Genomic DNA, 56592 nt, shown 5'->3' with positions numbered 1-56592 from the left:
GATGGCGTTACCAACGAAGCCGTTGCCCGGCAGGTAGACTTGAGTGTCGCTCAAATTGAGGAGATGTATCAGGTCATGGCCATCGCCAACTACGAAGACCGCTTCGTCATCCCCTCCACCCACCGGGAACAGGTGGAGGATGCCTATGAACTCAAGAATGCCTGTGGCTTCTCATTTGGCGGTTGCGGCTTATTTGAGGCAGGGAAAACTCACCGCAGAGGCGCGGAGGACGCAGAGTTATGAGCAAGAATTTTCTCTGCAGTGAATTGAGGAAAATCCAATGAAAACCCTTCAGGCTTTATCGGTCTTGTTGCACTATCCGAGCACCGAACTCCAACAAAGCGTCGGCGATATTCGCCAAGTGCTTGCCAACGAAGAACTGGTAGCTCAGGAAAGCCTGGGACCGCTACTTAGGCAATTGGCCGAGGACGATCTTCTGACACTCCAGGCCCGCTATGTGGATTTATTCGACCGCACGCCGCGTTTGTCGTTATATCTTTTTGAACACGTCCACGGCGACAGCCGTGACCGTGGGCAGGCGATGGTGGATCTACTCCAGCTTTATCAAAAACATGGGCTGGAAATCGATACCAGCGAGCTACCGGACTATCTACCCTTGTTTCTGGAGTTCCTCGCTACGTTACCACTGCCCGAAGCCCGATCATTACTGGGGGAAACCGCACACATCCTGGCGGCGCTACAGCAACGATTGGAAGAACGTGAAAGTCACTATGCGGCAGTGATTTCCGCACTATTGACTCTATCACAAGCCGAAGTCAGTCCCGAAGCCGTGTCGGCCCTGCGGGAACTGCCTGATGCGGCCCCCGAGATGCTTGACCAACAATGGGAAGAAGCGCCGGTAACCTTTGGCCCTGAGTGTCATCAGGTAAGTCTGGCCGAACAACCCATTGTCATTGACCGTCACCGCCTCAATAAACCGACAATCAAAGGTGCATCATGAGTACATGGTTTAATTATTTATTACTGGGAGTTTATCCCTATGTTGCCCTGAGCGTTCTCATCATCGGCTCCATTCTGCGCTATGAATGCGCCCCGTACAGTTGGCGGGCCGGCTCCAGCCAATTACTGCGGCGCAAGCAGTTGATTCTAGGCTCGATTCTTTTCCATATCGGAGTGCTGATTGTATTTTTCGGTCATTTAATAGGCATGCTCACCCCGATTCAGGTATTTCACTGGATTGGCATCGAGGCGGGCACCAAACAGATCATGGCCATTGTGGTCGGCGGCATCGCCGGTGTCATTTCCCTGGCCGGCGCGGTAATTTTGCTGCATCGCCGCCTGACGGATTCCCGTATCCGTGCCACCACCAGCTTTGCGGATTTAGCCATTTTGATTCTCCTGACCGTGCAACTGACCCTGGGGCTTTTGACCATCCCTGTCTCCTTGGGTCACCTGGATGGCGGCGAAATGGTCAAGTTCATGGCTTGGGCGCTGGGTATTTTTACCTTCGATTCCCAGGCCTGGACTTACGTGGCAGATGCCGCTTCTATTTTCAAACTGCACATATTCTTGGGATTAACCTTGTTTCTGGTGTTTCCTTTCACTCGCCTGGTTCATATGCTTTCGGTACCGGTTTATTATCTGCTGCGGCCCGGTTACCAATTGGTGCGCAGCCGTAAACCTTTAAAACCTCTAGCATGACATGGAGTACTGCATGAAAAAAATACCAGCCGCCGTTGCCTTAGCCTTGAGTCTTGGTTCCGTCCAAGCGGAGGACCTGCTGAAACCGGTTGCCGACGCCTTGCAAGGAGAGTGGGGCCAGATCAAGACGGACATCCGCTACCGCTACGAATATGTGGATCCAGAAGGCAAAACCGAAGAAGCCCACGCTTCCACCATGCGCCTGCGGCTGGGCTATCTGACGCCCAAATTCAAAGGGTTGCAGGGTTATGTGGAGATGGAAGGTAATTGGGAATTGGGTCTGGACCGCTACAACAGCATCCGCAACCGCCGCCCTTACGCCGTTGTCGCCGATCCCCAGGAAACCGAGCTCAACCAGGGCTGGGTGAGTTATACCGTCACGGAAGGCGTCACCATCAAGGCCGGCCGCCAACGGATCATCCACGATGACCACCGCTTCATCGGCAATGTAGGTTGGCGTCAACTGGAGCAAACCTACGATGCGGTCACGATACACAACGAACTGCTGCCCGACGCGGTAATTGAGGCTGCCTTCATCTGGCGGGTACAAAATATCCTGTCGCGCACCATCGACATGACCTCGCCACTCCTCCACATCACCTACACCGGGCTGCCCTTCGGCAAAATCAGCGCCTATGGTTACTGGCTCGATTATGACGACCGCAAAGACAGTGCCAATTTCACCCTTTCGACCCAAACCTACGGCATCCGCTTCGACGGCAAGCACGCCCTCACCGACTGGCTCGACGGGCTATATCATCTGGAATATGCTCATCAGATGGATTACCAGCGCAATCCCAACGATTTTTCAACCGATTACTACCGCTTTATGGCCGGACTATCAGCTTACGGAATCACCATCAAGGGCGCGGTGGAAAACCTGACCGCCGATAACAACGTCGGCTTCGCCATGCCACTGGCCACGCTCCATGCCTTCCAGGGTTGGGCCGACAAATTTCTGAAAACCCCTGAAAATGGTGTGCGTGACGTGTACGCCACCGTGGCCGTCAAATTATGGGGCACCAAACTGATGGGGGTCTATCACGACTTCCAGGATGAGAACGGCGACGAGCGGTACGGCGAGGAATACGACGCCCTGCTGACCCGCAAATTCGGCCAACATTTCAGCGTCCTGTTGAAATACGCTTACTACAACGCCAAAGGCTTCTCCACTGACACGCAAAAGGTCTGGGGTCAGGTGGCAATGCATTTTTGATCTTCAAAAAAATGCCTTGTTGAGGCGCAGATAAAGTCTTTGAGTGATTTTGTCTTTTCGACTATAGCAAGAAATCGTATTTCCACTATTCACAGCTTTAGCCTGCGCCAGCTTTAAACTCGCTCACCCACCTGCTGGCCGCATGCAGTGGCACCACTACCGACTGGAACGTTACTAACTCGCTGGTTTTCTCTTGGCTTCAGCGTGGTTCGTCGCTTGCGCGGGCAATTACATATTACCCTCGCCAATTCGGCCTTCCACGTGCCCCGCCAACAATTCTTCCATCTTCTGATGGATTAGGTGTGTCCGGTTTCAGCAGCTCAGTAAGAGGGTCAACATCAGCTTCTCGACCTGCCAGTTCATTCACGCTATTCTTGTTCATGGCGGAGGGTCCCCTCATGGTTGTTTTGGTGTGTCTCAACAACAAATCAAACAGATTCGCCACTTCTTTTCAGCTTCTCAAACGCCGGGTTTAGTTATTACCAAGAATTTAAGGAGAAGAATATGAAGGTTTTATTTGTGGCGTTATTTGCCTTTTTGAATTTCACGTTAACTGCATCAGCATTGCCTTACTCTGATGTTTATATCATAGGGGATAGCCTTTCCGATCAAGGTAATCTCTTTTTTGCAACCAGGCAGCTAACCGGTCAAGGCATTCCCGCCGATGACCATTATTTCGAGGGGCGGTTCTCGAATGGGAAAATCTATGGGGATTATTTGGCGGAGATGCTGGGTTTGGAGATAAAACCCTCGTCCGTAGGCGGAACAAATTTCGCTTATGGAGGGGTGCGCACTGATTACAATTCAGTGGAAAATGATGGAACTAAACCCTTGCCAGTGCGGCATGGCGGATCTTTGCCGAAAGGCGCTTTTCCTTGGACACTACGCTTGGAAACCAAGGCTTTTGAGGAAAGGAACATAACTGATTCCAATGCCTTGTATATTGTGTTCAGTGGTTCCAATGATGTAGGAGATCTTATTGGCCCTACATTGAATCGGGTGATAGATCCTTCGAAGTTTATTGCCAATTCAGTCAAGGGTATTCAGGAGACCGTGCAGGCGTTCATTGATGCGGGTGCAAATGACGTTTTGGTGCCGAATATCCCCGATTTGGGTTCTGTGCCGCTTGTTTTTAGACAAAACCCGCCTGGGTCAACCGTTGTGTCAGATACAGCAACGAAGTTGGCGAAAAGCTACAATGCTGCGCTTGATCAAATGCTAAATGGCTTTGCTGCCGTTAACATTATCCGTTTCGATACCTTTTCTTTCGTGGATAAAATCATCCAAAATCCAGAGAATTTTGGTTTTGATAATGCAACTGATCCATGCTACACGGGCTTTGTTGCTCCCGATGATGGTACAAATACCGTTTGTGATTCACCTGAAAAATATGTGTTTTGGGATGCTGAACATCCAACCACAGCGCTACATCAACTGTTGGCCGATAAGATGCTGAAAGCCATTCCAGAACCGAGTATCCTGCTGCTTTTTGTTATCGGACTGCTTCCCTTTGCAGTCTATCAAAAAAAGAGTTGAATTCGGGCGGAGCGATGACATTACCAGGATGGTTTTTTATCTGCTTGTAACCGGTAAATAGTGGTTTTGCTAATGGTGGGGCCTTTTTCTCGATACAAAATTCTATCCTTGGTGAAAATAAAAGATTATTGTAATGTGTAAAGTTTGATCATCTTCTTTATGGATATTGTAAGTAGATTGTAAGAGTACAAATGGATGGGTCAAGAATATGAGTGACAATACGGGGAGTAAAAGCAGTCGTGAAGATTTTGCCGATCAACTCAAAGAGGCTGTGCGTAAGCGCAAAGGGGAAAAAGAGCTGATTCCGCCGGCGGGAATTCGCCGGGGAGAGCGTTGGGAAACTTTGTCTGAAGATATGGAGGATGAGTTCCTGGCTTTGGCGGTGGATAAAGAAAAAGCCGAGGAATACCAGCGCTCATCGCCTCCCAAAAAACAGAAAACACAGACTTCAATACTCAAGGATTGGATAGAGAAAGAAAGAAATTTAGTGTTAGCCTCGCTTCTCATGGGAGGAGTGGCTGTTTTGTTGGTCGGGGTCTTAACTATTTTGGTCTATCGGCAAAACCACGAGATTGAACAGTTGGCAAAGCAATTGAGGACGCTAAGTGGGCAACAACCAGTGGCCACTCAACCGGCTGATTTTGCTGCATTGAGTATGGAAGTTGAGCAGCTACAGGGGCGTATTCAAGGGCTGGAGTCTCAAGTTTCTAACTCAGGAATATCTGGTGCCGCCAATGCTAATAAAATGGATCAAAAGATAATAGACGAGTTGAAGGAGCAAGTTTCTGCCTACGGTAATCGTTTGGTGGCGCTTGAGAAGCGGGTGACCAGGCTTAAAAATTTACCAGGACAGCGTACTGTCCCGGTTGGGGAAAAGGTTCAGCTTGCCAAAAAGCCGCTCATAGAAAAACCTGCGTCGGTGGGTCCTTGGTATATTAATCTAGCGTCTTTGACTAGCAGGGATGCTGCTGAAAAACTATTGGCAGCCTATCGACAAAAAGGTGTCAATGCCAAATTGCAGGAGGTTGCCGTGAAAGATAAACATTGGTATCGACTGAGAATGGGGCCATTCTCCAATCAAAACGACGCGGATCGCAATGCAGAGAGAATCAAGCGCCTTTTGCAAGTAAAAGAAGTGTGGGTGACCCATTGAGAGTACTTCGCCCGCAAATCCGGAGGTAAATTGGCGGGGAGAAGTGGTTTAGGGTCTGAAATCTCATCCATTTGATATTTCTAGATTCCACTGAATACAGGGTAAGAATTGTAATGTGTGCAGGGCTTAGTGTGTATTGATGACAAAAGTGTTAGACAGAAAGCAGTTTTTACAGCTCGCCACCGTTTTCGAGGGTGGGTTGGTGATCCTGGCCTATGGGTTGGGATGGCTGGTTGACATTGATCCGCTGGAAACGCTGCACTTTAGTTCCAATGCCGTTGCGATGGGGTTGTTAGGAACCATCCCCTTGCTTCTTTTTTTTGCGTTTTCGTACCGCTTGCAAGTGCCTCAGCTGGAACATATCAAGCGCATGCTGATAGAAACCCTTGGCCCTTATTTGAGTGCATGCCGGTGGTATGAATTGATTTATGTTGCTTTTCTGGCGGGGTTTTGTGAAGAGGTTTTGTTCAGAGGCGTCTTGCAGCCTTGGATGGAGACGTTATGGGGGTGGTGGCCAGCACTATTGGTAAGCAATATTTTGTTTGGCCTTGCCCATTCAGTGACGGTTCTATATACCGTATTGGCGATGCTTACCGGCATGTATTTGGGCTGGATGCTGGATGCGGCCGGTGAGCGAAACTTGCTGGTGCCCATGTTGGTTCATGGCCTGTACGATTTTGTGGCATTTTATATGGTCGTGGTGATGTATCGCTCTGGGCAGAATTCCGCAGGAGATGGTGATTCTCGGTAATAAGCTTTTATGTTAGGGGCATTTGGTCTTTGAGGGCGCTTTGCGGTTACCCTTTCCTGGATTTCGCTTGCTTGGTGTAATTTTTTTGTCCGTTAGTTTTGCGGATTTTAGTTGGTTTTAACAGATTGTCGAAATATCCTACAAATCTCAGATTCCTCTGAGATTTTTCAACTCCCTCCCACCTTGTATTATTTAACTTATTGTTTTTAATGAGCTTTTTAGTTCATTAGAGAATTGGGCGTATGTTGCTTTTGAGCAATAATTTGTCGTTCAAAAGCAAATACTTAGAAAACTTAAATAAGGCTTGACTTGCTCAGATTTGCTCCCTTATAGTTGCCTTAAGGGTGGTTTGGAGTTGAGTGGTTGTGGTAAGAGTGTGGGTTGGGGAGTGATTTTTGTTTTCGGGGATTCATTCGCTTAATTTAGACAGCAAAGGACGCATTGCAATTCCCAGTTGTTACCGAGAAAAGCTGCTCGAGGTATGTGGCGGCCGTGTGGTGACAACGGGTAATAATGACCAGCGTTGCCTGTTGTTGTTTGCAAAGCCTCATTGGGAAGAATTCAATGCCTTTTTGCTGGGATTACCCCCCTTTGATCGGGAAACCCGGGAGTTGCATCGTATATTCCTCGGGCATGCTTTTGATGGCCAAATGGATCCACAGGGACGGTTGTTGATTAACCCGGAGCTGCGGAAATTTGCCAATCTGGAAAAGGAAGTTGTCATCGTGGGGGTAGGAAGGAAGTTCGAGATATGGGAACCGGGAGCATGGAGTGCTTACCGCAACGTTTGCCTTGAGGGGGGCGGGTTGAAAGCATCGAGTGAAACTGTGCATCAAGCGCTAAATTCTGCGCCTTTTTGATTTATTGAAATAGACAATGGACGCTATGGTACATCAGCCTGTTTTGCTGGAGGAAGCGCTGACAGGTTTGGCAATTCAAGAGGCAGGACATTACATTGATTGCACCTTTGGCCGCGGCGGTCATAGCCGCGCTATATTGCAGCGCCTAGGGACGGAGGGCCGCTTGTTGGCGCTGGACAAGGATCCCCAAGCGGTGGGGTCGCCACAGGCAATCGCATTATCTTCGGATCCGCGTTTTATTTTGGAACAAAGCGATTTCTCGCAATTGAAAGAAATAGTCTCTCAATGCGGTTGGGTGGGAAAAGTACAAGGCATTTTGATGGACTTGGGGGTTTCTTCGCCCCAGTTGGATGATCCGCAGCGGGGGTTTTCTTTTCTTCAAGAGGGGCCTCTCGATATGCGCATGAACCCTAATGTAGGTGCGAGCGCGGCAGATTGGCTGATAACTGTTGGGGAAAAAGAGCTTGCAGATGTGATTTATCGCTATGGAGAGGAGCGCTATTCCCGGCGAATTGCCAGGGCTATCGTGGAGCAAAGAAAAAAGACACCATTGACCAGTACCCGGCAGCTGGCGGAGTTAATTGAACGGGCGGTGCCGAGAAAGGACAAATTCAAGCATCCGGCTACCCGTACCTTTCAGGCGATTCGTATTTTTATTAATCGGGAACTGGAATCATTGGAAAAAGGCTTGGCGCAAGCGGTGGAAGTGCTGGCTCCTGGCGGCAGGCTGGCGGTAATTTCGTTTCATTCGCTGGAAGACCGGATTGTTAAACAATTTTTCCGTTTGGAATCTCGTGGCCGGCCGCTTCCAAAAGGACTGCCGGTTCCCGACTCCGAAACAGCATTGCGGTTGAAGTTGTTGGGCAAGAAGCGACCCGATAAAACAGAAGTGGCGGCGAATCCCAGGGCCCGAAGCGCGATTTTGCGAATTGCTGAAAGGTTATGTTAAAGCGGTTGGGCGTGATTGGCGGGCTGCTTTTGGCGTTGATGGGGTCGTCGGTGGCGATGGTGCATAGCAAATATACCAATCGGTTGCTGTTCAATCACATTCAACGCTTGCAGAAACAAATCGAACATCTGGATGTGGAGTGGGAACAGTTGTTGATTGAAGAACACGCCCTGACCGACCATAGCCGGGTGGAGGCTTTGGCCCGTTCCCGTTTGAAAATGAAAATGCCCAGTGCCGATGAAATTACTTATCTCAATGTGCCGGTGAAAGGCCATGAATGAAATAGCTTCTCCCACACCCGCGGTATCTCCCTGGCGCCGTTTTGCAGTAATCAGCTGTATAGTCCTGTCATTTGTTGGGCTGTCAGTACGGGCTTTTTATCTGCAAGTCCTGGCGGGGGATTTCTATCAGGAAAAGGGAAAGCGGCAGCAGGTCAGGGAAGTAAAAATTCCCGCGCACCGCGGTATGTTGCTGGATCGCAACGGGACACCTTTGGCTATCAGCGCTCCGGTCCATGCGGTTTGCGTGAATCCCAGGGAGTTTCAAGCCAGTCCCGGGCAAATCAGGCAATTGGCGAAGTATCTTGGCCAGTCTTCAAAAAAATTGGAAAAAAATATCCAGCGCCACCGTAACCGGGGCTTTCTCTATTTAAAACGCCAACTGGCGCCTTCCGTTGCAGAGAAAATTGATGCGCTGGATATTAAAGGCGTGTTTTTGCAAAGTGAGTTTCGCCGCTATTACCCTGCGGGGGAAGTGACTGCTCATCTGCTCGGGTTTACCGATATCGATCAGCGGGGGCAGGAAGGACTGGAAAAGTGGTTTGATCCCCAGTTGCAGGGAATTCCGGGTCTTAAAAGAGTATTACGGGACCGCCGCGCCCGTGCTATTGAAGATATTGATCTGATACGCCCTCCCCGTCCGGGAAAAGACATCCACCTCAGCTTGGATGCCCGGCTTCAATACTGGGTCTATCGAGTGCTGAAGCAAACGGTGAAATCTCATCACGCCAAGGGAGGCTCGGTAGTGATGCTGGATGCCCGCACCGGCGAAGTATTGGCGCTGGCCAATCAGCCAGAGTTTAATCCCAATGCCCGGGGGTCCTTGCGTCCCGCGCGTTTCCGCAATCGCGCCATTGTGGACGTGTTTGAACCGGGTTCCACCATGAAGCCCATTGCCATCGCCTGTGCGTTGAAGGCTGGGGTAGTGCGGCCCGGTTTTAGGGTAGATACCAGCCCGGGACATATTAGAGTGGGACGGCACTGGGTGCGGGATCATAAAAACGAAGGGCCGTTGGATCTGGCCGGGATTCTGCATAAATCCAGCAATGTGGGGATTACCAAAGTGACGCTACGGTTGACCCCCAAGGGCTTTTCTTCTTGTTTGCAAGGCTTTGGCTTCGGCCGCATGGCGGGCGTGGATTTCCCCGGAGAAGCCAAGGGTGTCTTGACTGATTATCGGGGGTGGGGGCAGTTTGAACAAGCGACCCTGGCATTTGGCTATGGGCTGTCGGTTTCGGCGCTTCAATTGGCCCGGGCATATACCGTGTTTGCCGATAGGGGGCGTTTACACAGCGTCAGCCTGACTCCACGGGTGGTTGATGACAAGGTGTCGGCGGTGATGCCCGCCACCATAGCAAACCTGGTTCGAACCATGCTCGAGGGTGTCGTCAGCGAAGCGGGCACCGCCAGGCGGGCTCAAATTCCTGGATACCGGGTAGCGGGAAAAACCGGCACGGTTAGAAAGGCGATCCCCGGCGGATATGCCAAGGACCGGTATCTATCGTTATTTGTGGGAATGGCGCCCGCCAGCGCGCCGCGCCTGGTGCTGGCTGTCATCATTGACGAACCCCAAGGTAAACGTTATTACGGCGGAGAAGTGGCAGCGCCCGCTTTTGCCCGCATCATGGGCGCCGCACTGAGGCTGATGGGGATAGCGCCCGATCGTCCTGCGGCTGAAGATACCATTTTAGTCCGTCGCGGCGATGGGGAGATGGGTTGATGGGCGCAGCGGTACCCTTGAATCGGTTGTTGAAAGATTTTGTCTCTGTAGCCGAGAGTGTGCCCATTACAGGCCTGACCGAGGATAGTGGCCGGATTCAGCCAGGGATGGCGTTTTTTGCCTTGGCGGGGGCGAAAAGGCACGGTTTGAGTTTTGCTTTGGAAGCGCAAGCGAAAGGGGCTTCGGTCATCATCTATGAACCAGAAGGGGGCGATATTCCAAAAGGCGCATCGATTCCATGCATTCCTGTCCCGAGGTTGCGGGAAAAACTGGGAGAAATCGCCAGTCGTTTCTATGGCAACCCCTCTGAATCGTTGGAAATCATCGGTATAACCGGCACCAATGGCAAGACTTCCTGCAGTTTTTATCTGGCGCAAGCATTGGAAGATTGCGCCGTGATGGGGACTTTGGGATGGGGGCGGCCAGATCAGTTGCAACCGAGCCAACATACCACGCCACCGGCGCTTGAACTCCAGCGCCGCTTGGCGTTTTTCAAGGAAAATGGCGTCAATGCCGTGGCCATGGAGGTTTCATCCCACGCTTTGTCGCAAGGACGGGTCAACGGCGTAAAGGTGGATCAAGCTATTTGGACTAACCTCAGCCGTGATCATCTGGATTACCATGGGACATTGGAGGATTACCTGGCCGCCAAACAAAAAATGCTGGCAGTGCCTGGTCTGTCGGTGGCAGTCATCAATGTGGATGACCCGGCATTTTCCACCTTCCCGCAAAAAACACCAATAGGGGTGGATTTGTGGGGGTTCAGCGTGGCGGGGAAATCGGCGGAATTTCCTGTGGTGCGGGCAACAGAAATTGACTTTTTGCCTACCCACATCCGATTTCTCGCCACCTTTGAATCCGAGCAGGCACTGGTATCGGCACCTTTATTGGGAGAATTCAATCTGGCCAACCTTCTGGCGGTTTTAACCTTGCTGAGGGCTCAAGGTATTTCACTGACGGAAGGCGCCCGGCGTGTGCAAAAGATCCAGCCAGTGCCTGGCCGCATGGAATGTTTTGGGGGAGGGGACGCCCCGCTTGTGGTAGTGGATTATGCCCACACACCAGCAGCTTTGGGAACGGCCCTGAAAAGTTTGAGACGGCATTGCCAGGGAAATTTGTGGTTGGTGTTTGGTTGCGGGGGCGAGCGGGATCGTGGCAAGCGCCCGGAAATGGGGCAAGTCGCCGAGCGTTATGCCGATCAAGTGATAGTGACCGATGACAATCCCAGGGGAGAGAGCGAAGACCAAATCATAGCCGATATTCTCACTGGCATGGTTTCCAAACCTTTAGTCATTCGTGACCGGGCACAAGCTATTTCCCAAGCCATAACCCAAGCAACGCCAAAGGATGTCATTCTCGTGGCCGGCAAGGGGCATGAAGATTATCAGGAAGTCAACGGCCAGCGCTTGGCATTCAGCGATCAAGTTGTGGTGCGGCAATTGATTCGTGGAGAAGCGGCATGCGTTTGAGTCATATCGCCAAGCCATTACAAGGGAAAATGCTGGGGACAGACGCCGAGTTTGACGGCGTGGCCACCGATACCCGCCAGCCAATGCCGGGCAAATTGTTCATCGCCTTGCAGGGCCCGCGTTTTGACGGTCATGACTATCTCGCCCAGGCCCAAGCCCAAGGCGCCGCCGCGGCACTGGTGAGCAAGCCAGTTCCAGGTCATTTGCCCCAACTGCAAGTGGCCGATACCCGCCTGGGTTTGGGGCGGCTGGCCAAGTGGTGGCGCGAGCATCATTTTTCCGGCACTTTGATTGGCGTGACTGGCAGCAACGGCAAGACCACCGTCAAGGAGATGCTTTTTTCCGTACTCGGCGGCGAGCCTTCAGTGCTCAAAACCGCCGGCAATTTCAATAATGACATCGGCGTGCCTTTGACGCTGCTGCGTTTGTCTCCCCGGCATCGTTTCGCGGTGATCGAAATGGGCGCCAATCATGCTGGGGAAATTGCCTATTGCGCTGGCTTGGCCAAGCCGGATATCGCGTTGATCACCAATGCTGGTCCCGCCCATCTGGAAGGATTCGGGTCTATCGAGGGGGTGGCGAAGGCCAAGGGTGAGCTGATTTCGTCGTTGCCCAATTCAGGCATCGCCGTTCTCAACGCCGATGACCACTATTTTCCCTATTGGAAAGAGCTTGCCGGTTCTCGCGGGGTAGTGAGTTTCGGCAGGGACAAACCGGCCCAGGTTCGGGCATTGTCCGTAGCGCCGCTGGAGTTTTCCCAAGGGCGGTTTCACAACCGGTTTGTTGCTGAAATTATGGGAGAGCGGTTAGGTTTAGAATTACCCCTTGCTGGACAGCATAACGTTAGTAATGCCTTGGCCGTCATTGCGGTAGCCAAAGCCGCCGGTATTGAGGACGATCAAATCCGGACCGGGTTGGCGGAGATAACTCCATTCCCTGGCCGCTTGCATCCCCTGAAAGGAAAACGGGAGAGCTGGCTGCTGGACGATTCCTATAATGCGAATCCCGCCTCTTTTGAAGCCGGGTTGGAAGCCTTGTCGGCGTTGTCGGGCGAGCCCTGGGTGATCCTGGGGGCGTTTGGGGAATTGGGACCGGATTCTGAAACTTGGCACGCCAAAGCAGGCGGCGCGGCCAAAGCGCGGGGAATCAGGCGTTTATTCGCAGTGGGTGAGCCGTGTCAGGCGGCGGTGAAGGCTTTTGGCGGCGGGGGGCAGTATTTTGATTGTCAAGAGGCGCTGGCGGAAACCGTTGCCGCCCAACTGCATCCTAAGGCCCGGATATTAATTAAAGGCTCGCGCAGCCAGCATCTTGAACGGACAGTGGAGGCCCTCAAGGCGTAATCGCATGCTCTATTGGTTAACGCAACATTTGGCGGAGATTTACGGCCCTTTCCGGGTCTTCCAGTATTTGACCCTGCGGGCGATTCTGGGGGTGTTGACCGCGCTGCTGATTGCTTTTCTTGTGGGGCCGGCAATGATCCGCCGCCTGAGCCGTTATAACCTGGGACAACCCATTCGTGACGACGGTCCTGAAAGCCACTTCAGCAAGGCGGGCACGCCCACCATGGGCGGGTTGCTCATTCTTGTGGCGATCGCCGCGGCGACTTTATTGTGGTCAGACTTGCACAACCGCTTTGTTTGGGTGGTGTTAATTATCACCTTGGCCTATGGTGTGATTGGTTTTGTGGATGACTATAAAAAACTGGTGCTGAAAAATCCCCGCGGCATCAGCGCCAAACAGAAGTTGTTCTGGCAATTGCTGGTGGCGTTGGGGACTGGGTGGTTCCTCTACCGCAATGCTCATGTGCCGGAGGAAACCTTATATATCGTTCCTTTTTTCAAGGAGATCGTGCTGAATTTTGGCTGGGGCTACATCCCTTTGACTTGTCTTGTCATTGTGGGGACCAGTAACGCTGTCAACCTCACCGACGGGCTGGATGGTTTGGCGATTCTGCCCACCGTGCTGGTGGGTGGCGCTCTGGGGGTGTTCGCCTATGTTTCCGGCAATATCAATTTCGCTTCCTATCTGGCGGTGCCTTATATCCCCGGTGTGGGGGAGCTGGTGGTTTTTTGCGGTGCCCTGGTGGGCGCGGGTCTCGGATTCTTGTGGTTCAACGCTTATCCCGCTCAGGTGTTTATGGGGGATATCGGTGCGTTGGCGTTGGGAGGGGCACTGGGAACATTGGCAGTGCTGGTGCGCCAGGAAATTGTATTAATGATTATGGGGGGGGTGTTTGTGATGGAAACCGTTTCGGTCATCCTGCAAGTAGCTTCATTCAAACTCACGGGCAAACGGATCTTCCGCATGGCGCCGCTTCATCATCACTTCGAGCTCAAGGGGTGGCCGGAACCCCGGGTAATCATACGGTTTTGGATTATTACCGTCATCCTCGTGTTAATCGGTCTGGCGACCTTGAAGCTGAGGTGAAACCCATGGCAGCGGTATTGCAAGTTCAGAGTCAAAGCAGGGGAGTGATGTTAGGTACGGGCGATAAAGTAGCAGTGGTTGGTTTGGGAAAAACCGGTCTGTCGGCCTTACGTTTTCTGCACCGGGCTGGCATTGAATGTTTGGCGGTGGATACCCGCGATGCGCCGCCTGGGCTCGAGGAAGCCAAGTCACTGGCAGGGGTTCCTGTTTTCACTGGGGGGTTGCGTTCGGATATGTTGGCCTGGGCGACCCATTTGCTGGTAAGCCCGGGTATCGGTTTGGATCAACCCGACGTTCGCGCTGCCTTGGAACGGGGCGCGGGTTTGATAAGCGATATCGATCTGTTTGCCCAGGCAGTCACAGCTCCCGTCATTGCTGTGACTGGCTCCAACGGCAAGAGTACAGTCACTACCCTGGTTACGGAAATGGCGACCCAGGCTGGCATCAAGGCCAAGGCGGGAGGGAACTTGGGAACGCCGGTTTTGGATATGGTGGCGGAAGATTGTGGTTTGTACGTGGTGGAGCTGTCCAGTTTTCAATTGGAACGCACCCGCAAACTGCGTCCGCAAGTGGGCGCGATTTTGAATATCAGTCCCGATCACCTGGATCGTTATGAAAGTCTGGCAGACTATGCCGCGGTCAAGGGGCGTTTATTTGAGCTGAGTAAAATTTGTGTCGCCAATGGCGATGATTCTCGGGTACAAAATCTGGCCAAAAAGTCAGGATGTCACCAGGTACTAAATTTCGGAGTTGAGTCCGGTTTTGTGGATTTTGGTTTGCAGGTGTATGAAGGGGAAACCTGGCTGACCTTTCACGAGCAAAAACTCATTCCTGGGTCGGAAGTTGCCTTGCAAGGCCGCCATAATCTTGCCAACGCCTTGGCGGCGTTAGCATTGGGAGAAGCTGCCGGCATTCCCATGCCGGCAAGGCTGAAGGCCTTGCGCCAATTCCAGGGTCTGCCCCACCGGATGCAAAAAGTGGCGGAAAGCGGGGGCGTGGTCTGGATTAACGATTCCAAAGGTACCAACGTGGGAGCGACGGTTGCCGCTATCACGGGGCTGCCTGGACCGGTTATTTTATTGGCCGGTGGTGAAGGGAAGGGTGCGGATTTTACCCCCCTGTCCCCGGTGGCAAAAAACAAGGTGAAGATAGCCATATTATTTGGCCACGATAAAGGAAAGTTGCAGGAGACATTGGCTGACGCCACGGAGACCATTCTGGTCGAAGACTTGGATGAGGCGGTGACGATTGCCCGGCAAAAGGCAACGCCGGGAGATACCGTTTTATTATCCCCCGCCTGCGCCAGCCAGGATCAATTTAACAACTACGAGGACCGCGGCAACCGGTTTATCGAACTAGTGAGGTCCTTTGCGTGATGGCAGTACCTGCTTGGGAAATACCGGTAGGAAAGCGTTACGCGCTGGATGCCCTGTTGCTATCGGCAGTACTTTTATTATTGGTGTTTGGCTATGTCATGATGACGTCGGCTTCCTTGCACTTGCATTCCGATGGTTTTTATTACGCCAAGCGCCAACTGATCCATATATTGCTCGGGTTGATGGCGGGGGGCGCAGTGATGAGCGTTCCTTCGGAACTTTGGCTTAAAGCTGGCCCGCTATTGTTATTGATCGGGTTTCTGTTGTTGGTGGCGGTGTTGATCCCTCATCTTGGCGTCTCTGTGAATGGCAGCACCCGTTGGTTGCATGTGGGTGGTATCCGGATTCAAGTTTCTGAATTGTACAAGTGGATGGCCATTGTTTATATGGCCGGATACGGGGTTCGTCATGGACAGGCATTGAGAACGACGGCAATTGGCGCCTTGAAACCTTTGGCTTTGTTGGGAATAGGGGCAGCGCTGTTGTTGCTGGAGCCGGATTTTGGGGCCACTGTGATTTTGATGGCCACCGCGGTAGGGATGATTTTTCTGGCAGGCGCGCCTTTGCTGCCCTTGCTTGGATTGTTAACCGCGCTGATAGGGGCCGGGGTGGGTTTGGTGATGTTCAAATCCTACCGCCTGGAGCGTATTGTAGGATTTTTACACCCTTGGGAACATGCGCAAGATTCGGCTTACCAGTTGTTTCAGGCCTTGATTGCTTTTGCCCGGGGCGGCTGGTTTGGCGCGGGCTTGGGCAACAGCGTGCAAAAAATGTTTTATTTGCCGGAAGGACATACGGATTTCCTGCTGGCGGTGATTGGCGAGGAACTGGGCTGGATAGGGGTCACTCTGGTGATTACCGCCTATGGCGTTTTGCTGTGGCGGATTTTTGTGGTGGCCAAACTGGCGGATTCCGCCGGTCTTACCTTTGGTGCCCTGTTGGTTTATGGCGTTGGCCTGTGGCTGGGTTTGCAGGCCATTATCAATATGGGGGTCAACCTTGGCGTGCTTCCCACGAAGGGTTTAACGCTGCCGTTGATGAGTTACGGCGGCGGCAGTTTAGTGGTGGATTGCATGGCTTTGGGTGCTGTATTGCGGGTCTATGCGGAAGCCCGTGACCGGCAGGCATCACAACCTAAGAGAAAAGCATGGCGCGCAAGATCATGATTTTAGCTGGGGGAACCGGAGGGCATGTGTTTCCAGCCTTGGCGGTCGCCAACTGGCTTCGGGAACAGGGCCATGAGGTCAGTTGGATGGGCACCCATAAAGGGATGGAAGCGAAAGTGGTGCCCGCCGCTGGCTTCAAAATGCACTGGCTGACGGTCAGCGGACTGCGGGGCAAAGGATGGCAGGCCGCATTAATCGCGCCCTGGATGTTAGGCCGGGCTTTATGGCAAGCGAAAAAGCACCTTCAACAGCAAAACCCCGATGTGGTATTGGGATTGGGAGGCTTTGTGGCCGGGCCCGGCGGCATCATGGCTCGCTGGTTGAAGATTCCTTTGGTGATTCACGAACAGAACCAGGTACCGGGTACCACCAATCGTTGGTTGGCCCGGGGTGCCAAGCGGATATTGGAAGCTTTCCCGGAAACCTTTGCCGATCAGTACAAACCCTGTTGGACCGGCAATCCCTTGCGTTCCGAAATCCAAAAACTAAGCAAGCAAGCGCGGCAGATTCATCAACCGTTACACCTCCTGGTTCTTGGTGGAAGCCAAGGCGCCAAGATTCTGAATGAAACAGTGCCGCAAGCTTTGGCAGGGTATGAAGGTCAAATCGAGGTATGGCATCAATCAGGGGAAAAGATGCAATTGGAAGTGGCTGAAAAATACCGGCAAGCGGGCCTGAAAGCGCGGGTAGAGGCGTTTATTGACGATATGGCAAAAGCCTATGAGTGGGCGGACCTGGTCATTTGCCGGTCGGGGGCAATGACTATCAGTGAATTGGCGGCCGCGGGTCTCGGCGCCATTCTAGTCCCTTATCCCTATGCCATCGACAATCATCAATCCCGCAATGCTGAGTACCTGGCGTGGCGAGGGGCCGCCAGGTTGCTCCCGCAGTCAGAACTGTCCCCGCTTAGGTTACGCCGGGAAATGCAAGAATTGATTCAACAGCCTGAAAAACTGCTATCGATGGCCCAGGCCGCGCGGCAGATGGCGCGTTTGGATGCCACGGAAACCGTGGCAAGAATATGTCTGGAGGAAGCCAGCCATGGTACCTAAATTTAAAGATCAAGAAATCACAGGCAGGGACAGCCTGCGGGCAGGCAGCGAACCTGTCCGGCGGCGGATGGCGAGAATCCGCCGGATTCACTTTGTCGGCATCGGCGGGGCGGGAATGAGTGGCATTGCCGAAGTGCTTCTCAACCTGGGTTATCGGGTTTCCGGTTCTGATATCCGGGAAAGCGTTACCCTGCAGCGGTTAAGAAGTCTGGGGGCGCAGATTTTTATCGGCCATGCCCCGCATTATGTGGATGGCGCCGATGTGGTGGTGGTGTCGAGCGCGGTGACCCAAGACAATCCGGAATGGCAAGCGGCCAGGCAGCAGCGTATTCCAGTCATTTCCCGGGCGGAAATGCTGGCGGAACTGATGCGTTTCCGTTTTGGCATTGCGGTGGCGGGAACCCACGGCAAAACCACCACCACCAGCCTGGTGGCGAGCATTTTGGGCGAAGCCGGATTGGATCCCACCTTTGTCATTGGCGGGCGTCTCAATAGTATTGGCAGTCATGCGGCGCTTGGGGAAAGCCCCTATTTAGTGGCGGAAGCGGATGAAAGCGATGCCTCATTTCTTCACTTGCAACCCATGATGGCCGTGGTGACCAACGTGGACCAGGATCACATGGCCACCTATGGTGGAGACTACCGACGCTTGCAAGAAACCTTTATTGAATTTCTGCATCATTTGCCTTTTTACGGCTTGGCGGTGGTGTGCCGCGATGATCCGGGGGGGGAAGCGATTTTGCCGGAGATCAATAAGCCGGTAAAAACCTATGGCACCCATCCAGAAGCCGATGTTCGCGCCAGTCAAATCAAACCCAAAGGATTGCGGACCCAGTTTATCGTCGAAACAGCCGATTTGGTTCAGCCCCTGGCGCTGGAACTCAATCTTCCCGGTCACCATAACCTGTTGAATGCCTTGGCAGCGGTGACCATTGCGCTTGAACTGGAGGTCCATCCCAGCGCAATCCGCCGTGCATTGTCAGGATTTGCAGGCATTGGCCGCCGCTTTCAAGTGGAGACCTTGGCGTGGCGAGACGGGGAAGTCATATGGGTGGACGATTATGGCCATCATCCCAAGGAAATCGAAGTGACCCTCGCCGCGGTTCGCCGCTCTTGGCCTGGGCGGCGTTTGTTGTTGGTGTTTCAGCCTCATCGATTCAGCCGCACCCGGGATCTGTTCGATGATTTTGTGAGTGTCTTGGAAACCGCTGATGAATTGGTGCTGCTCGATGTCTATCCCGCAGGTGAACAATCTATTGAAGGCGCCGATTCCCTGGCTTTGGCCCGGGCCTTGAGAGGACGAGGCCAATCCCCCAGTCTGGCGGGTTTTCCGGAAGATATACCAGATGTTCTGAAGGGGATATTACAGCCGGGCGATGTGCTATTGACCATGGGGGCAGGCAGTATCGGTCAGCTTTCCGGCCAGTTGCCGGACATGCTCAAAGAGATAGAACCATGATGAATACCAATAAAACGGCATTAAACACAATTCGGGGAGAACTGCTTTTTGACGAACCTTTGAGCCGTTACACCAGTTGGCGAATAGGTGGGCCTGCGAAACGCTTTTTCCGGCCGGAGGATAAAGAGGATCTTATCCGTTTCTTGCATACCCTGCCGGCGGAGGAACCGCTGCTTTGGCTGGGATTGGGCAGTAACATTTTGGTGCGCGATGGCGGCGTGAGCGGCACCGTAATTTGCACCGTCAACCGGCTTTCCAACATGGCCTTGGAAAATGGTCTGGTTTATGCTGAAGCCGGCGTGCCCTGTGCCCATGTGGCCCGGTTCTGCAGCATTCACGGGTTGACGGGAATGGAATTTCTGGCAGGGATTCCCGGCACCATGGGAGGCGCCTTGGCAATGAACGCTGGGGCTTTCGGCAGTGAAACCTGGAACTGGGTGAAAGCAGTTGAAACCGTCGACCGTTATGGCGAACTCTACCGCCGTAAACCCTCCGAGTATGAAATTAGTTACCGCAGCGTCAACGGGCCGGCCAATGAATGGTTTCTGGGGGTTTGGCTCAAGCCCCATCCGGGCGATATTCAGGAAGGTCAGCGCCGTATCCGTGAACTCTTGGCGCGGCGCAACCAAACCCAGCCCACCCGCTTTCCCAATGGCGGGTCCGTCTTCAAAAATCCGCCTGGAGATTATGCCGCCCGATTGATTGAGTCCTGTGGCCTTAAAGGAAAACAAGTGGGAGGCGCCAAGATTTCTGAGTTGCATGCCAACTTTATTATCAACACGGGCAGCGCCAGCGCCAGGGATGTGGAAGCCTTGATAGCAATGATTCGGGAGGCAGTAAAACGTCAGCACGGCATTGAATTGGAACTGGAAATCCAAATTATTGGGGAACCTGGAGAGCACCAGTGACAGCTAGAATCACCGATCCCAAAGCATTTGGCAAAGTGGCGGTACTGATGGGAGGCGCCAGCGCCGAGCGGGAAATATCGCTGCAAAGCGGCCAGGCGGTGCTGACGGCTTTAAAGCGCCAGGGGGTGAATGCGGTGGCGGTGGAAGTGGGCAAGTATCCTCTGCCTCCCTTGCTCGATCAGGATTTTGACCGGGTTTTCAATTGTCTTCACGGGCGCGGGGGTGAGGATGGCGTTCTGCAAGGAGCCTTGGAAGCCATCGATTTGCCCTATACCGGCAGCGGCGTTCTGGGATCGGCATTGAGCATGGACAAGTTAAGCAGCAAATTGTGCTGGCGGGGCGCAGGCCTGCCGACGCCTGAATGGCGCATTCTTTCCAACGAAGCAGATTTGGCGCAATGCGTCGATCAGCTGGGATTGCCTGTCATTGTCAAACCAGCCCTGGAAGGTTCCAGCCTGGGAATGAGCAAAGCGGACGATTTCGAATCCTTAAAACAGGCCTGGAAGCAGGCCAGGGAATTTGGTTGCCTGGTTTTCGCCGAGCGCTGGATTGAGGGGGAAGAATACACGGTTGGAATGGTGCAGGAAGCCATGTTGCCCTTGATCAAACTGGAAACCCCAAGGGTGTTCTATGACTACGAGGCCAAATACGAGGCCGATAGCACCCGCTATCTATGTCCTTGCGGGTTGCCCTCCTTTCGCGAGGAAGCGTTGCAAACGCTGGCAAAAAAGGCTTGTGACGTACTCAGTGTCAGGGGTTGGGGGAGGGTGGATTTGTTTCTTGATACCAGCGGCCAGCCTTGGTTGATTGAAGTGAACACGGTACCCGGCATGACCGGTCACAGTCTGGTACCCATGGCGGCAAAAGCAGCGGGTATGGAGATGGAGGAATTGGTATGGCGGATTTTGGAGACCAGCTTTAATGAGAGTTGACCCCGTTCGTCTCACTGCCTGGATGGCGGGCACGGCTTCCCTGGTCTGGTTGGCCTGGAGCGCCATGCAGACCATGCCTATTCGCTATGTGCGGATTGAAGGGGAACTGCACCATTTGCGCCTTCCGCAAATCCGCAAGGTGCTGGCGCCTTTGCTTGCCAATTATTGGAACGTGGATTTGGCGGTTGTCACCCAGGCGGTACAAGCCCTGCCTTGGGTTGATCGCGTCCGGGTGGAAAGGCAGTGGCCCGACACCTTGGTGCTGCGGGTCTGGGAACAAACGCCATATCTGCGTTGGGGGAAAGAAGCTTTGATGAATCACCGGGGAGACAGCTTCATTCCGCCAGAGTTGAAGGAATATGACAGGCTGCCTGTATTAGTTGGCCCCGATGGTTATCAAACAAGGCTGTTTGAGGCCTATGAGCAAATGGTTGCCGCTCTGAAACCATTGGGATTGCAAGTCTTGCGTTTGGAAGTGGATCCGCGCCGCAGTTGGCGGGTGACTTTAAATGGTGGCATGGAGATGGTGTTGGGGAGAAAAAATCCATTGACGGCTTTTCAAACGGTGGCGACATCCCTGAAACAATTGGGCGAGAAGCGGCTAAAAAAAGTGCGGCGGTTGGATGCCCGCTACGATCATGGTTTTTCCGTGCTCTGGAAGGTATCCGGCCGCAAAGATTCACGGTAACAGTATGGCAAAACGTAAAGAAAGAAATTTTATTGTGGGATTGGATATCGGCACTTCCAAGGTGGCCGCCATTGTTGGCGAAATCAATACGGAAGAAAACGAAATCGAAATCGTCGGTATCGGCGTGCATCCCTCCACGGGGTTGAAGAAAGGGGTGGTGGTTAACCTGGAAGCCACGGTGCAAGCTATCCAACGGGCCGTGGAAGAGGCCGAGCTCATGGCTGGCTACCAGATCCATTCCGTTTATGTGGGCATCGCTGGCAGTCATATACGCAGCCTGAATTCCCACGGGATTGTCGCCATCAAGGACAAGGAGGTCGGGCAGGCGGATGTGGACCGGGTCATTGACTCCGCCCGGGCGGTGGCTATCCCCGCTGATCAGAAGATTCTCCACATTCTTCCCCAGGAATACATTATCGACAGCCAAAACGGCATTAAAGAGCCGGTGGGCATGGCCGGTATCCGCCTGGAAGCCAAGGTACATATCATCAGCGGCGCGGTTAGCGCCGCCCAGAATCTTGTCAAGTGCATTCGCCGCTGCGGCCTGGAAGTGGAGGACATTATTCTCGAGCAGCTAGCTTCGTGTTATGCGGTATTGAGCGAGGATGAGAAAAATCTTGGGGTGTGTCTGGTGGATATCGGCGGGGGAACCACCGATATCGCGGTATTCACCGATGGCGCCATCCGTCACACCGCCGTGATTCCCATCGCCGGAGATCAGATTACCAATGATATTGCGGTGGCGCTCAGAACACCCACCCATCACGCGGAAAGAATCAAAATTGAATACGCCAGCGCCCTGACCCAGTTGGCGGACATCGACGATATGATTGAAGTCCCCAGCATTGGCGACCGGCCGCCTCGGCGGATTTCCCGCCATCATTTGGCCGAGATTGTCGAACCACGCTGTGAGGAATTGATGCTGCTGGTGCAGTCGGAGCTGCGCCGCAGCGGCTTTGAAGATCTGATTGCCGGCGGCATTGTGCTGACGGGTGGCAGTTCCAAAGTGACAGGGCTGGTGGAGTTGGCGGAAGAAATTTTTCATATGCCAGTGCGGATAGGCATGCCACGCCATGTCACCGGCTTGACCGATGTGATTCGCAATCCCGCTTATTCGACAGGGGTGGGGTTGCTGCTGTTTGGTTATGAAAATCAATCATCGCTGCAAAAGCTGGCGGGCGGGAGTTCCACGCTATCAGCGATTTGGCAACGGATGTGTAGTTGGTTCCGGGGTAATTTTTAGGGGTAGAACTTGAATAGGGTCTATATTTTATTAATCAGACGAGGAGAGAAAGATGACATTTGAAATTGTAGACGACTATAGCCAGAACGCGGTCATTAAAGTGATTGGCATTGGCGGCGGGGGCAGCAACGCTGTGGATCATATGGTGAGCAGCAGCATCGATGGGGTGGATTTTATTTGCGCCAATACCGATGCTCAAGCCTTGCGTAAATCGTCAGCCAAGACGGTGTTGCAGATTGGCAGTGAATTGACCAAGGGACTTGGCGCCGGCGCCAACCCAGAAGTGGGCAAGCAAGCGGCGATGGACGACCGGGACCGGATTCAGGAGATGATTCACGGCGCCGATATGGTTTTCTTGACGGCCGGCATGGGGGGCGGTACCGGGACCGGAGCCGCGCCGGTATTTGCCGAAATCGCCAAGGATTTGGGCGTGCTAACCGTGGCGGTGGTGACCAAACCGTTCCCGTTTGAAGGCGGCAAACGTTTGGCCATTGCCGAAAAGGGAATCGAAGAACTGGGTCAATATGTGGATTCCTTAATCACCATTCCCAACGAAAAACTGCTGCAAGTGTTGGGTGAAGAGTCCAGCCTGCTACAAGCCTTTGCTTCCGCCAATGACGTGTTGCTTGGGGCGGTGCAGGGCATTGCCGAACTGATTACCCGGCCGGGCTTGATTAACGTGGATTTCGCTGACGTTCGTACGGTGATGTCGGAAATGGGCATGGCGATGATGGGCACCGGCGCCGCCAGCGGTGAAGGCCGGGCGAAGGAAGCCGCCCGGCGGGCTATCTCCAGTCCTTTGCTGGAAGATGTTAACTTGCAAGGCGCGCGGGGCGTGCTGGTCAACATTACTGGTGGCCTGGATCTCTCTATTGGCGAGTTCGACGTGGTTGGTAACACGGTTAAGGAATACGCTTCCGAGGATGCCGTGGTTGTGGTGGGTACCGTGATTGACCCGGATTTGCAGGACGAGGTGCGGGTGACCGTGGTAGCGACGGGACTGGCTGGCGCCAAGTCAACTGCTGTGGAACCCCCAGTCAAACTGGTGGAAAAGAACACCAGTGGCGAAGTGGATTACGACAAGCTGGATCGGCCCACTGTGATTCGCAAGCAACCCCCCGAGCGGACCCGGGAAGTGCGGGTGCCTGCTTCCGGCGGGCAAGCGGAAGACCTGGACTATCTGGATATCCCCGCTTTTTTGCGGCGGCAAGCGGATTAATGGATTAAGGAAATTATGATTTATTCTGAGTTTCCTGCGACACAGGGAAGTGTTGCCAAAATCAGTCGCTGCAAGGGATTGTTTTGCGCTCTGAGAATTCAGGGATGAATTATTCAGAGCTTTATATACAACCAAGAGTAGTTTGACAGTCAAACCACCCTATTTGTCCATAGGGCATCACAGCCGCATGGGCATGACGATAAAGCGGACGCTGGGGTCTTCGGGATCTTCAATCAAACAGCTAAAAGTCTGATCGGCAAAGGACAGGCGTACTTCTTCTGAATCAATATGGGCCAGAGCGTCACCCAGGTAGCTGGCGTTGTAGCCGGCATGAAATGGCTCGCCCTGGAAATTGACTTCCAATTCTTCTTCGGCTTCTTCCTGATCCGGGTTGTGGGCGCTGAGCTTCAATATATTAGACCCTGCCTCCAGACGAATCCCTTTGAATTGTTCGTTGGAAAGAATGGAAACCCGGCTGACAGCGTCTTTTAATTCTTGCCGGTTGCATATCAAAATCCGGTGGATGTCTTGAGGGAAAACCCGCCGGTAGTCGGGGTAGCGGCCATCAATTAATTTGCAGAAAAATATCACTGCAGGCAATTCAACCCGTATATTGTTTGAACTGAGCTGGATTGAAATGGTTTCCTCGCCATCCAGCAGGCGAAACAATTCCTGTACTCCTTTGCGGGGGAGTATGGGTTGAGCAATGGTTGCCACAGGTTCCGCCAGGTTTTGCTCGCACCAGGCCAGCCGGTGGCCGTCAGATGCCACCGCCCGGATTGCCTGCCCTTCCATCTCCAAAAGCAGGCCATTGAGGTAATAACGTACATCTTGTTGGGCCATGGCATAGAGGGTTTTGGCCAGCAGTTTTTTTAGCGCTTCGCCGCTCAATTGCACTTCGGCAGTCACTTCGCCAAGCGAGAATTCCGGAAAGTTATCGCTGGGCAGCGTGACCAGGGAAAAGCGGCTGCGTCCAGCTTTGATTTCCAGGGATTTTTCTTCCTTCAATTCGCTGTGGATTACCGTACCAGTAGGAAGCAACCGGCAGATATCGAGCAATTTGCGGGCTGCCACAGTCGTCTCGCCATTTTGTCCGGATATTTCGGTTGTGGCGATAAGCTCGATTTCCAGATCGGTGCCAATCAAGGTCAGTCTTCCGTCTTTCACGCGGAGCAAGACGTTGGACAAAATAGGTAGGGTCTGGCGTCTTTCAATAACGCCCACCACCTTTTGCAAAGCTTCTAATAGATTTTCTCGGGCAATGGAAAACTGCATTGGGTTGTGATTTTTAGTTAGTTAGCATATGGAGCAAGGTGGCGTAATCTTCAGCGATTTTACTATCGGTTTCTTTCAGCTCCGCCACCTTGCGACAGGCATGGAGTACCGTAGTATGATCCCGTCCGCTAAAGAATTCGCCTATTTCGGGCAAGCTGTGATTGGTCAGTTCTTTCGCCAAGGCCATGGCAATTTGCCGGGGACGGGTAATAGAGCGGGTGCGCCGGTTGGATAACAAATCCGCCACGCGGATTTTGTAATATTCCGCCACGGTTTTCTGAATGTTATCCACACTGACGAGCTTGTCCTGAACCGCGATCAAATCCCGCAGGGCGTCTTTGGTGAATTCCAGGGTGATCGGGTCGCCCGTGAATTGCGCCCGGGCAATCACCCGCCTCAGCGCGCCTTCCAACTCGCGGATGTTGGAGCGGATCCTTTTACCGATGAAAAAAGCCACATCCGGGGGCAGGGTCACGCCCCAATTTTGGGCCTTTGCCAGCAAAATAGCGACTCTTGTTTCCAGGTCAGGAGGCTCGATGGCCACCGGCAAGCCCCAACCAAAGCGGGATTTGAGGCGTTCCTCCAAACCATCGATTTCCTTCGGATAACGGTCGCAGGTGAGGACGACCTGGCGTTTGTTTTCCAGCAGGGTGTTGAAGGTATGGAAAAATTCTTCCTGGGAACGTTCCTTGCCGGCGAAAAATTGAATATCGTCAATCAATAATGCATCCAGGGACCGGTAATATTCCTTAAAGGCGTTGATGGCATTGTGCTGCAGGGCGCTAACCATATCCGACACAAACCGCTCGGAGTGGAGATAAACCACGCTGGCATTGGGATTTTGTTGCAGAATCATATTGCCAATGGCGTGCATCAAGTGGGTCTTGCCTAAACCCACACCGCCATAAATAAAGAGCGGGTTGTAGGCGTTGCCGACATTTTCCGCCACCTGCATGGCGGCGGCCTTGGCGAATTGATTGGATTTGCCTTCCACGAAAGTAGCGAAGGTGAAAGCAGAGTTGAGGTTGTGGCTAACCGGCTGTTTCTCAGGTTTCGCTTTTTTGGCGCCGAAAGTCGGGCGACTCGGGGCGGGGGTGTTATCCTCGCGGGCGCCGATTTCCAAGGTGACCCGGGTGTGATGGCCATTATTTTTCGGCAAGGCAGCGTTGATTTGGTCGAAAAAATGATCTTTGACCCAATCCAGAACAAAACGGTTGGGCGCCAGCAACTTCAATTCTCCGCCGTTTTCCACCGCCTGCAAAGGGCGAATCCAAGTGTTGAATTGCTGCGGCGGGATTTCATTTTCGAGTTTTTGGATGCAATGGTTCCAGAGGTCGCTCATGGGATGTTGGCCTAACAGGGTTAGAATTCGTCGTATTTCGGGCAACATGGCAGGTTGATATTTGCCATGATTTCCAGCCTTTTCCGCAGTGGGGAGAATACTATACCGGATTTGGCTGCGGCGGGCAGCATTGACATTTACCCCGACTGTGCGTATTATTCTTTGTCTTTTTTCTATATTTATCAAATAATTAACTGAAGGCCGGAAACGATGAAAAGAACCTATCAACCCAGCAAAATCAAGCGTGTACGCACCCACGGATTCCGCGCCCGGATGCGCACCAAAGGTGGGCGTAAAGTGATTGCTTCGCGCAGAGCCAAAGGGCGGGCCCGGTTGGCGCTCTAATCCATTTTTTGGCAGGCGAACGTTTCACCTTTCCAAAAAGCCGGAGGTTACTGCGGGCGGCGGAATATGACTATGTTTTCAGCCAGGCTCAGGCTTCGAGCGATGCCTATTTTACCATTCTGATGCGGCCTAACGATAAGGATTATGCGCGGTTAGGGCTGGCACTCTCAAAAAAGAAAATCAAACACGCAGTGGCGCGTAATCGCCTGAAGCGGCTAATTCGGGAAAGTTTCCGCTTGCATCAGTACCAATTACCGGCCGTGGATATCGTGGCAATGGCAAAACCGGCAGCAGCGAAAGCCGATAATAAAGAATTATGGGAATCATTAGCAAAGCATTGGCAGCGATTAATAGCGGCCTATCCGTCGTCTTGAAGACGGTGATTCACGGTTACCGGTTTTTTCTCAGCCCGTGGTTGGGCAATCAATGCCGTTTTCATCCTACTTGTTCCCATTATGCACTCTCCGCCATTGAACAATATGGCGCCTTGACTGGCAGTTGGCTCGCTATCCGCCGGCTTTTGCGGTGTCATCCCTGGCATCCTGGCGGACTGGACCCTGTCCCGGAGAAACTTGGAAAAAAACAACATGGATAATCTTAGATTCTTACTGTTCATCCTTTTTGTCTTTTTAGGCTATATGCTATGGAGCGCGTGGCAACAAGACTACGGCCCCAGGCCCCCTGCCTTGCAACAACAAACTGCTGGTGCCCAACCGGTAGGAGCACCTCCAGCCCCTGATGGCACCCCGGAAGTGGCTGCCACGGCGGCCACGGAAGAAGGTACTGCTCCGCAGGCAACAGCTGCTGTGCCAACCCGGGCGAGCCCGGGACGGATTGTGGTGCGTACCGATGTGGTGCGGGCGGAAATTGATTTATTAGGCGGGGATATCAAGGTTGTCGATTTGCTGAAATATCCTGTTTCCAAGAAACATCCAGATCAGCCAGTCAGGCTATTGACCGATGATCCGGTGGGTTTGTTTGTGACCCAAACCGGATTTCTCGGCGACGAAAAGATAGCGCCCAAGCATACGGTTCCCTGGCAAGGCAATCCCGGGGAGTTTGTATTGCAGCCTGGCCAATCTGAACTGCGCATTCCCTTGATTTGGACCAATGGCGAAGGCTTGAAGATCACCAAGACTTTCATTTTCAAGCCCGGCAGTTACGAGGTGGGAATTCAATATCACGTGGACAACGGTACTTCCGCTGTCTGGAAAGCCCATCAATACGGCCAATTGAAGCGCAAGCGCCCTGCTAAAAGAAAGGGCAATACCTTTATCCGAACTTTCACCGGCGTGGCTTGCCGCACGGCAGACGAGCCTTATGAAAAGTTTTCTTTCAACGATATTGAAGATCTACCCTTGACCTGGGAGGCGGAAGGTGGCTGGTGCGCCATGATTCAACACTATTTCATCGCCGCCTGGCTGCCCCCGGAAAATCAACTCAATCACTTCTATACCAAACCTCTGCCGGAACAGACTTACATCGTTGGTTCCTACGCCCCCGCAACCACATTGGCGCCAGGTGAATCCACCAGCCTGAATGTTCGTTATTATATCGGTCCCAAGCTGCAACGGGTGTTGGAAAAGGTAGCGCCAGGCCTGGAACTGACCGTGGACTTCGGCATTTTCACGTTCATCGCCAAACCTATCTTCTGGCTGCTGGAACAATTCCATAAATATTTCGGCAACTGGGGGTGGGCGATTATTGCCACCACGGTGGTCATCAAGGCGCTGTTTTATCCCTTGTCGGCCGCCAGTTACCGTTCCATGGCCAACATGCGCAAGCTGCAGCCAAAAATGCAGGCGCTGAAGGAGCGCTTCGGGGACGACAAGCAAAAATTCAATCAAGCCCTGATGCAGCTTTACCGGCAAGAAAAGGTCAATCCCTTGGGCGGATGTCTGCCGATCCTGATACAAATCCCCGTGTTTATTTCCCTCTACTGGGTACTGGTGGAAAGTGTCGAATTGCGGCAGGTGCCTTTCGTCCTGTGGTTGGATGATTTGACTTCGCGCGATCCTTATTTCATTCTGCCCATGCTCATGGGCCTGACCATGTGGATTCAGCAAAAACTGAGTCCACCGCCGGCTGATCCCGTCCAGGCTCAGGTGATGAAGATGTTCCCTTTGATTTTCACTGTCTTTTTCGCCTTTTTCCCCGCCGGATTGGTGCTCTATTGGGTGGTGAATAATACCCTGTCTATTGTTCAACAGTGGTATATCAACCGCAAAATCGAAGCGAGCAGCAAACCCGCTTGATTCCTGGCCAAGACATCATTGCCGCCCCCGCCACCCCACCGGGGCGGGGGGCGGTGGCAATGGTTCGTATTTCCGGCCCGGATCTCGTTTCCTTAGCCAAGTCGCTGACTCACCGGCAATTACAGCCGCGTCAGGCCCATTTTGTGGCCTTCCTTGATGAGTCCGGCATGCCAATCGATCAAGGTCTAGCGCTCTATTTCCCCGCCCCCGCCTCTTTTACCGGCGAAGATGTCCTGGAGCTTCATTGTCACGGCAGTCCCGTGGTGGTGGAGATGCTGCTCAAACGGGTATTTCAACTGGGTGCCCGTCCCGCCCAGCCGGGCGAGTTCAGCCGCCGGGCGTTTTTGAACGGCAAACTGGATTTGGCCCAGGCGGAAGCCATCGCCGCCCTCATCGAAAGTACCTCACAGCAGGCGGTCCACGCCGCTGGGCGCTCTTTGGAAGGCGAATTTTCCCGCCGGATCAAGGCATTGGTTGAAGAGCTAACTTTGCTGCGGGTCCAAGTGGAAGCTGCCATTGATTTTAGTGATGAAGACATTGATTTTATCGCCGAGGGTGATGTTATTCCACGATTGGTAAATCTCTTAGAGCAATTGCAGGCGATACAGCTGAGTGCTCGTCAAGGCCATTTATTGCAAGAAGGCATGACTGTGGTGATTGCCGGCAAGCCCAATGCCGGCAAATCCAGCTTATTGAACCGTCTGGCACAGCGTGATGCGGCTATCGTCACCCATCTGCCCGGGACCACAAGGGATTTGCTCCACGAAACCATCCAGCTTGACGGCATGCCCTTGCGCGTGATTGATACCGCGGGTATTCGCCAGGGCGGGGATGTGATCGAGCAGGAAGGCATGCGTCGGGCGCTAGAAGCAATGCAAAAGGCGGACAGGATTTTGCTGGTGGAAGATGCAACGGTCAGTGGTCAGGGAGAAGCAGGTGTGCCGTTGCCTCCGGGAATCCCTATTACCCGGATTAAAAACAAGATTGACTTGATTCGGCAAGCACCTGGTATGGAAGAAAGAGAAGGAGAAACAGTCATCCGGTTATCGGCCAAAACCGGCGCGGGAGTGAGTAATTTGCGCGAGCATCTGAAAGCCAGCATGGGATTTGAAGCCGAAGCGGAAGACACCCTAGCCGCCCGCCGCCGCCACCTGGAAGCGTTGCAACGGGTCAGAGACTGGATTGACCAGGCGCGGGAAGAACTAACGTCGGCGCAAGCGCCGGAATTGGTCGCGGAAAACCTGCGCCTGGCGCAACAGGCATTGGGTGAAATTACCGGTGAAGTTACTACCGAAGACTTATTGGGCAGGATATTTTCAGAGTTTTGTATTGGTAAGTAAAAAATCCGGGGGGATTTGTCGCGTCTCCTGGCAAAAAAATTATGAAATTAGTTGGGTGAAGTCACGACGCTATTGACTATTACCTGAGTCAGATGTTGTGTGGCTAAATTAAATTTAGCATGGTATATGACTATACTATTGCATGGTTATCGGATGTCAGGCTTGTACGCCCAAGTTCGTTTTTGCCGTGGGTTCTTAGAGGGGTCTAGGGCAATAAAAATGAAAACCTGATTGATGGGATCATAATCCAGGGTGTGGAATTCCCCCGTGCCGATTTGGATGTCTTTTTCTTCAGATGCGACTTTCATTTTTTCCCGGGTCCAGGTGTTATTCCTGGGGTCAAAGCTATGAAAATAACCATTTTGCACTGCGCCGCCAATAATCCTGTGCTGAGGGTCGTAAGCATAACCGACTGCCCTGCCGCCGACAGGCGCCGGTCCTTTGGTTTTTAGCAGGATTGTTTTTGATTTTTGCCAGTGTTTGCGGTCTAAAATCAGCTTTCTTACCATGCTGGGCTGAGAAGCTTCTTTTGTTCTTTCAAACAAATACAGGGTTTGGGTAGGTGGATAGTAAACCAGGTTATGATCATAAAATTCATAATCAACGCGAACGAAGGTTTCTACTTCGTCGGTGTTTGGGTTATAGACCCACATACCGCCTTTGCCTGCATGTTTATTTTGTCCAATGATTAGGATTCTCCTGGAAACCGGATCATATTCAGCGGCGGCATAGTCTGACCAGGGAAATTCAAATGCTCTCCCATAAATCCACTTGTTGTCAGAGGGGTTGTCTAAGGGAAGGAGGGCAACGGCGCGGATGGTAGTATAGTAGCGGTGGCAATATCCCGCGCCGGGGGCAGCGCTCAAAATCATTAAATTAGGAATGCCGTTGACCGGTGCTATCACCGTCATATCATAAGTGTGCCGGGCGGCGGGATGGCCGGTCGTTAAATGATAACCTTTAGGGGAAAGTTTTTGGGCGGAGGTTTGCGCGCAAGACATACTGGGATAAAGGCTTTGCCATTGCAGCTTATCCCGCTTTAAATCAAGCATATCCACGTCCGTTCGGGCGGTGGCCGCATGGCCGCCGCCAAACATGAGTATGCGGTGATTATAGGGGTCATAATTAAAGCGGCTATAGTCGGTAATCGTCCAACAGACATTTTTTTCGCCATTAATAATACGTTCCACGCAGCGGTATTGCCCTAAATCCTGGGCCGTGCCTGGTGGAATGGCTGAAAGCTTCGAATGGGGCCTATGGGTCGTGTTTGGTGTTGTTGTAATGGCTGCCTTGCTATTGCTGGAAGATGGGGGAATACCGTCTGCCTTCGCGGTTACCAGAATACAAAACGCAATGGCTGTGAATTGGGAGGCTAACTGCATCCGGTTTTTGTGGTTCATGGATGGATTTCGTTGGTCAGCAGTTCTAGGCGATGCACTTTCGCCGTTGCGGCGATGATGGCATCGGGCAGTTTGATTCGGTGCTGGCGGCGAATCGCGATAGCAACATCCTCGATCTCCAGTGTCACTGACAGATAGACCATGCGCGCCAGTAAAGTGTGGATAGTCGCCTCCTCTTCTGCGGTCAGAGCAGGGAAGCTCAGCAGTTCCATGCGGTGACGGCGCTATATGCGCAGCGTCCGGTCAAAACGCGCCGGTCATGAATCAGCCGCAAAGCCTCGGAATGACGCTGTAGCAGGCCAATGACGATGTTAGTGTCCAGCAACCATTCAATCCCACTCACGGCGCATTGTCTCTTGAAGTTCGACAGGTTCTCCCTGAAATGCGGAAACAGGCGTCAATGTCAGAATGAAGTCTTCCAGCAGCCTATCTTCCGCCACTGGCCGGTTGAGATATTCGGCGAAACGTAGCACTTTACGGGCTTCGGGTTCAGGCAAGTTTTTCACCACTTCTAAGATGCGTTCGGCTGTATCTTGATTGCACATGACATTTCTCCTGTTCTACATGGGTGGCCTCGGGAACTTCTTCCTATCACTTCATGATATTGCTGGCGGTGGCACCGCACAGCAAATTTCGTCTATTGAGTCCCATAATAGCCGGAAGCGCAGGCGGTCACCAGGGTTTTGCGGGTGTCTTGCTCCAGGTTCTTAAAACGGCTTTACCGTCGCCAATATCACAATGGCAAACAGAAACAACGCGGGAATCTCATTGACCCAGCGGTAGAAAACATGACTGTGGGTATTGCGGTCGTGTTTGAAGTCCAGCAGCCATTTCAGGCAAGCGAAGTGGTAGACCACCAGCCCCAGTAATAACAGGAGTTTGACGTGCAGCCAGCCGCTTTCGCCATAGAAACTCCAGGCATAGTCAGCCAGCATCCAGATGCCAAAGACAAAGGTCAGTACCATCCCCGGGGTCATGATGCCGAAAAACAGTTTCCTTTCCATGATCTTGAAGCGTTCCTTGCTGATGGTGTCTTCCGCCTGAGCGTGATAGACAAACAGCCTGGGCAGGTAAAACAACCCGGCAAACCAGGTCACCATGAAAATGATATGGAAAGCTTTGAGCCACATTAGGCTGCTCCTTGTTTCGATGAGTGAAGTAGCGTTTCAATTCTGTTGCGGATTTCAGTTTCCTCTAAGACACCGGTTTTTTGCCACAGAATCTTTCCGTCTGCGATGAGAAATTGGGTGGGGACGAGTCGCACGTCTCCGAACGCCCGGGCAATGTCTCCCAGGGGATCGAGAAAGATGGGATAGGGTGGTTTGACTTGCTTGGCGAAGGTAACTACCCGGTTGGGGGGATCATAGGGCATGGCGATGGCCAAGATTGTCAGTCCCTGATCGCCAAAATCTCGGTGTAACCGAGCCAGCAGGGGCTGTTCCCGCAGGCAGGCAGGACAATCGGTAGCCCAAAAAACCACCAGCGCCGGCCCGGGTAGTTCATGCAGCCGGATTTTTTCGCCTTCGATGGTGGTCATTTCCAGTGCCGGCGCCGGGGTGGGTTGCTGTGTCCACCACAACCCCACGGCAATGCCTATGAAAATGACCAGAATGCCGATGAATTTATTCATCCTGTTCCAGCTTGCGGGCGTAACTTTCCGTCAAGGCCGTGTAAAGGGATTGCGGATTGAATAATCGCGAAGTTCCCGAGGCAATAAAAGAAGCCGCCATTAGCGGCAGTAACAGTTCGTGGGTATCGGTCATTTCCATCACCAGGACAAACGAGGTCATCGGACTTTGCAGCATGCCGGAAAAGTAAGCCGTCATGGTCAGCAAAATCATGGTAAGGGCCGGCGCCAGTGGCAACCAGGTATGCAGGTCGGCGCCCAATCCCGCGCCCACCGACAACGATGGCACGAATAAACCGGCGGGAATGCCGCATAAAGCCGTCCAATAGGTGGCCAGCATTTTCAAAAAGGGAAAGTCCAGGGGCATGCTGTCAGGGTCTGTGAGAATGCGCTTCAGCATGGGATAACCCGTGCCAAAAGTGGCGCCGGAAGCGTAGGTGCCAATAGCCGCCAAGCCCAGGCCACAAGCCATTGCCAGCAATAAACGTTGATGAAAGGAGATGGCCGCCAGCCGGCGAGCGCTAAACAGAAGAATGGTGCTGAAAAGACCACCCATCAAGCCACCGGCAACGCCACACAACGGCACTGCTAGCCAGCTGCGGCCTTTGGGCAATACAGCTTGGCTGGATTCGAGGAAGACATAGTGATCCAGCACCACGAACGCGGTCATGCCGGAAAAGATGATGGCGGTCAGTACCAGGCTGCCGATTTTTTCCTCCATGGAGTGTCCCAGTTCCTCGATGGCGAAAATAATGCCAGTTAGCGGCGCACTGAACAGGGCGGCGAAGCCCGCGGCGCTGCCGGCCAAAATAAATCCGCGCTCCAGGTAATGGGTGGGGAAACGGGCGGCTTTTCCCAAGGAGGTCATAATGGAAGCGCCAATTTGAATGGCGGGCCCGCCTAATCCTGCGGAAGCCCCGGATAATAGCCCGAGATTGGTAAGAATGACCTTGCCAACAGCGATACGGAACGAAACAAAACGGGATCGCAGGGCCAGGTTGTGGTGAATCGATAAAGCTGCTTTAACCTGGGGAACGCCGCTGCGCTCGGCGCCGCTGAACAAGCCTTCGGTCATCCAGACCACTGTGGCGAGTCCGAAAGGGCAAATCAAAAACACCAACCACGGGTTGTAGTGGTGAAGCTGCCTGAATTCGGCCACCGCCTTTTCGCTGACTAACGTGAGAGCGCTGATAAACAGCCCCACCAATATCGCCCCGCTCCAAAACACCAGCCGCTGTTTCCAGACGCTGGCGGAGAATAGGGAAGAAGCAGGCGTTTCCGTCGGTGTGGTCATGGGGGGTTAATGGCTGTTTCTCTGCGAGCCCCTTACTTTCTGTCTGGTTAGAATGGGCTCTTAATGAAAGCTCAATCATTATATCAAAGTAGAGGGTTGTATAATTCCTACCTAAATTTTGTAAGTGATTCGAGCACCGAGGGTGTCAGGCAAGGCGGCAAGCCAATTTTCGCGCAGGCGTGGCAGTGCTGCTTCAAGCCTGAAATTAGTGCAGCCAACGCAGCATAAAGGTTTGATTTGGCAGCCGCATGCCGAAACACTTGCAAAATTTTGGTCCTATTCATATGACTAATTTCAAGGGCGATAAAAGAATGATTTCAGCCGCAATTGTTGGTGGAACCGGATATACCGGCGTGGAGTTGCTTAGAATTTTGGCGGGACATCCCCAGGTCAGCATCGAAATGGTCACTTCCCGCAGTGATGCTGGAAAGCCGGTAGCGGACGTTTACCCGAGCTTGCTTGGGAAAGTGGACCTCAATTTTGTTGAGCCGGAAGTTGAAGCGCTGTCCCGGTTTGATGTTGTCTTTTTCGCCACTCCCAACGGCACTGCCATGCAATTTGCGGAAAAGCTGCTCGAACAGCAGACTATTGTCATTGACCTGGCGGCGGATTTTCGCCTGCGCGATCCCAAGCTTTGGGAAACCTGGTATGGCCGGCCCCATGCCTGCCCGCAATTGCTGGAAATGGCGGTTTATGGCTTGCCAGAGCTGAATCGTGACAAGATCCGCAAGGCCCGTTTGATTGCTTGCCCCGGTTGTTATCCCACTGCGGTGCAATTGGGTTTTTTGCCTTTGCTGGAGCGTGGCGTGGTGGACGGTTCGGACTTGGTGGCCGATTGTAAATCCGGCGTTTCCGGCGCGGGCCGCAAAGCCCAGCTCTCGACCTTGATGGCCGAGACTGGCGAGAGTTTCAAAGCCTATGCCGTGCCTGGTCACCGCCATCACCCAGAAATCTGCCAAGGGTTGAATAGTATTTCAGGCAAGCCGGTATCGCTTACCTTTGTGCCCCACCTGGTTCCCATGATCCGGGGGATTCATGCCACTTTATATGGGTCCGCCGATTCTAACCAGGATTTCCAGAAACTTTTCGAATCCCGTTATGCCAAAGAACCGTTTGTGGATGTCTTGCCATCCGGTAGTCATCCCGATACCGGTGACGTGCGTGGCGCCAACCGGTGCCAGATTGCGGTGCATTATCTGCCGGAAAGCGGCAAGGTGGTGGTGTTATCGGTGATTGATAATCTGGTCAAGGGCGCCGCCGGCCAGGCGGTGCAAAACATGAATCTGGTCTTTGGATTACCCGAGACCATGGGATTGGAAATGGTAGCCCTCTACCCTTAAGGGCAAGGTTTTCCACAAATCGCATGGGCAATCCGGGAAAGAGCGTAATCTATTCTTGACTATTTCACTGGGTAAAGAGGATAATTCAACCATGAGTGCGACAACTGAAACCATTACCGAAAGCGAAGCCCCCATCAATTTTACCGACAGTGCGGCGGAGAAAGTGGCCAGCCTGATTGCCGAGGAAGGCAACCCCGATTTGAAGCTTCGGGTTTATATCAGCGGCGGCGGTTGCTCCGGCTTTCAGTACGGTTTTACTTTTGATGAAGATATCGCCGAAGACGATACCGTGATCGAGAAAAACGGCGTCACCGTGCTCATCGATTCCATGAGCATCCAATATCTGCAGGGGGCGGAAATCGACTACAAAGACGATGTCTCCGGCGCCCGCTTCGTCATCCGCAACCCCAATGCCAAGACCACTTGTGGGTGCGGGTCGTCATTTGCGGTCTAATGAATTTAAAAACTCCCTGTTTGCAGATATTCCTGCTACTGACGTTCCTGTGACAACCACCCCCTCTTCGCCGTCATTCCCGCGCTAGCGGGAATCCAAATTTCGCGGGAGTATCCTTATTCTGCCTGAATGTTTTCCCATCTTTCCTGCAGAGAAGCGCTTTTCTTTTCAATATCCGCCAATAATTCAAACTGTTTTTGCGCCTTGTGCAGATTTTCTTCCCGGTAGGAGACTTTGAAGTAGCGGTTGCCTTCCAGGTAATCGGTCAGAAAGCGGATGCCCAGTTCATAGGGAAGCAGACCGATGGCATCGGGCACGTGATGGCGCTCGGCGGGGGTTAAAAAAAACTTTGCCTCTCTAAACCAGCCTTTCAGAACAGCACTGGCAGTGTCCAGATCGAATTGGCCGTTTTTACCGCGGCAAGCGGAGCGGATGCAATCGCCGATATCATAAAGCACCAAGTCAGGCTGGATGGTATCCAGATCCACCCAGGCCATGGGCTCTCCCGTGGTTTTGGAAAACAGCACGTTATCCAGCTTGGGATCGCCGTGAATGATTCTTAAGGGCAACTCGCCCGTGCTTTTGTCGTCTTCCAGAATGGGGGCCTGCTCCCGGCGTTGTTGGATAAAATCCACTATTGGCTGCACGTCAACAGGCAGGGATTTGGTGGTTGCCAAAACCCGGTCAAGCCGTGCCAAATAGTTCGGGGTGACGTGGAAGCCCGGTAAAGTAACGTGAAACTTGTCAACCGCCAAACCCGCTAGTAGGCAATGCAGCCTTCCCAAGCTCTCGCCCAATATTTCCGCCTCGGCCAGGTTCTCAATCCGGGCTTTGTTTTCGCTGTCCTCGATATATTCCAGCATGCGCCAGTAGCCGCCTGCCTCATCCATCACCCAATCCTTGCCGTCCCTGGCCGGAATAATGCCGGGTAAGCGAATGCCCGGGTCGCGATGGCGGGCTAAATAATCGGTTATTTGGCGCAGATTGGCCATGATTTTCCCGGGACTGGGAAAGACATCGGCATTGATCCGTTGCAGTACGCCTTTTGCCGTTGGCGTGGTCACCAGATAAGAATCGTTGATTAATCCTTTCCCCAAAGGTTCTATGTGGCGGATGTGTCCGGGTAGGGTGAATGCTTCGGCGATTGTTTTTTCAATGGTCATAAATATGGGCACTTGTCCATGATTTCTTGATAATAATGAAAGCCCCGCAGGGTGCTTCTGGCTCTCTGTCTATATTTATTGTCTGATTATGCTATCAGTCAGGCATTTTATTGACATGACTCGGCATGGCGTTAAAACTACTCGCCTTGATTCAAAAAATACAGGAAAACCCCATGACAACGATGCAACGCAATTATCCCGACTGATCGTCCCCGCCTGGCCGGGGGCGCATTTGGCGTCGTCCGGCGGTGCGGCATCGTTGCATGGCTCAAGCCCCGAATGACTTTGTTATCCGGGGCTTTTTCGTGCCCCGGAAAGTGAATTATGTATTGTGAGGAACGAATCATGCCTGTTTTGATGGAACTGAACAAAGGCCGGGTGCCGGTGCCCACGGCGCCGGCCGCCGCATGAGCCGTACCGAAGCGAAAAAGCGCTTCAACCACCGTGATCCGGAAGCCCAGACCGCCGGCGTGGAATGCCGCAAGGACAAAGGTATGGTGGATGAAATCCCGGCCGTCTAAAAGGATATCGACCGGGTGATGGAAAACCAGAAGGATCTGGTGGAAGTGGTGCACACCCTCAAGCAGGTCGTGTGCGTGAAAGGCTGATGATCTTGATATTACGCACCGTCATTTCGAGCTCTGTCTCGAACGAAGTGAGAGAGCTTGCGAGAAATCTTGCAGTCGCCCTAAAATGAATGCTGATGTGTCAAGATTTCTCCCTCCGGTCGAAATGACAGCCAAGGATTGCGTAAGCCCGCGCCCCGATCCTGGGCAAAGGTGGGGTGCATGAAAAATCCCCCTCCGCCAACCGCCAGGCGGAAAAACGGCAGCTGCGAAAAATGTTGCAACAAATCAAGGCCGGGAAATCCGGCCTTGATTTTTTCGGGGGTCATATACAATCTCGCCGGAGTGATTCAAAATGCATAAGTACAGGGTTTTGCTATGCAAATCAACGCCACAGACATCTTGATGGGTTTGGGTGTAAAATCTCATTTGATCGCTTCCTCTGCTTAATGCATTGATATCGTAAACCTCATTTGAAGCTTGGATGGTGGCTAGTCCACTAAGCCCATTTATCAGGGGAGGCGGTCATGAATAAGTATTAAGACACTCCACCTGATCGCCATTCCGCTGCGCTCCAGCGGCAGGTGATCTTGGTCGTTATATTTCATGACTGGGAAAATGTCCAACACAGCCACAAGTAAATTACGAGGTGATGAGGAGTTTGTCATCCAAGCTGTAGCCGCCTCTGTCTCAGGTGAGTGGAAGCCTGCCGAGAATCCTCCTGATGCCTATTTGTACGCTAGGGGTACTACCATTGCTGTCGAGATTTCTAGGCTTACGCAATATGTTACAGATGAGAATGGTGGATATAAACCACGGTTGTCTGAAGACGCTACAGCCATCCGATTATGTGAAGAACTTAATAGGGAGCTTAGTAAAAAAATCCCGAAAGGGCGCACAGTGCATCTGACTCTATCAGCTCCAATTGCGAGCGCTAGAAGATTAAAACCTCAACTCGGCCAGGTGATTATTGAGCTTATCGAGACTACTGGTGTGGCGGACGTTACTGTCGAGAAAGAGATTTTGGGGAATCAAATCACCATCCATCTCATCCCAGCGGATCGACTTTCAGGAAAGCAGTTGGTTGGTCTGGTCACAAACCAAAAATCTCATGTGGATATTTTAGCTAATGCAAAACACATTCTGGCGGACCGGATTGCTGTAAAAACAGAGAAGTGTCGTTCACTGGATTTTAACGGCCCCGTTTGGCTGGCCTTATATAATGATTACAGGCTCGCCGACGCCAATACCTACATGCAGGCTCTAGATCAATTGTCACTGAAACATAAATTCGAGAGGATTTTGCTTGTAGAGGGCAATAGGACTGTAAGAACTTTGTATGAGAAACATAACATTCGGTTCCAGGCGACGCAAAAACAGCACACCTGAGCTGAGCCGTTGGTGCAATATATTTGGAGAGAATGGATGACAGCCGAAAATGTGGTCGGGATACTCCTTACAGAAGAGGGGTGGAAAGATCTTGGTGAGGCTCTAAGGCCCTACAGTAGTCAAGGTCCAATTGGCAAGTATATTTATTGTCATGAAGTTGTGCCAAATGGCCCGTATTTTACGTTCATTGCGACCCCGAATAACGCGACAGACACAAATTTCAAGGTTGAGATATCAATTCCTCATCGTTACGTAAAGTTATTCGTAACTGCTCACGAAAAGCGGCATATCGGATTTGCTGAACAACCATAAAGAGGAAATCAAAACCCATTAGAAATAAATTATGAACAAATACATCATTACATCAGTTGTTGCACTTTCTGGCTGTGCCTCTCCCAGCGAAACAATATCGCTAATTCAGCAAACCCCCCTCCTCTGTAGCGTTAGAATATACTCATTCATATTCATTTGAACTTGGCGAAACAGTGAAGGCTGCCGAGAGATTATGCAATAGGCGTGGGAAATACGCTGATTAACAATTTGGACAGCTAGCTGCCTGATGGGTGAGCGGGAGGGATGTTGCGAATCAGACTGTTAAGGTTCACCAAATAGTCTCAATCAATTGGCTATCCAGTAAATTTCTATCGGTCGTGACAATAGGCGCCTGATTCAAAATGGAGGTTGCCGCGATGATTCTGTCCGCCGGATCGCTGTTAATTGCTGAATCTAAATTTACCGAGAGTTCGGTTATTTCCGGGGTGATATGGACGAGGGTGTAGTTTCTTGCGCTGAGAATCAGCCGGATCAGGTTGGCCGGGGTTTCCTCGATTTCGATTCGTTTTCGTTTGACGAGCATGGCGATTTCCCACAAGGAAATATCGCACATGATCAAGTTGCGGGCCGCATCGGCGTGTTGATGGTGTTGGCGGCGATGGGCAGCGCAATACAGAGAGCTTTGTCAAGATCTAAGATTTGCCGAGAAAAGCAAGGCCCGGATAAATCCCCCCCAAAACTACCGGATACCTGGCGCCGGTGACGCTTGGCAAATTGCCCGGCTGGTTTGCCAGGGTTTGTCTGGCGAGCCAGGCGAAAGCCATGGCTTCCACCCAGTCAGGGGGGGTGCCGTATTCTTCCGTGCTGGATACGGGGCAGTTGAGTTGTTCTGTAATCAAAGCCACCAAATATTGATTGTGAACGCCGCCGCCGCAGATCAGGATTTTGCTTGGCGTAAATCCCGTCAATGCAAATCCTTGGCGGATGCTGGTTGCGGTGAGGTGGGTAAGGGTGGCTTGAATGTCTTGGAGCGGGATTGGCGGGAATGATTCCAGGTGTTTTTCCAGCCAGGATAGGGAAAAGTATTCAGGCCCAGTGCTTTTAGGGGGGCGCTGGTGGAAATAGGGGTCGTTCAAGAGGGTTTCCAGGAGGGCGCTGTGGCATTGTCCGGAGCGGGCCCAGTCGCCATTTCGATCGTAAGGCTGGCCCTGATGGCGGGCAATCCAGGCGTTGAGCAAGGTATTGCCAGGGCCGGTATCGAAGCCCGTGACTGGCTGGCCGCTGGCAGTTTTGGGCAAGAGGGTGACATTGGCGATGCCGCCAAGGTTGAGCACTGCCCGGTTTTCTTCTTCCGATTGAAATATCGCCTGGTGAAAGGCCGGTACCAGAGGCGCTCCCTGGCCGCCGGCGGCGATGTCTCGGCGGCGGAAATCGGCGACGGTGGTAATGCCGGTGATTTCGGCTATCCGGTTGGGGTCGCCGATTTGAAGCGTGTAGCGATGATGGGTATTGGGGTTGTGATGCAGAGTTTGCCCATGACTGCCGATGGCGATGATGGCTTTGGCGGCGATGCCGGTTTGCTTGAGCAGTTCAAGCACGCAATGGCCGTACAGTTCTCCCAATTCGGCATCCAATTGGCCCAGGGCGGATAAGGGAATGGTTTTAGCAAAACAGTATTGGTGAAGGCGGTTTTGCAGTTCTTGTGGATAGGGATGGTAATGCCGGCCGGCCAGTTGGATGTTGCCGGCGTCAAATTTGACTAAGGCAACATCAACGCCATCCAGGCTGGTGCCGGACATTAGGCCGATAAAATAGTCCGTCACGGAGGCGTAGATGGGGTTTCGGCCTTGGCGATGGCTACTGGGCTGGCCTGATCCAGCGCCGCCACTAGGGGAGCGGTCTTGTTCTGGAAGCCAGCGAGTAGCGGTAATGGAATGGGGCGAGAGCCGGGCAGGGGAACGGTTAAAGGGTCGCGGTGGCGGCCATGAATGCGGAATTCGTAGTGAAGATGGGGGCCGGTAGCCAGCCCGGATTTGCCTACAAAGCCAATCACATCCCCTTGCTTGACCCTGCTGCCGGTTTTGAATTTTTTGGAAAAGCGGCTGAGGTGGGCGTACAGAGTAGTGTAGCCTTGGCCATGGTCGAGAACGATGACCCGCCCATAACCGCCCTTGTGGCCACGGAAGATAATTTTGCCGTCGCCGGTGGCACGCACCGGCGTTCCCGTAGGCGCGGCATAATCCACGCCTTTGTGGGCGCGGATACGGTGAAGCACGGGATGGCGGCGTTTTAGATTGAAGCGGGAGGTGATGCGCGCGGATTTGACCGGCGTGCGCAGAAAAGCCTTGCGCAGGGACTCGCCATCCGGGGTGAAGTAATCCGTGTGGCCATCAGGCAAGGTATAGCGCAAGGCCCGGTAGGTTTGTCCATTATTGATGAATTCCGCCGCAACGATTGCCCCGTCGCCAATGGGTTCATCATCAATGAAGAGTTTTTCATACAAGACGGTGAAGCGGTCTCCCGGTTGTAGGCCCCGGGCGAAGTCAATGTCCCAGCCGAAAATTTCCGTCAGTGCCAGGATTAGTTTGTCACTGAGACCGGCGGCTTTCCCATCCAGAAAGAGAGACTGTTGGATGGTGCCGCTGGCAAGCTGTAATTCCCGCTCCGGGGCTAGGGAAACCAGCTGGCTGGTGAAACCATCGACGGTTTTGGTGACAGCGATGGTATCGGTTTTGCTTTGTTGATAGACCAAAGATTCCAGTTCCCCTTGATCGTTTACCCTTAACTTCAGGGTTTTACCCGGATAGAGCCGGGTCAATTGCTTTTGCAGGGAAGCATTGTCTTCCAGGATTGCATTTAACGTATCAGCGCCCAAATCATACTTGGAAAAAATCCCGGCCAACGATTCCCCTTTTTTGATTTGGTGTTCAATCCACTGATCGTTTGCTTCCTCGATGGAGGAGGGTGTTGCTGGCAAGGTTTGGGGTAGCGTCGGTAGGGGCGCAGGTTTCTGGGTGGTTTTAAGCGCACGGTCCTGCTTCTCCACCCAAAAGTTTTCCGAACTGGCCGCGCCCAATCCGCCAAGCAGCATCATAGCCAAGCCGCTTAAAATCAGTTTTTTCATCGGGTCCTTAACAAGGCGTACGGTTATTATTTTTTGTGACAAAGACAGGGGTAAAAAAGATAGAATTGTAAAGTTTAATTGACCCTGATCCGTCTTGCCAGTCTTTCTGTTGGCAGCGGTAACAGGCCGGTATGTTAAAGGAGACAGAATGAGCGAAGCTGAAAAGGCCCTGGCGCTGCTAAAACGCGGCGTGGAAGAAATTTTGCTGGAAAAGGAATTGCTGGAGCGTCTCGAGAGCGGGCGTCCTTTGCGGGTGAAAGCCGGTTTCGATCCCACCGCGCCGGATTTGCATTTGGGGCATACGGTATTGCTGAACAAACTCAAGCAGTTTCAGGATTTGGGGCACGAGGCAATTTTTTTGATTGGTGATTTCACCGGAATGATTGGCGACCCCACCGGAAAAAATCAAACCCGCAAACCCCTTAGCCGCGACGAGGTGATTGAAAACGCCCGTACCTACGAGGAGCAGATCTATAAAATTCTCGATCCTGAAAGAACCCTGGTCATGTTCAATTCCAGCTGGATGAATGCCATGAGCGCGGCGGATTTGATCCAGTTGGCGGCCAAGTTTACCGTGGCGCGGATGCTGGAACGGGATGACTTCAGCAAGCGTTACCAAAGCGGCCAGGCTATTGCCATTCATGAGTTTCTGTATCCGTTGATTCAAGGTTACGATTCGGTGGCGCTGAAGGCGGATGTGGAATTGGGGGGGACCGACCAGAAGTTTAATTTGCTGGTGGGCCGCCAGCTCCAGGAAAGCCATGGGCAAAAGCCCCAGGTGGTAATGACCTTGCCGATTCTGGAAGGGCTCGACGGCGTCCAGAAGATGTCAAAATCCCTGGGGAATTATATCGGCATTGCCGAGCCACCGAATGAAATGTTTGGCAAAATCATGTCCATTTCCGATGAGTTGATGTGGCGCTACTTCGAGCTATTGAGCTTCCGTCCCATGGAAGAAGTTGAAGCTTTTCGCAAGGCATGCGGGGAAGGCGCCAATCCCCGGGATTATAAGGTCAAACTGGCTTTGGAAATCGTGACCCGCTTTCATGGCGCCGAGGCGGCGCAAAAAGCCCTGGAGAATTTTGAAGCCCGCTTCAAGCAAGGGATCTTGCCGGAAGATCTGCCTTTGCAGCGGTTGCCTGCCCCGGACCCCGAAGGCTATGCCATTGCTAATCTGCTCAAGGATGCCGGATTGGTGAAAAGCACCTCCGAAGCCTTGCGCATGATCAAACAAGGAGCGGTGAGGATTGACGGGGAGCGGGTGTCGGATCCCAAGCTTGTGTTGCCGCCTGAAGAGACCCATATTTTTCAAGTGGGTAAGCGCAAGTTCGCCAAGGTGAAGATTCTGCCTTGCCACTTGGCATAACCGGAATATCCCTAAAATTTTAGGCAATCGAATCGATTAGGAGTTACCAGTGAGTAAGGAACCCGCATTAAAAGACATTCTCGAATACACCCCCCAGCCGCTGCGTTTTGGCACCAGTGGCGTGCGGGCCAAGGTGACGGAACTGACGGATATCGAAGTCTATTGTCTGACACGGGGCACATTAGCGTATTTTGAGCAGACCGGGAAGATCACCTGTAATTCAGGGTCGGCTGATGCCATTGCCATTCCGTTGGCGGGGGATTTGCGTCCTTCCACGGAGCGGTTGCTGCAAGCGACGGCCAAAGCGATAGCCGATGCCGGTTACCAAGTGGATTATGTGGGCCGGATACCCACCCCGGCATTGACGTATTACGCCTTGCAAAAAGGGGTGGCCAGCTTCGTGGTGACCGGCAGCCATATCCCCGCGGATCGCAATGGTCAAAAAGCCAATCGTTGTGATGGCGAGGTGCTGAAAAGCGATGAGGCGGGCATTGTCCGGGCGGTTTCTGCCTTCCGTGACCAGGAATATAACCGACCTGCCGGCCAATCACTCTTTGACGCCAAGGGGATGTTCAAACCGCAATTCAAATACCCATTGCCCGATTCCAATCCATCGGCCGCGGAAGTATTTCAATCCCGCTACCGAAAGGTTTTTCCTACCGATGCCCTAAAGGGTTTGAGGGTGCTGTTTTTTGAGTACAGCGCCGTGGGCCGGGAATTGATTCCGCAGATTCTGGAAAATGCCGGCGCCGAGGTGGTCCGCGCCGGGCGCAGTGAGGAATTTATTCCTTTGGATACCGAGGCGATTTCCGATCACCATTTACAGATGTTGGCGGATTTGGCTGGCCAACAATCGGGGCAATTCGACGCGATTGTTTCCACCGACGGAGACAGCGACCGGCCATTGGTGATTGGTTTGCAGCAATCCGGTGGCGAAACGAAATTGCAGTTTATCCCCGGCGATTTGTTGGGCGCTATTGTTGCCGATGCCCTCAAAGCCGATGCCGTGGCCGTGCCCATCAGCGCCAATCCCGCCCTGGAGGAATTTTTTAATACCCGGGGCATTTCAGTGCTACGGACCCGGATCGGTTCGCCTTACGTTATTGAGGCGATGGAAACCCTGAAAAGCCAAGGGAAACAGCGGGTGATGGCTTGGGAAGCCAATGGCGGATTTTTGTTGGGCTCTGCAATCACTCTTGAAAAGGGCGTGCTCGAACCGCTGCCTACTCGTGATGCCACCTTGCCCATGTTGACAGTATTGCAGGTAGCAAATCAGCGGCAGATACCCTTAGCCAAATTACTGCGGGAATTTCCACCGTGTTATGGCAAATCGGATTTGTTGGACGAATTCCCGCAGGAGGACAGCCGCCTGATGGTTGAATTTTTCAGGCCTGAGGATGATCGCATCAAAACCCTGGAATTTGTTGATGGCGCGGTAAGGCTGCTGGATGCTGACAATCGGAAAGTTGGCGTATGGCCTCAGGAAAGTGGGCAAGCCAAATCATGGCTGGAGAAGAAGCGTTTGCTGGAATCGGTTTTTTCGCCGGCGGAAGGTTTTGCCGAAATTGTCAAAATCAATGTGCTGGACGGTATCCGTTGTTATTTTGCCAATGGTGAAATCGCCCATGTTCGCCCTTCCGGCAACGCGCCGCAACTGCGTATTTATGCCTTTGCCAGTACGCCTGAGCGGGCCAGGGAAATAGCGGCTTTGGCAGTCAAGGAGCCGGATGGGTTGTTGCGCCGGTTACAAGCATTGGTGGTTGAAAAGGGCTCTAATGGAACAGTTTGATTTTGGTCAAACCAAGTTTGGCCCGGCCGAATTCCGGGACAGTTCCTATGACTTGCAGTAGATAATGCGTGTCGGGGTCGCGGAGCAGGGTAATTTCCCCCTCCATCCCCAAAAACTCAAAGGCTTCATCAGTACCTGGCTCATAGGCGGATGGCCGAACTAGAATTTTTTCAGCCTTGACGGTGGTTTTGATGTGTTTTTTCTTGGATCCCTTGATAACGTAATCCACTTGCAGCGGTTGGGTGCCAGCGCGCTCAAACTTGACCCGATAGAGATTTTTTTTATTGAACATGCACAAACTGGCCGATGATTGTCCCTTTGGCGGAAAATCATTGGAGATCAGCAACAAGATACTATAAGGATCAGTAATTATGCCGCACTCTTGGCGGACCCCGGGAGGGAAGGGGTAGAAGCTTTCTTTGCTTTTTAGCCAGTTTTCCGGGGGTTGAAAGGCGTTTTCTTTATTTCTGGGTTCTTTGCGAATCCGGTAAACGCCGTGCTGGGCATAGCGGTAAAGTTTATAACTGCCTTTTTTGCCATATTTGATCCGGGTGCGTTGCAGGGCTTGCATATTGGGTTCCAGCCACAAATTACCCAACCAGGTTTTACTGGATAGAAACCACTTGAGACGGGTTTCTACCGTCAAGTGGTACAGCGGGCTCTCGTTTGCTGGAACCAAGGCCTTGGGACGATTCAGCAACTCCGGTAGGGCCTCTTTGCCAATAGAAGCTTTTAATTTGGCCTTAACCACAATGGCGGGGGAAAGTTCCAGGGTTAATTCACGCCATTTGGGCAGGGGATGAATTTCAGCCGCGCTGGAAGCAAAAGCAACAAAAAGCAGGCTGGCAATAAAAAAGCTGATTCCAATCCTGATACCCGAAGGCAGCATGAATATTCCTTAGATTTTGACAAGATAGCAGGCTATGTCGCGTAATTATGACATATTGTGGTAAATTTCGCACAAAAATGGGCGGTCAGGTGGTTTTTGTGTATGGAACGCTGCTTTTTCCCCAGGTGCTAAAGGTGGTGACAGGGCGGATTTTCCCGGCACAGCCTGCGACGCTGAAAGGGTTTGGGCGATATAAAGTCAAAGGCCGGGTTTTTCCCGGGATATGCGTTCAGCCCGATTCCGCCGTTGATGGCCAGGTCTATTGGGGGGTGGATGATTTTTCAATGCAGCGGTTGGACGACTTTGAGAGTGATTTTTATGAGCGGCAAATATTGCCGGTAACCTTGGCATGCGGAAAAACCGTTGACGCCAATGTTTATGTGATCGGGTCCCAATATTGCCATTTGCTTTCCGGGCAGCGATGGTTGCCGGAAGTGTTTGAGCGGCAATATTTGCGTGCCTATGTCAGGCGCTTTCGGGGGCTTTGCCGTTAATGCGGCGCTCAAGTATGATGAGCGGGAGTGCTTCATTTTGCGGAACCTAGGAGAGCTTAACCTCTCCAATATTCGGGTTATAACTTCCATCAGAGATTAAGGTTTGGAGCCATTGTAGTTTATGAAAATGTCGCCCAAAGAATTTATGGCATGGGATTCTAAACGGCTTACCCTTCTAGGCATGTCGGGGGTGGGGAAGACAACCCTGGCCAACAAGCTGCCGAAGGATAAATGGTTCCACTACTCAGGCGATTACCGGATTGGCACCAAGTACCTGGAGGAACCCATTCTGGACAACATTAAACGCCAGGCAATGCAGGTGCCTTTTCTGCGGGATTTGCTGCGGTCTGACTCCATTTATATTTGCAGCAATATCACCGTCAACAATCTCGCTCCCATCGCCACCTTTCTTGGCAAGATTGGCGATCCCAATCGGGGAGGATTGCCGCTGAAGGAATTCAAGCGCCGCCAGGCCTTGCACCGGCAGGCGGAAATTGCCGCCATGCTCGATATTCCGGCCTTTATTGAAAAGGCGGAAGATATTTATGGCTACAAGCATTTCCTCAATGATGCCGGTGGCAGTGTCTGCGAGCTGGATGAGCCCAAGGTGCTGGAAACACTGGCCAGGCATACTTTGATTATCTATATCAAAACCACGCCGGAGTTGGAGCAGACCTTGATTGAGCGGGCCAAACAAATTCCCAAGCCCTTATATTACCGGGAGGAATTTTTAGACGAGCAATTGCCGATTTTCATGCAAGAAAAAGGGTATGCCTCGCCGGAACAAATTCCTCCCGATGAATTTGTCACGTGGGTCTTTCCGCGATTGCTACGTTCACGGTTGCCGCGTTATCAACGGATAGCCGATCAATACGGTTATACAGTGGATGCCGGAGAAATCAACAGGCTTCGGGACGAGCAGGATTTTCTGGAATTGGTGGCCGATGCCATCGCCTCACAGGAATCTGCCAGGAAAACCGGGTGAGAGATTAGACGATGCCGCTAGTTGCCCATACGCCACTGCCTAGTTTTGAACGCCTTCGACACGAAGGGCAAAAGATTTTGCCCCCGGACTATGCCCGCCATCAGGATATTCGTGAGCTCCATATCGGTTTGCTTAACATGATGCCGGATAAAGCTCTGGAGGCTACCGAGCGCCAGTTTTTCCGTCTGCTGGGGGCGTGTAATCAAATTGTTCAGTTTTATGTGCATCCCTTTACCATTGAGGGCCTGGAAAGAAGTCCGGAAGCCAGAGCGCATATCGAGCGTTTTTACGAGCCTTTTGACAAGATTCGTGAAGAAGGACTGGATGCATTGATCGTCAGCGGCGCCAATGTGACCCACCCCAATATTGCCCAGGAGCCGTTCTGGGAGCCTTTGACTCAAGTATTCGATTGGGCCAAGCAGAATGTGACTTCCATTCTTTGTTCTTGTCTGGCGACCCATGCTTTGGTGCAGTATTGTCACGGGATTCAGCGAACCCGTCTGCCCGAAAAGCGCTGGGGAGTGTATCCCCATCGCGTGGTAGAGCCAAGGCATCCGCTGGTGGCGGATATTAATACCCGCTTTGATGTGCCCCATTCCCGTTACAATGAGTTATTTGCCAAGGATTTAAAGCGGAAAGGGTTGAAGGTTTTGGTGGAAAGCGAGGTGGCTGGAGTTCATCTGGCGGTCAGTCAGGATTTGCTGCGGGTGGTGTATTTCCAGGGGCATCCAGAGTACGACACCATCAGCTTGATGAAAGAGTACAAGCGGGAGATTCTAAGGTTCTACTTTGGGGAAAGGGAGGATTATCCGCCGTTTCCTGAAAACTACTTTGCCCCTAAAGCCCAGGAACTTCTGCAGGCATACCGGTTGGAAATCGAAAGCGCTAAACGCAGCGGCCGCCCACCGGCGGATTTCCCCGAGCAGAGGTTAATTCCTTTGCTGGACAATACCTGGCGCGATACCGCCAAGGCAGTCTTCAATAATTGGCTGGGATTGGTTTATCAATTCACCCATCAGGACCGCCGCATTCCATTCATGCCGGGGGTGGATCCCCAAAATCCGCTGGGACTGGTGCTGGAAAATTAACCTGTTACCGCACTAACCCTAATAAGTCAAATGCAGTGATGATTCCGCGGACGTGATGTTTATCCCCCACCAGCACCCGATGAATACCTTCTTCGATCATAACTTCCGCCACTTCTCTGGCAGAAAGATCCGGGGGCACAAAAATAACGTCATTGGTCATAATATCGGCGACGGTAATGTTTTGGCCGGTAAGTTGCTCAAAGGGTTCGCGCTTTTGGAAGCGCAGTGCCCGGATGACATCGGTTTTTGAGGCAATCCCAATGACCTCCCCCTTGCCGTCCTGAACGGGAACACCATCAACGCCTTGGATGGTGAGAAATTCTTCAAATTGATCCAGCGTCATATCTGGCGGCACGGATACCACCCGTGGTTCCATGATGTCTTTTGCTTGAAGGGTCATAAGCCCACCTTGTGACTTAAGGGTTGCGGAGAGATGGTGCCTCGGGACGGACTCGAACCGTCACGGGGTTTCCCCCTCGGGATTTTAAGTCCCGTGTGTCTACCAATTCCACCACCGAGGCTTGGACGGGTATTATATAGTTTTTTTACCTGAAAACGACTGCTTTCGCGGAAAGGGATCACATTAACCCATATTTGCTTGCCAGGCGGGTCAATTCAACGTCGTTTTTAATCCCTAGCTTTTCAAAAATGCGATATCGGTAGGTACAAACTGTCTTAGGGCTTAAGGACAGGATTTCCGCGATTTCTTGAATCGATTTTCCTTGCAAGGTCAGCATCGTGACTTCCATTTCCCGGGACGAAAGCGCGTCAAATAAAGACTTGCCATTTTTAGCGCTGCCGAGCGCAATATTGCGGGCCACATCGCCGCTGAGATAGCGTTCACCGCTGTAAACGGCCTTGATTGCATGGATCATTTCATCGGTGGGGCAGTTTTTAGAGATGTAGCCAGCCACGCCCGCATCCAGAAGCTGACGGGGAAAGGGTCCATCATTGTAGACACTAATGGCAATGAGTCTGATTTCCGGGTGCTTGCGTTGGAGTTTGTGGCAAGTCTCCAGCCCCCCCATGCCCGGCATGTTCACATCGATGACTGCGATGTCCGGTTTAGTGTCTTCGACTTTGTTGAGCGCTTCCTCTCCGGTAGAGGCTACACCCACCACGTCGATTTCTTGGTCAGCATTGAGCAGTTGTTCAATGCCGCTTCGAACTAATTCGTGATCGTCAGCAAGGAGTACTTTAATCATAAAGGAATGTGCCAAGCTAGGCTATTTGTTTTGGAGAAACTGGCGGAGAGGGTGGGATTCGAACCCACGGAGGGTCTCCCCTCGCCGGTTTTCAAGACCGGTGCTTTCAACCGCTCAGCCACCTCTCCTGGAAAGCAAATAGCATATCGTAAAGTGTGGTTTTGAGCTAGTCCAAAAAAGATTTAAGTGCATTGAGTATAACGTGAAACATCAAGTACTAATCTTCGTGCAGCCAAAGACAGTTTCCGCCGCTGGCTTGTTCAATTGCCTGCAAGCGCTGCTGATGCCTTTGTAACTCTTGTTCTTGGCAGCGTATCACCTTTAACGGCCTTTGCCGGCGACGGGTAGGGGAATGATCAGGTTTAGTGTCGGTATTATTCTGGTTTGCCTGCTCATCAAGCAGTAACGAAATTTGCCCGCCGGTCATTGCCAAATATACGGCTGCCAGGATTTCCGCGTCCAGCAAGGCGCCATGCAGGTTACGGCGGCTGTTATCAATTTGATAACGCTTGCACAAAGCATCCAGGCTGTTGCGTTGTCCGGGATGCTTGCGTTTGGCCAGTACCAAGGTGTCTAGAACGGTGCAATAGTCCTCAAGATGCCCATAGTGGGGACCTAACAGCGATAATTCAGCATTGATAAAGCCCACATCGAAAGGCGCGTTATGGATGACAAGTTCACTATCTTTGACAAATGCGATGAATTCATCGGCAATGTCAGCAAACCTGGGTTTGTCCGCCAGAAAATTACTGTCGATGCCATGGACTTCAACCGCGCCTTCGTCAATATCACGGTCCGGATTAAGGTAAATATGATAGCGGCGGTCGGTGATTCTTCTGTCAATCAGCTCCACGCAGCCGATTTCAATAATCCGGTGACCTTCTTGGGGATCTAAACCGGTGGTTTCGGTATCGAGAACAATTTGACGCATGGTTTTACAGTTATTTCTTACGAACTTTTGGTAATCGAGGTGTTCCGGTCTTCCTTCTGGGGGACGCCATAAACGCATCCCTGAGGGCTTGATGGTGGCCGACCTGGCCACCAACACCCACAGAAGGAAGACCGGCACACCAAAATATTAAGCGTTCGGAAATTGATTAGGTATGTTTATCTATTGCTGGTTGGATTGTAACATCTCATCTATGGCTTTATTGGCCAATTGATCAGCCCGTTCGTTTTCCGGGTGTCCGCTGTGGCCGCGCACCCACTCCCATTCTACTTGGTGTTTGCTTAATGCTTGATTGAGACGCTGCCACAAGTCGATATTTTTGACTGGTTTGTTGGCGGAAGTTTTCCAGTCCCGCTTGATCCAGTTCTCCATCCATTCGGTGATGCCTTTCATCAGATACTGAGAATCCGTGCTGATTCTTACTTTACAAGGGCGCTTTAATGCTTCCAGGGCTTGGATGGCGGCCATCAGCTCCATGCGGTTGTTGGTGGTTTCAAGCTCACCGCCGAAGAGTTCTTTTTCCTTCCCCCGAAAGCGCAAAATAGCCCCCCATCCGCCAGGCCCGGGATTGCCGCGGCATGCGCCGTCGGTAAAGATTTCAACAATCTCTTCTTTTTTATTGGTCATTTTTTCTTTGAATAGTGGGTTCCACCATGCCCGGCGCCCACTCCAGATTGGGTTGAGGCACCGTTTTAAGTGGAATGACGTGATAGGTGCGTTTGATAGCTCGGACCGCATAGGCGACTGACCATAACGCGGTGCATCGCCCTTGGCAAAAGCCAGATCGATAAGGATAACGCAGGTTGTGGAAGTCAAAGCTGGCATTGAGTTCCCCGGTGAAGTTCAGGAGATTGAGCCAATCCAGTAGTTTGTTATGACCAATCAATCTTCCACCCAAGGGAGCATATTGCCGTTTGCCGGGAATCCAGCGGTAGAGGCGGTAGAAACTCCAGGGATAGAAACCCAAGATGAGTAATTGTCCCTCTGGTTTTAAAATTCTTTCGACTTCACGGAGTAACTGATGTTGATCCGCCACATATTCAAAAGTATGGGGCAGGATCATTAAATCGACGCTTTCAGAAGCGATGGGCAAAGAATCCAAATGGCCGATGACGAGAGGTGCTTGGGGCTTGAGCTGCGGGTTATCGTCAATGACTTGAAAATGGGGCAGATAGCCGCTATCGAGGTATTGTTTCTCCCATCCCAGGTAGCCTAATTGCACAATGCGGAAGGAATAGGGGACCAAAACTGATTGCCTTAAGTAGTCTGCTTCCAAACGCCGCAGTTTACGTCCAAGGGCAGTTTGGTACCATTGGCACAGCGTTTGCCGCGTGAAGGAGTTCGCATTTTTGTTAGAAAAAGAAAACACGTGCAATCAAATACCTTGCTGTTACCCTATAATAACTAATAGTTAAGAACAATTGCCGTCAAATTGGGGGATATTCGCCAATGAATCGATTCTACCACCTTGCTGTAGTGACTTTTTCGTCGCTGCTGGTAGTTGCTTGCAGCCAGCAGCCAGCAAAACCGGTAGCACTAGATTTTCCACCTGCTTCTTATCCTGCTCCCGAACCCACTGTCTCTACTGAAAAGCTCGATACTCCGCAGATCGGGAAAGAGGAAAAAGCAACCAAAGCCCCGTCTGATCCACTAAAAGCTCCGGAGATAGACAATTTATGGGATCGATTGTTCGCGCTTTACCGCTTGCCACCAAGTAAGCATCCTAGAGTGCAACGAGAGCTGCGTTGGTATCTCGCCCATCCTTCCTATATCAAACGGGTACAATCACGGGCCAAACCCTATTTGTACACTATTGTGGAAGAAATCGAACGCGCCGGGCTGCCAGGAGAGTTAGCGTTGCTGCCGGTGGTGGAGAGCGCTTTCCGGCCCAGCGCCTATTCCCATCAACGGGCGGCGGGGCTATGGCAGTTCATTCCTTCTACCGGAAGGATTTACGGGTTGGAACAAAATTGGTGGATTGACCTGCGCCGGGATGTGCACGCTTCCACTCGAGCTGCCATCAATTACCTGGATAAATTGCAAAAGGATTTCGATAGTGATTGGCTCCTTGCCTTGGCGGCCTATAACGCCGGAGAAGGTGCGGTAAAGCGGGCCATTCGCCGTAACCGCCGCCTGCATCGGCCCACCGATTTTTGGCATTTGCGCCTGCCGCGGGAAACCCGTGCCTATGTTCCCAAGTTATTGGCAGTGGCCCATTTGTTCGCCCACGCCAAAGAATACAAAATCGCCTTAGAACCTATCCCAAATCACCCTTTATATACCGAGGTGCAGGTGGGATCACAGTTGGATTTGATCCTGGCGGCTAAGCTGGCGGAAATGCCGGTGGAAGAACTGTATCGCCTAAATCCAGGGTTCAAACGTTGGGCAACGGCGCCGGAAGGACCGCATCGGCTAGTTCTGCCCATGGAAAAAGTCGAATTATTTCAGGAAAAGTTGGCCGAACTCCCGGAAAATCAAAGGATTCAATGGCGGCGCCACAAAGTAAAACGGGGAGAATCCTTAAGCTGGATTGCCAAACGTTATCACACGCCAGTGCAAATTATCCGTCAAGTTAATCATGTCCGGGGGAATCTTATTCATCCCGGGGAAACTTTGATTATTCCTGTCGCCAGAACAGGCAAGCTTCCCTATTCACTGGCCAGCCTTAAACGGGTGGCACCGGTGCTGCGAGCTCAGGAAAACCGCATAGTTTACAAAGTACGGCGCGGCGACAGCCTGTGGAAAATAGCCCGCCGCTATCGGGTCGGCCTCCGGCAATTGGCGCGTTGGAATGGCTTGAGTACCAGGGCTGTATTAAGGCCAGGGCAGCGATTAATTATCAAAGGCGGAAAGCGGCTCAAAAAACCACGCCGAAAAATGCGCACTGTCCATTACAAAGTCCGCAAGGGGGATTCCCTTTCCCGCATTGCCCAACGCTTCAACGTCAGCGTCAAAGCACTGCGGCAATGGAACCGCAACCAGATCGGCAAGTACCTCAAACCCGGTCAACGCTTGAAGGTCTATGTGGGTAAGCGGATTTCCACGTAGCAATCAAGTAAGGGAGAAAGGCGGGGGATCAGGGCAGATATTTGATCGCGGCCACCACCAGGCCGCCGACGGTGAGGGTGAGGGCGAAGGACCAGCGCATGAAGCGGTCGATGCGGGTGGTCAGGGCCTCGAATCTCTGATTCATATCCCCGCGCATTTCCTCGAAGCGCCTGTCCACCTGCTCGAAGCGCTTGTCGATTTGTTCGAAGCGTTTCTCCATCAGATGGAAACCCTGTTCCATCAACTCGCGTTGGTGCCTGAGTTCTTCTTCTACCCGCACCATACGCTCACGCAGTTCCAGATCATAACGCACCAGCCCGCCAGGCAGGTGGGATTCCACTTCCTCGCGGATCAAGCGGCGGATCTGGTCGATGTCTTCCTGGGCCAGGGGCATGATAGACGCTCTTCAAGTTTGCTTGAAAGAATAATTATACGACATTCTCACAGCGCTTTTGTGCCCCTGCCAGGGCGTTTGTAGGGGCGAAAAATCTTTCGCCCCCACCGAGAGCGATGACGAATTTGGGGGGCTGTGTCAGCGCTTGTCCCAGCCGCTAGCGCGTCGAAGTTAAGAGTGGCAAGCGTAAAAGCCGCTGGCCAGCAAAGCATCCAGTGTGGCGGCCGGGTCAAAGACAGTTCCTTCAGTTACCGCGCCCGCGAAGGAGATTTACTTTCTGAGATCGCTCAACGATTTAATGTCAGCGTCAAAGCGCTGCGGCAATGGAACCGCAACCAGATCGGTAAGCGTCTCAAACCCGGGCAACGCTTAAGGTCTACGTGGGTAAGCGGATATCCACGTAGAAATCAAGTGAGGGGACGCGTAAAGCCCAGCATTTCACTGGGCTTTTTGCTTATCCGGTGTTTGACCCTGACCTGACACACCGATAGAAGATACCGAAGATTCCCAAGATGAACAACATTAATAGCAGCAGCATAAAGGCGGGAGGTTCGGGTACCATTACAGAGGCACGTTGAATCAGAGCCGTCACCGTCGCGGTAATTCCAGTTGTGTTCACGCACATGATTTCCACCGCTACATTGCCATCGCCAACCGTGCTTTGATTGGCCTGCAAAGTAAGCAGGCCGGTGGATTTCGCCGGCAAAATAAACCTGGGAATCTGTTGGCTCGGTTGGCCATCCAACCCAATCAAATTGGCCGTGACATTGGCGCTGGTCGAAGTAATGGTCGCCGAGTAGGTGCCTTCCACGTTGCCGGTGTTTTCCACCAAGAGCAAGAAGGTTGCCGGCCCCGGGCCGGAGAGGTTGATTGACTGAGGATTGAGACGGGCCGCAACGCCTTGGGTCCGAGTGATTAGGATGGAAGCTTTATCTTGGTCCGCTACTTCCGGATTGGTTTGCGAAGTGGCGATGCCGATTAGGCTCAAGCTGCCGGGGAGAGCGAAATTAACACCGCTGAGCTGGATTGTGACCGCCTGGGATTGGCTTGGCTGTAGTGACGTGGTCAAGTAAAAACGGACACCTAGTTAAGCTACATTAGCCAATTGGCTATTCCTCTCAAATTGATCTGGAC

General features: G+C 52.5%; 58 protein-coding genes, 2 tRNA genes and 2 pseudogenes (1 of these 62 only partly in view). 38 read left to right on the top strand and 24 right to left on the bottom strand.

The genetic code is table 11. The features are described 5' to 3' along the window. The 23 genes and pseudogenes from narH to AXA67_02630 all read left to right on the top strand — a co-directional run. Positions 1 to 243 carry the 3' end of a nitrate reductase gene (gene narH / locus AXA67_02740; GenBank protein KXJ42053.1) on the top strand. 1260 nt of this gene lie to the left of the window's left edge, so 243 of the gene's 1503 nt are visible here — the last part of the coding sequence; the start codon falls outside the window, past its left edge; the stop codon is at positions 241 to 243. Between the two features lie 37 nt (positions 244 to 280). Next, positions 281 to 961, top strand: coding sequence for a hypothetical protein (locus tag AXA67_02735; GenBank protein ID KXJ42052.1), 681 nt, complete (start codon positions 281 to 283; stop codon positions 959 to 961). After that, complete coding sequence (locus tag AXA67_02730) at positions 958 to 1662, top strand: nitrate reductase (protein ID KXJ42051.1); 705 nt, start codon at positions 958 to 960, stop codon at positions 1660 to 1662. The genes AXA67_02735 and AXA67_02730 overlap by 4 nt, the downstream gene beginning before the upstream one ends. A gap of 13 nt (positions 1663 to 1675) precedes the next feature. Beyond that, positions 1676 to 2878 carry a hypothetical protein gene (locus AXA67_02725; protein KXJ42050.1) on the top strand — a complete coding sequence of 401 codons (1203 nt, stop codon included), beginning with the start codon at positions 1676 to 1678 and terminating at the stop codon, positions 2876 to 2878. A 504-nt stretch (positions 2879 to 3382) separates the two neighbouring features. Continuing rightward, on the top strand, positions 3383 to 4414 hold the full coding sequence (locus AXA67_02720; GenBank protein KXJ42049.1) for a hypothetical protein: 1032 nt from the start codon (positions 3383 to 3385) through the stop codon (positions 4412 to 4414). A gap of 208 nt (positions 4415 to 4622) precedes the next feature. Beyond that, positions 4623 to 5567 carry a hypothetical protein gene (locus AXA67_02715; GenBank protein KXJ42048.1) on the top strand — a complete coding sequence of 315 codons (945 nt, stop codon included), beginning with the start codon at positions 4623 to 4625 and terminating at the stop codon, positions 5565 to 5567. 139 nt (positions 5568 to 5706) lie between these two features. Continuing rightward, positions 5707 to 6318, top strand: coding sequence for a hypothetical protein (locus AXA67_02710; GenBank protein KXJ42047.1), 612 nt, complete (start codon positions 5707 to 5709; stop codon positions 6316 to 6318). Positions 6319 to 6713: 395 nt separating this feature from the next. After that, a pseudogene (locus AXA67_02705) lies at positions 6714 to 7115 on the top strand (hypothetical protein). A 79-nt stretch (positions 7116 to 7194) separates the two neighbouring features. Further along, entirely contained in the window at positions 7195 to 8127 is a 933-nt protein-coding gene (locus AXA67_02700; GenBank protein ID KXJ42046.1) for a ribosomal RNA small subunit methyltransferase H, read from the top strand. Next, positions 8121 to 8408, top strand: coding sequence for a hypothetical protein (locus AXA67_02695; GenBank protein KXJ42045.1), 288 nt, complete (start codon positions 8121 to 8123; stop codon positions 8406 to 8408). Before AXA67_02700 ends, AXA67_02695 begins: the two co-directional genes overlap by 7 nt. Then, positions 8401 to 10125 (top strand): hypothetical protein, encoded by a 1725-nt coding sequence (locus AXA67_02690; GenBank protein ID KXJ42044.1) that lies wholly within the window; start codon positions 8401 to 8403, stop codon positions 10123 to 10125. The genes AXA67_02695 and AXA67_02690 overlap by 8 nt, the downstream gene beginning before the upstream one ends. Next, entirely contained in the window at positions 10125 to 11594 is a 1470-nt protein-coding gene (locus tag AXA67_02685) for a hypothetical protein (GenBank protein KXJ42043.1), read from the top strand. Before AXA67_02690 ends, AXA67_02685 begins: the two co-directional genes overlap by 1 nt. Continuing rightward, complete coding sequence (locus tag AXA67_02680) at positions 11585 to 12934, top strand: hypothetical protein (GenBank protein ID KXJ42042.1); 1350 nt, start codon at positions 11585 to 11587, stop codon at positions 12932 to 12934. The genes AXA67_02685 and AXA67_02680 overlap by 10 nt, the downstream gene beginning before the upstream one ends. 4 nt (positions 12935 to 12938) lie before the next feature. Further along, positions 12939 to 14021, top strand: a complete 1083-nt coding sequence (locus tag AXA67_02675) for a phospho-N-acetylmuramoyl-pentapeptide-transferase (protein KXJ42041.1) — start codon at positions 12939 to 12941, stop codon at positions 14019 to 14021. A 47-nt stretch (positions 14022 to 14068) separates the two neighbouring features. Further along, a complete protein-coding gene (locus AXA67_02670; protein KXJ42040.1) occupies positions 14069 to 15397 on the top strand; it encodes a hypothetical protein in 1329 nt (442 codons plus the stop codon). Next, positions 15397 to 16563 carry a cell division protein FtsW gene (locus tag AXA67_02665; GenBank protein ID KXJ42039.1) on the top strand — a complete coding sequence of 389 codons (1167 nt, stop codon included), beginning with the start codon at positions 15397 to 15399 and terminating at the stop codon, positions 16561 to 16563. The genes AXA67_02670 and AXA67_02665 overlap by 1 nt, the downstream gene beginning before the upstream one ends. Then, positions 16545 to 17615, top strand: a complete 1071-nt coding sequence (gene murG, locus AXA67_02660; GenBank protein KXJ42038.1) for a UDP-N-acetylglucosamine--N-acetylmuramyl-(pentapeptide) pyrophosphoryl-undecaprenol N-acetylglucosamine transferase — start codon at positions 16545 to 16547, stop codon at positions 17613 to 17615. Before AXA67_02665 ends, murG begins: the two co-directional genes overlap by 19 nt. Positions 17616 to 17682: 67 nt before the next feature. Then, positions 17683 to 19074 carry a UDP-N-acetylmuramate--alanine ligase gene (gene murC / locus AXA67_02655; protein ID KXJ42065.1) on the top strand — a complete coding sequence of 464 codons (1392 nt, stop codon included), beginning with the start codon at positions 17683 to 17685 and terminating at the stop codon, positions 19072 to 19074. Next, entirely contained in the window at positions 19074 to 19982 is a 909-nt protein-coding gene (locus AXA67_02650; GenBank protein KXJ42066.1) for a UDP-N-acetylenolpyruvoylglucosamine reductase, read from the top strand. Before murC ends, AXA67_02650 begins: the two co-directional genes overlap by 1 nt. A gap of 47 nt (positions 19983 to 20029) precedes the next feature. Continuing rightward, a complete protein-coding gene (locus AXA67_02645; protein ID KXJ42064.1) occupies positions 20030 to 20914 on the top strand; it encodes a D-alanine--D-alanine ligase in 885 nt (294 codons plus the stop codon). Beyond that, a complete protein-coding gene (locus AXA67_02640) occupies positions 20904 to 21602 on the top strand; it encodes a hypothetical protein (protein KXJ42037.1) in 699 nt (232 codons plus the stop codon). The genes AXA67_02645 and AXA67_02640 overlap by 11 nt, the downstream gene beginning before the upstream one ends. Before the next feature lie 4 nt (positions 21603 to 21606). Beyond that, on the top strand, positions 21607 to 22845 hold the full coding sequence (locus tag AXA67_02635; protein KXJ42036.1) for a cell division protein FtsA: 1239 nt from the start codon (positions 21607 to 21609) through the stop codon (positions 22843 to 22845). A 52-nt stretch (positions 22846 to 22897) separates the two neighbouring features. Continuing rightward, on the top strand, positions 22898 to 24064 hold the full coding sequence (locus tag AXA67_02630; GenBank protein KXJ42035.1) for a cell division protein FtsZ: 1167 nt from the start codon (positions 22898 to 22900) through the stop codon (positions 24062 to 24064). A 177-nt stretch (positions 24065 to 24241) separates the two neighbouring features. Here the strand turns inward: AXA67_02630 and AXA67_02625 are convergent, their stop codons facing one another. Together AXA67_02625 and dnaA are read right to left on the bottom strand one after the other, a co-directional pair. After that, positions 24242 to 25339: a DNA polymerase III subunit beta gene (locus AXA67_02625; protein KXJ42034.1), complete on the bottom strand. Its 1098-nt coding sequence runs from the start codon at positions 25337 to 25339 to the stop codon at positions 24242 to 24244. 13 nt (positions 25340 to 25352) lie between these two features. Next, a complete protein-coding gene (gene dnaA / locus AXA67_02620; protein ID KXJ42063.1) occupies positions 25353 to 26681 on the bottom strand; it encodes a chromosomal replication initiation protein DnaA in 1329 nt (442 codons plus the stop codon). A 210-nt stretch (positions 26682 to 26891) separates the two neighbouring features. Here dnaA and AXA67_02615 point away from each other — a divergent pair, with 210 nt between their 5' ends. Genes AXA67_02615 through AXA67_02595 form a run of 5 tightly spaced genes read left to right on the top strand, consistent with a single transcriptional unit; the run spans position 26892 to position 30621 of the window. Further along, positions 26892 to 27026, top strand: a complete 135-nt coding sequence (locus tag AXA67_02615; GenBank protein ID KXJ42033.1) for a 50S ribosomal protein L34 — start codon at positions 26892 to 26894, stop codon at positions 27024 to 27026. A gap of 8 nt (positions 27027 to 27034) precedes the next feature. After that, positions 27035 to 27400 carry a hypothetical protein gene (locus AXA67_02610; GenBank protein ID KXJ42032.1) on the top strand — a complete coding sequence of 122 codons (366 nt, stop codon included), beginning with the start codon at positions 27035 to 27037 and terminating at the stop codon, positions 27398 to 27400. After that, positions 27397 to 27621 carry a membrane protein insertion efficiency factor YidD gene (locus AXA67_02605; protein ID KXJ42031.1) on the top strand — a complete coding sequence of 75 codons (225 nt, stop codon included), beginning with the start codon at positions 27397 to 27399 and terminating at the stop codon, positions 27619 to 27621. The genes AXA67_02610 and AXA67_02605 overlap by 4 nt, the downstream gene beginning before the upstream one ends. Next, complete coding sequence (locus AXA67_02600; protein ID KXJ42030.1) at positions 27614 to 29281, top strand: membrane protein insertase YidC; 1668 nt, start codon at positions 27614 to 27616, stop codon at positions 29279 to 29281. Before AXA67_02605 ends, AXA67_02600 begins: the two co-directional genes overlap by 8 nt. Then, entirely contained in the window at positions 29278 to 30621 is a 1344-nt protein-coding gene (locus tag AXA67_02595) for a hypothetical protein (protein KXJ42029.1), read from the top strand. The genes AXA67_02600 and AXA67_02595 overlap by 4 nt, the downstream gene beginning before the upstream one ends. A 146-nt stretch (positions 30622 to 30767) precedes the next feature. Here AXA67_02595 and AXA67_02590 read toward each other — a convergent pair whose 3' ends face one another. From AXA67_02590 to AXA67_02565, 6 genes and pseudogenes are all read right to left on the bottom strand, one after another. Beyond that, on the bottom strand, positions 30768 to 32021 hold the full coding sequence (locus tag AXA67_02590; protein KXJ42028.1) for a hypothetical protein: 1254 nt from the start codon (positions 32019 to 32021) through the stop codon (positions 30768 to 30770). Further along, positions 32018 to 32364, bottom strand: a pseudogene (locus AXA67_02585) (DNA-binding protein). Before AXA67_02585 ends, AXA67_02590 begins: the two are co-directional and overlap by 4 nt. Then, positions 32351 to 32566: a hypothetical protein gene (locus AXA67_02580; protein ID KXJ42027.1), complete on the bottom strand. Its 216-nt coding sequence runs from the start codon at positions 32564 to 32566 to the stop codon at positions 32351 to 32353. Before AXA67_02580 ends, AXA67_02585 begins: the two are co-directional and overlap by 14 nt. A gap of 162 nt (positions 32567 to 32728) precedes the next feature. Continuing rightward, positions 32729 to 33151: a hypothetical protein gene (locus tag AXA67_02575; protein KXJ42026.1), complete on the bottom strand. Its 423-nt coding sequence runs from the start codon at positions 33149 to 33151 to the stop codon at positions 32729 to 32731. After that, a complete protein-coding gene (locus tag AXA67_02570; GenBank protein KXJ42025.1) occupies positions 33151 to 33651 on the bottom strand; it encodes a hypothetical protein in 501 nt (166 codons plus the stop codon). Before AXA67_02570 ends, AXA67_02575 begins: the two co-directional genes overlap by 1 nt. Further along, positions 33644 to 34942 (bottom strand): hypothetical protein, encoded by a 1299-nt coding sequence (locus AXA67_02565; GenBank protein ID KXJ42024.1) that lies wholly within the window; start codon positions 34940 to 34942, stop codon positions 33644 to 33646. Before AXA67_02565 ends, AXA67_02570 begins: the two co-directional genes overlap by 8 nt. A 311-nt stretch (positions 34943 to 35253) precedes the next feature. On the opposite strand from AXA67_02565, the gene AXA67_02560 reads away from it, so the two are divergent. Further along, positions 35254 to 36282, top strand: a complete 1029-nt coding sequence (locus AXA67_02560; GenBank protein ID KXJ42062.1) for an N-acetyl-gamma-glutamyl-phosphate reductase — start codon at positions 35254 to 35256, stop codon at positions 36280 to 36282. 91 nt (positions 36283 to 36373) lie between these two features. Then, positions 36374 to 36736: an iron-sulfur cluster insertion protein ErpA gene (locus tag AXA67_02555; GenBank protein KXJ42023.1), complete on the top strand. Its 363-nt coding sequence runs from the start codon at positions 36374 to 36376 to the stop codon at positions 36734 to 36736. A 116-nt stretch (positions 36737 to 36852) separates the two neighbouring features. On the opposite strand, the gene AXA67_02550 is transcribed toward AXA67_02555, so the two are convergent. From AXA67_02550 to AXA67_02540, 3 genes are all read right to left on the bottom strand, one after another. Next, positions 36853 to 37899: a hypothetical protein gene (locus AXA67_02550; GenBank protein KXJ42022.1), complete on the bottom strand. Its 1047-nt coding sequence runs from the start codon at positions 37897 to 37899 to the stop codon at positions 36853 to 36855. A 137-nt stretch (positions 37900 to 38036) separates the two neighbouring features. Further along, the gene (locus AXA67_02545) at positions 38037 to 38474 is read right to left on the bottom strand and encodes a hypothetical protein (GenBank protein ID KXJ42021.1); all 438 of its coding nucleotides are present in this window, start codon (positions 38472 to 38474) and stop codon (positions 38037 to 38039) included. Positions 38475 to 38587: 113 nt separating this feature from the next. Beyond that, positions 38588 to 38794 carry a hypothetical protein gene (locus tag AXA67_02540; protein KXJ42020.1) on the bottom strand — a complete coding sequence of 69 codons (207 nt, stop codon included), beginning with the start codon at positions 38792 to 38794 and terminating at the stop codon, positions 38588 to 38590. A gap of 277 nt (positions 38795 to 39071) precedes the next feature. On the opposite strand from AXA67_02540, the gene AXA67_02535 reads away from it, so the two are divergent. Beyond that, positions 39072 to 39854 carry a hypothetical protein gene (locus AXA67_02535; protein KXJ42019.1) on the top strand — a complete coding sequence of 261 codons (783 nt, stop codon included), beginning with the start codon at positions 39072 to 39074 and terminating at the stop codon, positions 39852 to 39854. A gap of 36 nt (positions 39855 to 39890) precedes the next feature. Then, positions 39891 to 40166, top strand: a complete 276-nt coding sequence (locus AXA67_02530; GenBank protein ID KXJ42018.1) for a hypothetical protein — start codon at positions 39891 to 39893, stop codon at positions 40164 to 40166. A 289-nt stretch (positions 40167 to 40455) separates the two neighbouring features. Here the strand turns inward: AXA67_02530 and AXA67_02525 are convergent, their stop codons facing one another. The 3 genes from AXA67_02525 to AXA67_02515 form a co-directional block, all read right to left on the bottom strand. Continuing rightward, positions 40456 to 40740, bottom strand: coding sequence for a hypothetical protein (locus tag AXA67_02525; GenBank protein ID KXJ42017.1), 285 nt, complete (start codon positions 40738 to 40740; stop codon positions 40456 to 40458). Positions 40741 to 40819: 79 nt separating this feature from the next. Further along, positions 40820 to 41926 carry an anhydro-N-acetylmuramic acid kinase gene (locus AXA67_02520; protein KXJ42061.1) on the bottom strand — a complete coding sequence of 369 codons (1107 nt, stop codon included), beginning with the start codon at positions 41924 to 41926 and terminating at the stop codon, positions 40820 to 40822. 20 nt (positions 41927 to 41946) lie between these two features. Continuing rightward, positions 41947 to 43251 carry a hypothetical protein gene (locus AXA67_02515; protein ID KXJ42016.1) on the bottom strand — a complete coding sequence of 435 codons (1305 nt, stop codon included), beginning with the start codon at positions 43249 to 43251 and terminating at the stop codon, positions 41947 to 41949. Positions 43252 to 43399: 148 nt separating this feature from the next. On the opposite strand from AXA67_02515, the gene AXA67_02510 reads away from it, so the two are divergent. Together AXA67_02510 and AXA67_02505 are read left to right on the top strand one after the other, a co-directional pair. Beyond that, entirely contained in the window at positions 43400 to 44617 is a 1218-nt protein-coding gene (locus AXA67_02510; protein KXJ42015.1) for a tyrosine--tRNA ligase, read from the top strand. A 49-nt stretch (positions 44618 to 44666) separates the two neighbouring features. Next, entirely contained in the window at positions 44667 to 46406 is a 1740-nt protein-coding gene (locus tag AXA67_02505) for a hypothetical protein (protein ID KXJ42014.1), read from the top strand. On the opposite strand, the gene AXA67_02500 is transcribed toward AXA67_02505, so the two are convergent. Beyond that, on the bottom strand, positions 46390 to 47295 hold the full coding sequence (locus tag AXA67_02500) for a hypothetical protein (GenBank protein ID KXJ42013.1): 906 nt from the start codon (positions 47293 to 47295) through the stop codon (positions 46390 to 46392). The genes AXA67_02505 and AXA67_02500 overlap by 17 nt on opposite strands. A 77-nt stretch (positions 47296 to 47372) precedes the next feature. Between AXA67_02500 and AXA67_02495 the strand changes: the two genes are divergently transcribed. The 3 genes from AXA67_02495 (at position 47373) to AXA67_02485 (ending at position 49862) form a co-directional block, all read left to right on the top strand. Beyond that, positions 47373 to 47789, top strand: a complete 417-nt coding sequence (locus AXA67_02495; protein ID KXJ42012.1) for a hypothetical protein — start codon at positions 47373 to 47375, stop codon at positions 47787 to 47789. 121 nt (positions 47790 to 47910) lie between these two features. Beyond that, the gene (locus AXA67_02490; GenBank protein KXJ42011.1) at positions 47911 to 48774 is read left to right on the top strand and encodes an ATPase; all 864 of its coding nucleotides are present in this window, start codon (positions 47911 to 47913) and stop codon (positions 48772 to 48774) included. 11 nt (positions 48775 to 48785) lie between these two features. Next, positions 48786 to 49862, top strand: coding sequence for a homoserine O-succinyltransferase (locus tag AXA67_02485; protein KXJ42010.1), 1077 nt, complete (start codon positions 48786 to 48788; stop codon positions 49860 to 49862). A gap of 4 nt (positions 49863 to 49866) precedes the next feature. On the opposite strand, the gene AXA67_02480 is transcribed toward AXA67_02485, so the two are convergent. The 7 genes from AXA67_02480 to AXA67_02450 all read right to left on the bottom strand — a co-directional run bounded on the left by AXA67_02480 (position 49867) and on the right by AXA67_02450 (position 53262). Next, positions 49867 to 50262 carry a hypothetical protein gene (locus tag AXA67_02480; GenBank protein ID KXJ42009.1) on the bottom strand — a complete coding sequence of 132 codons (396 nt, stop codon included), beginning with the start codon at positions 50260 to 50262 and terminating at the stop codon, positions 49867 to 49869. A gap of 34 nt (positions 50263 to 50296) precedes the next feature. Further along, positions 50297 to 50383, bottom strand: a tRNA-Leu gene (locus AXA67_02475). 57 nt (positions 50384 to 50440) lie between these two features. Beyond that, positions 50441 to 51067 (bottom strand): two-component system response regulator, encoded by a 627-nt coding sequence (locus AXA67_02470; GenBank protein ID KXJ42008.1) that lies wholly within the window; start codon positions 51065 to 51067, stop codon positions 50441 to 50443. A gap of 40 nt (positions 51068 to 51107) precedes the next feature. Beyond that, a tRNA-Ser gene (locus AXA67_02465) sits at positions 51108 to 51195 on the bottom strand. Positions 51196 to 51284: 89 nt separating this feature from the next. Continuing rightward, positions 51285 to 51998 (bottom strand): DNA polymerase III subunit epsilon, encoded by a 714-nt coding sequence (locus tag AXA67_02460; protein KXJ42007.1) that lies wholly within the window; start codon positions 51996 to 51998, stop codon positions 51285 to 51287. 180 nt (positions 51999 to 52178) lie between these two features. Then, positions 52179 to 52643 carry a ribonuclease HI gene (rnhA, locus tag AXA67_02455; protein ID KXJ42006.1) on the bottom strand — a complete coding sequence of 155 codons (465 nt, stop codon included), beginning with the start codon at positions 52641 to 52643 and terminating at the stop codon, positions 52179 to 52181. Next, on the bottom strand, positions 52633 to 53262 hold the full coding sequence (locus AXA67_02450; protein ID KXJ42005.1) for a hypothetical protein: 630 nt from the start codon (positions 53260 to 53262) through the stop codon (positions 52633 to 52635). Before AXA67_02450 ends, rnhA begins: the two co-directional genes overlap by 11 nt. Before the next feature lie 482 nt (positions 53263 to 53744). On the opposite strand from AXA67_02450, the gene AXA67_02445 reads away from it, so the two are divergent. Then, positions 53745 to 55064 carry a hypothetical protein gene (locus AXA67_02445; protein ID KXJ42004.1) on the top strand — a complete coding sequence of 440 codons (1320 nt, stop codon included), beginning with the start codon at positions 53745 to 53747 and terminating at the stop codon, positions 55062 to 55064. 28 nt (positions 55065 to 55092) lie between these two features. Here the strand turns inward: AXA67_02445 and AXA67_02440 are convergent, their stop codons facing one another. Further along, the gene (locus AXA67_02440) at positions 55093 to 55458 is read right to left on the bottom strand and encodes a hypothetical protein (GenBank protein ID KXJ42003.1); all 366 of its coding nucleotides are present in this window, start codon (positions 55456 to 55458) and stop codon (positions 55093 to 55095) included. A gap of 454 nt (positions 55459 to 55912) precedes the next feature. Next, complete coding sequence (locus AXA67_02435; GenBank protein KXJ42002.1) at positions 55913 to 56527, bottom strand: hypothetical protein; 615 nt, start codon at positions 56525 to 56527, stop codon at positions 55913 to 55915. Positions 56528 to 56592 lie beyond the last annotated feature (65 nt).

The sequence above is a fragment of the Methylothermaceae bacteria B42 genome, from assembly GCA_001566965.1.
Taxonomy (GTDB): Bacteria; Pseudomonadota; Gammaproteobacteria; order Methylococcales; family Methylothermaceae; genus Methylohalobius.
The sequence above is the reverse complement of the archived record's forward strand: the minus strand, read 5'-3'. Positions and strand labels throughout refer to the sequence as shown.

Coding starts and splice junctions, on each gene's coding strand:
- AXA67_02735 (KXJ42052.1), top strand. CDS start 281: ATGAAAACCCTTCAGGCTTTATCGGTCTTGTTGCACTATCCGAGCACC.
- AXA67_02730 (KXJ42051.1), top strand. CDS start 958: ATGAGTACATGGTTTAATTATTTATTACTGGGAGTTTATCCCTATGTT.
- AXA67_02725 (KXJ42050.1), top strand. CDS start 1,676: ATGAAAAAAATACCAGCCGCCGTTGCCTTAGCCTTGAGTCTTGGTTCC.
- AXA67_02720 (KXJ42049.1), top strand. CDS start 3,383: ATGAAGGTTTTATTTGTGGCGTTATTTGCCTTTTTGAATTTCACGTTA.
- AXA67_02715 (KXJ42048.1), top strand. CDS start 4,623: ATGAGTGACAATACGGGGAGTAAAAGCAGTCGTGAAGATTTTGCCGAT.
- AXA67_02710 (KXJ42047.1), top strand. CDS start 5,707: ATGACAAAAGTGTTAGACAGAAAGCAGTTTTTACAGCTCGCCACCGTT.
- AXA67_02700 (KXJ42046.1), top strand. CDS start 7,195: ATGGACGCTATGGTACATCAGCCTGTTTTGCTGGAGGAAGCGCTGACA.
- AXA67_02695 (KXJ42045.1), top strand. CDS start 8,121: ATGTTAAAGCGGTTGGGCGTGATTGGCGGGCTGCTTTTGGCGTTGATG.
- AXA67_02690 (KXJ42044.1), top strand. CDS start 8,401: ATGAATGAAATAGCTTCTCCCACACCCGCGGTATCTCCCTGGCGCCGT.
- AXA67_02685 (KXJ42043.1), top strand. CDS start 10,125: ATGGGCGCAGCGGTACCCTTGAATCGGTTGTTGAAAGATTTTGTCTCT.
- AXA67_02680 (KXJ42042.1), top strand. CDS start 11,585: ATGCGTTTGAGTCATATCGCCAAGCCATTACAAGGGAAAATGCTGGGG.
- AXA67_02675 (KXJ42041.1), top strand. CDS start 12,939: ATGCTCTATTGGTTAACGCAACATTTGGCGGAGATTTACGGCCCTTTC.
- AXA67_02670 (KXJ42040.1), top strand. CDS start 14,069: ATGTTAGGTACGGGCGATAAAGTAGCAGTGGTTGGTTTGGGAAAAACC.
- AXA67_02665 (KXJ42039.1), top strand. CDS start 15,397: ATGGCAGTACCTGCTTGGGAAATACCGGTAGGAAAGCGTTACGCGCTG.
- murG (KXJ42038.1), top strand. CDS start 16,545: ATGGCGCGCAAGATCATGATTTTAGCTGGGGGAACCGGAGGGCATGTG.
- murC (KXJ42065.1), top strand. CDS start 17,683: ATGGCGAGAATCCGCCGGATTCACTTTGTCGGCATCGGCGGGGCGGGA.
- AXA67_02650 (KXJ42066.1), top strand. CDS start 19,074: ATGAATACCAATAAAACGGCATTAAACACAATTCGGGGAGAACTGCTT.
- AXA67_02645 (KXJ42064.1), top strand. CDS start 20,030: ATGGGAGGCGCCAGCGCCGAGCGGGAAATATCGCTGCAAAGCGGCCAG.
- AXA67_02640 (KXJ42037.1), top strand. CDS start 20,904: ATGAGAGTTGACCCCGTTCGTCTCACTGCCTGGATGGCGGGCACGGCT.
- AXA67_02635 (KXJ42036.1), top strand. CDS start 21,607: ATGGCAAAACGTAAAGAAAGAAATTTTATTGTGGGATTGGATATCGGC.
- AXA67_02630 (KXJ42035.1), top strand. CDS start 22,898: ATGACATTTGAAATTGTAGACGACTATAGCCAGAACGCGGTCATTAAA.
- AXA67_02625 (KXJ42034.1), bottom strand. CDS start 25,339: ATGCAGTTTTCCATTGCCCGAGAAAATCTATTAGAAGCTTTGCAAAAG.
- dnaA (KXJ42063.1), bottom strand. CDS start 26,681: ATGAGCGACCTCTGGAACCATTGCATCCAAAAACTCGAAAATGAAATC.
- AXA67_02615 (KXJ42033.1), top strand. CDS start 26,892: ATGAAAAGAACCTATCAACCCAGCAAAATCAAGCGTGTACGCACCCAC.
- AXA67_02600 (KXJ42030.1), top strand. CDS start 27,614: ATGGATAATCTTAGATTCTTACTGTTCATCCTTTTTGTCTTTTTAGGC.
- AXA67_02590 (KXJ42028.1), bottom strand. CDS start 32,021: ATGAACCACAAAAACCGGATGCAGTTAGCCTCCCAATTCACAGCCATT.
- AXA67_02580 (KXJ42027.1), bottom strand. CDS start 32,566: ATGTGCAATCAAGATACAGCCGAACGCATCTTAGAAGTGGTGAAAAAC.
- AXA67_02575 (KXJ42026.1), bottom strand. CDS start 33,151: ATGTGGCTCAAAGCTTTCCATATCATTTTCATGGTGACCTGGTTTGCC.
- AXA67_02570 (KXJ42025.1), bottom strand. CDS start 33,651: ATGAATAAATTCATCGGCATTCTGGTCATTTTCATAGGCATTGCCGTG.
- AXA67_02565 (KXJ42024.1), bottom strand. CDS start 34,942: ATGACCACACCGACGGAAACGCCTGCTTCTTCCCTATTCTCCGCCAGC.
- AXA67_02560 (KXJ42062.1), top strand. CDS start 35,254: ATGATTTCAGCCGCAATTGTTGGTGGAACCGGATATACCGGCGTGGAG.
- AXA67_02555 (KXJ42023.1), top strand. CDS start 36,374: ATGAGTGCGACAACTGAAACCATTACCGAAAGCGAAGCCCCCATCAAT.
- AXA67_02550 (KXJ42022.1), bottom strand. CDS start 37,899: ATGACCATTGAAAAAACAATCGCCGAAGCATTCACCCTACCCGGACAC.
- AXA67_02540 (KXJ42020.1), bottom strand. CDS start 38,794: ATGACCCCCGAAAAAATCAAGGCCGGATTTCCCGGCCTTGATTTGTTG.
- AXA67_02535 (KXJ42019.1), top strand. CDS start 39,072: ATGACTGGGAAAATGTCCAACACAGCCACAAGTAAATTACGAGGTGAT.
- AXA67_02530 (KXJ42018.1), top strand. CDS start 39,891: ATGACAGCCGAAAATGTGGTCGGGATACTCCTTACAGAAGAGGGGTGG.
- AXA67_02525 (KXJ42017.1), bottom strand. CDS start 40,740: ATGTGCGATATTTCCTTGTGGGAAATCGCCATGCTCGTCAAACGAAAA.
- AXA67_02520 (KXJ42061.1), bottom strand. CDS start 41,926: ATGTCCGGCACCAGCCTGGATGGCGTTGATGTTGCCTTAGTCAAATTT.
- AXA67_02515 (KXJ42016.1), bottom strand. CDS start 43,251: ATGAAAAAACTGATTTTAAGCGGCTTGGCTATGATGCTGCTTGGCGGA.
- AXA67_02510 (KXJ42015.1), top strand. CDS start 43,400: ATGAGCGAAGCTGAAAAGGCCCTGGCGCTGCTAAAACGCGGCGTGGAA.
- AXA67_02500 (KXJ42013.1), bottom strand. CDS start 47,295: ATGCTGCCTTCGGGTATCAGGATTGGAATCAGCTTTTTTATTGCCAGC.
- AXA67_02495 (KXJ42012.1), top strand. CDS start 47,373: ATGGGCGGTCAGGTGGTTTTTGTGTATGGAACGCTGCTTTTTCCCCAG.
- AXA67_02490 (KXJ42011.1), top strand. CDS start 47,911: ATGAAAATGTCGCCCAAAGAATTTATGGCATGGGATTCTAAACGGCTT.
- AXA67_02485 (KXJ42010.1), top strand. CDS start 48,786: ATGCCGCTAGTTGCCCATACGCCACTGCCTAGTTTTGAACGCCTTCGA.
- AXA67_02480 (KXJ42009.1), bottom strand. CDS start 50,262: ATGACCCTTCAAGCAAAAGACATCATGGAACCACGGGTGGTATCCGTG.
- AXA67_02470 (KXJ42008.1), bottom strand. CDS start 51,067: ATGATTAAAGTACTCCTTGCTGACGATCACGAATTAGTTCGAAGCGGC.
- AXA67_02460 (KXJ42007.1), bottom strand. CDS start 51,998: ATGCGTCAAATTGTTCTCGATACCGAAACCACCGGTTTAGATCCCCAA.
- rnhA (KXJ42006.1), bottom strand. CDS start 52,643: ATGACCAATAAAAAAGAAGAGATTGTTGAAATCTTTACCGACGGCGCA.
- AXA67_02440 (KXJ42003.1), bottom strand. CDS start 55,458: ATGCCCCTGGCCCAGGAAGACATCGACCAGATCCGCCGCTTGATCCGC.